The 53,902-nt window shown below is 61.0% G+C and carries 49 protein-coding genes and 1 pseudogene; 21 read left to right on the top strand and 29 right to left on the bottom strand.

The genetic code is table 11. The annotated features are described in order from the left end of the window. Together trpS and GSM73_RS17605 are read right to left on the bottom strand one after the other, a co-directional pair. A pseudogene (gene trpS / locus GSM73_RS27495) lies at positions 1 to 670 on the bottom strand (tryptophan--tRNA ligase); the annotation flags it as partial. A 24-nt stretch (positions 671 to 694) separates the two neighbouring features. Continuing rightward, the gene (locus GSM73_RS17605; RefSeq protein ID WP_047228580.1) at positions 695 to 1,324 is read right to left on the bottom strand and encodes an alpha/beta hydrolase; all 630 of its coding nucleotides are present in this window, start codon (positions 1,322 to 1,324) and stop codon (positions 695 to 697) included. 148 nt (positions 1,325 to 1,472) lie between these two features. On the opposite strand from GSM73_RS17605, the gene GSM73_RS17610 reads away from it, so the two are divergent. After that, entirely contained in the window at positions 1,473 to 1,910 is a 438-nt protein-coding gene (locus tag GSM73_RS17610; RefSeq protein ID WP_047228581.1) for a YhcB family protein, read from the top strand. A 242-nt stretch (positions 1,911 to 2,152) separates the two neighbouring features. Here GSM73_RS17610 and GSM73_RS17615 read toward each other — a convergent pair whose 3' ends face one another. The 8 genes from GSM73_RS17615 to GSM73_RS17650 all read right to left on the bottom strand — a co-directional run bounded on the left by GSM73_RS17615 (position 2,153) and on the right by GSM73_RS17650 (position 11,661). Next, positions 2,153 to 3,538 carry an aspartate aminotransferase family protein gene (locus GSM73_RS17615; protein ID WP_107321904.1) on the bottom strand — a complete coding sequence of 462 codons (1,386 nt, stop codon included), beginning with the start codon at positions 3,536 to 3,538 and terminating at the stop codon, positions 2,153 to 2,155. Further along, the gene (locus GSM73_RS17620; RefSeq protein ID WP_160893362.1) at positions 3,535 to 5,022 is read right to left on the bottom strand and encodes an NAD-dependent succinate-semialdehyde dehydrogenase; all 1,488 of its coding nucleotides are present in this window, start codon (positions 5,020 to 5,022) and stop codon (positions 3,535 to 3,537) included. Before GSM73_RS17620 ends, GSM73_RS17615 begins: the two co-directional genes overlap by 4 nt. 129 nt (positions 5,023 to 5,151) lie before the next feature. Then, positions 5,152 to 5,631: an Lrp/AsnC family transcriptional regulator gene (locus tag GSM73_RS17625; RefSeq protein ID WP_160893364.1), complete on the bottom strand. Its 480-nt coding sequence runs from the start codon at positions 5,629 to 5,631 to the stop codon at positions 5,152 to 5,154. A gap of 196 nt (positions 5,632 to 5,827) precedes the next feature. Further along, complete coding sequence (doeB, locus tag GSM73_RS17630) at positions 5,828 to 6,829, bottom strand: N(2)-acetyl-L-2,4-diaminobutanoate deacetylase DoeB (RefSeq protein WP_047228585.1); 1,002 nt, start codon at positions 6,827 to 6,829, stop codon at positions 5,828 to 5,830. A 3-nt stretch (positions 6,830 to 6,832) separates the two neighbouring features. Beyond that, positions 6,833 to 8,023, bottom strand: a complete 1,191-nt coding sequence (gene doeA, locus GSM73_RS17635; RefSeq protein ID WP_047228586.1) for an ectoine hydrolase DoeA — start codon at positions 8,021 to 8,023, stop codon at positions 6,833 to 6,835. A gap of 41 nt (positions 8,024 to 8,064) precedes the next feature. After that, positions 8,065 to 9,057, bottom strand: coding sequence for a cyclodeaminase (locus GSM73_RS17640; protein ID WP_160893366.1), 993 nt, complete (start codon positions 9,055 to 9,057; stop codon positions 8,065 to 8,067). 24 nt (positions 9,058 to 9,081) lie between these two features. Further along, positions 9,082 to 10,053: a hydroxyectoine utilization dehydratase EutB gene (gene eutB / locus GSM73_RS17645; protein WP_160893368.1), complete on the bottom strand. Its 972-nt coding sequence runs from the start codon at positions 10,051 to 10,053 to the stop codon at positions 9,082 to 9,084. 213 nt (positions 10,054 to 10,266) lie between these two features. Beyond that, positions 10,267 to 11,661 carry a PLP-dependent aminotransferase family protein gene (locus tag GSM73_RS17650; protein ID WP_047228589.1) on the bottom strand — a complete coding sequence of 465 codons (1,395 nt, stop codon included), beginning with the start codon at positions 11,659 to 11,661 and terminating at the stop codon, positions 10,267 to 10,269. A gap of 290 nt (positions 11,662 to 11,951) precedes the next feature. Here GSM73_RS17650 and ehuB point away from each other — a divergent pair, with 290 nt between their 5' ends. The 4 genes from ehuB (at position 11,952) to ehuA (ending at position 15,057) form a co-directional block, all read left to right on the top strand. Further along, a complete protein-coding gene (ehuB, locus tag GSM73_RS17655) occupies positions 11,952 to 12,809 on the top strand; it encodes an ectoine/hydroxyectoine ABC transporter substrate-binding protein EhuB (RefSeq protein WP_047228590.1) in 858 nt (285 codons plus the stop codon). A gap of 66 nt (positions 12,810 to 12,875) precedes the next feature. Then, complete coding sequence (gene ehuC, locus GSM73_RS17660) at positions 12,876 to 13,535, top strand: ectoine/hydroxyectoine ABC transporter permease subunit EhuC (RefSeq protein ID WP_047228591.1); 660 nt, start codon at positions 12,876 to 12,878, stop codon at positions 13,533 to 13,535. Beyond that, positions 13,532 to 14,188: an ectoine/hydroxyectoine ABC transporter permease subunit EhuD gene (ehuD, locus tag GSM73_RS17665; RefSeq protein WP_047228592.1), complete on the top strand. Its 657-nt coding sequence runs from the start codon at positions 13,532 to 13,534 to the stop codon at positions 14,186 to 14,188. The genes ehuC and ehuD overlap by 4 nt, the downstream gene beginning before the upstream one ends. Beyond that, positions 14,188 to 15,057, top strand: coding sequence for an ectoine/hydroxyectoine ABC transporter ATP-binding protein EhuA (gene ehuA, locus GSM73_RS17670; RefSeq protein WP_370695169.1), 870 nt, complete (start codon positions 14,188 to 14,190; stop codon positions 15,055 to 15,057). Before ehuD ends, ehuA begins: the two co-directional genes overlap by 1 nt. A 127-nt stretch (positions 15,058 to 15,184) precedes the next feature. Here ehuA and GSM73_RS17675 read toward each other — a convergent pair whose 3' ends face one another. Then, positions 15,185 to 15,919, bottom strand: coding sequence for an OmpA family protein (locus GSM73_RS17675; protein WP_076383595.1), 735 nt, complete (start codon positions 15,917 to 15,919; stop codon positions 15,185 to 15,187). 104 nt (positions 15,920 to 16,023) lie between these two features. After that, on the bottom strand, positions 16,024 to 17,199 hold the full coding sequence (locus tag GSM73_RS17680; protein WP_076386553.1) for an aspartate aminotransferase family protein: 1,176 nt from the start codon (positions 17,197 to 17,199) through the stop codon (positions 16,024 to 16,026). A gap of 98 nt (positions 17,200 to 17,297) precedes the next feature. Between GSM73_RS17680 and GSM73_RS17685 the strand changes: the two genes are divergently transcribed. From GSM73_RS17685 to GSM73_RS17695, 3 genes are all read left to right on the top strand, one after another. Further along, the gene (locus tag GSM73_RS17685) at positions 17,298 to 18,215 is read left to right on the top strand and encodes a LysR family transcriptional regulator (RefSeq protein ID WP_160893370.1); all 918 of its coding nucleotides are present in this window, start codon (positions 17,298 to 17,300) and stop codon (positions 18,213 to 18,215) included. A gap of 191 nt (positions 18,216 to 18,406) precedes the next feature. Beyond that, positions 18,407 to 19,420 (top strand): diguanylate cyclase, encoded by a 1,014-nt coding sequence (locus tag GSM73_RS17690; protein ID WP_160893372.1) that lies wholly within the window; start codon positions 18,407 to 18,409, stop codon positions 19,418 to 19,420. Between the two features lie 138 nt (positions 19,421 to 19,558). Beyond that, positions 19,559 to 20,263, top strand: a complete 705-nt coding sequence (locus tag GSM73_RS17695) for a hypothetical protein (RefSeq protein ID WP_160893374.1) — start codon at positions 19,559 to 19,561, stop codon at positions 20,261 to 20,263. 345 nt (positions 20,264 to 20,608) lie between these two features. Here GSM73_RS17695 and cyoE read toward each other — a convergent pair whose 3' ends face one another. The 7 genes from cyoE to hmpA form a co-directional block, all read right to left on the bottom strand. Beyond that, positions 20,609 to 21,496: a heme o synthase gene (cyoE, locus tag GSM73_RS17700; RefSeq protein ID WP_047228597.1), complete on the bottom strand. Its 888-nt coding sequence runs from the start codon at positions 21,494 to 21,496 to the stop codon at positions 20,609 to 20,611. Between the two features lie 11 nt (positions 21,497 to 21,507). Beyond that, positions 21,508 to 21,843: a cytochrome o ubiquinol oxidase subunit IV gene (cyoD, locus tag GSM73_RS17705; RefSeq protein ID WP_025211927.1), complete on the bottom strand. Its 336-nt coding sequence runs from the start codon at positions 21,841 to 21,843 to the stop codon at positions 21,508 to 21,510. Further along, positions 21,844 to 22,470: a cytochrome o ubiquinol oxidase subunit III gene (locus tag GSM73_RS17710; RefSeq protein WP_047228598.1), complete on the bottom strand. Its 627-nt coding sequence runs from the start codon at positions 22,468 to 22,470 to the stop codon at positions 21,844 to 21,846. It abuts the gene before it with no gap. Between the two features lie 3 nt (positions 22,471 to 22,473). Continuing rightward, positions 22,474 to 24,504 (bottom strand): cytochrome o ubiquinol oxidase subunit I, encoded by a 2,031-nt coding sequence (cyoB, locus tag GSM73_RS17715; RefSeq protein ID WP_047228599.1) that lies wholly within the window; start codon positions 24,502 to 24,504, stop codon positions 22,474 to 22,476. Positions 24,505 to 24,507: 3 nt separating this feature from the next. Then, on the bottom strand, positions 24,508 to 25,455 hold the full coding sequence (cyoA, locus tag GSM73_RS17720) for a ubiquinol oxidase subunit II (protein WP_047228600.1): 948 nt from the start codon (positions 25,453 to 25,455) through the stop codon (positions 24,508 to 24,510). 792 nt (positions 25,456 to 26,247) lie between these two features. Continuing rightward, positions 26,248 to 26,757 carry a disulfide bond formation protein B gene (locus tag GSM73_RS17725; RefSeq protein WP_047228601.1) on the bottom strand — a complete coding sequence of 170 codons (510 nt, stop codon included), beginning with the start codon at positions 26,755 to 26,757 and terminating at the stop codon, positions 26,248 to 26,250. A 330-nt stretch (positions 26,758 to 27,087) separates the two neighbouring features. Beyond that, positions 27,088 to 28,269, bottom strand: a complete 1,182-nt coding sequence (gene hmpA, locus GSM73_RS17730) for an NO-inducible flavohemoprotein (protein WP_160893376.1) — start codon at positions 28,267 to 28,269, stop codon at positions 27,088 to 27,090. Positions 28,270 to 28,420: 151 nt separating this feature from the next. Here hmpA and norR point away from each other — a divergent pair, with 151 nt between their 5' ends. The 5 genes from norR (at position 28,421) to GSM73_RS17755 (ending at position 33,567) form a co-directional block, all read left to right on the top strand. Then, positions 28,421 to 29,977, top strand: coding sequence for a nitric oxide reductase transcriptional regulator NorR (gene norR, locus GSM73_RS17735; protein ID WP_160893378.1), 1,557 nt, complete (start codon positions 28,421 to 28,423; stop codon positions 29,975 to 29,977). Positions 29,978 to 30,177: 200 nt separating this feature from the next. Further along, the gene (locus GSM73_RS17740; RefSeq protein ID WP_047228604.1) at positions 30,178 to 31,080 is read left to right on the top strand and encodes a chemotaxis protein CheV; all 903 of its coding nucleotides are present in this window, start codon (positions 30,178 to 30,180) and stop codon (positions 31,078 to 31,080) included. 98 nt (positions 31,081 to 31,178) lie between these two features. Continuing rightward, positions 31,179 to 31,505 (top strand): hypothetical protein, encoded by a 327-nt coding sequence (locus GSM73_RS17745; protein WP_076383591.1) that lies wholly within the window; start codon positions 31,179 to 31,181, stop codon positions 31,503 to 31,505. Positions 31,506 to 31,582: 77 nt separating this feature from the next. After that, positions 31,583 to 32,332, top strand: coding sequence for a YkgJ family cysteine cluster protein (locus GSM73_RS17750; protein ID WP_107321895.1), 750 nt, complete (start codon positions 31,583 to 31,585; stop codon positions 32,330 to 32,332). Between the two features lie 263 nt (positions 32,333 to 32,595). Further along, the gene (locus tag GSM73_RS17755; protein WP_160893380.1) at positions 32,596 to 33,567 is read left to right on the top strand and encodes a D-glycerate dehydrogenase; all 972 of its coding nucleotides are present in this window, start codon (positions 32,596 to 32,598) and stop codon (positions 33,565 to 33,567) included. A gap of 42 nt (positions 33,568 to 33,609) precedes the next feature. Here GSM73_RS17755 and GSM73_RS17760 read toward each other — a convergent pair whose 3' ends face one another. After that, positions 33,610 to 34,512: a DMT family transporter gene (locus GSM73_RS17760; RefSeq protein ID WP_107321893.1), complete on the bottom strand. Its 903-nt coding sequence runs from the start codon at positions 34,510 to 34,512 to the stop codon at positions 33,610 to 33,612. Between the two features lie 139 nt (positions 34,513 to 34,651). Here GSM73_RS17760 and GSM73_RS17765 point away from each other — a divergent pair, with 139 nt between their 5' ends. The 4 genes from GSM73_RS17765 (at position 34,652) to fecA (ending at position 39,551) form a co-directional block, all read left to right on the top strand. Further along, positions 34,652 to 35,527, top strand: a complete 876-nt coding sequence (locus tag GSM73_RS17765) for a helix-turn-helix domain-containing protein (protein ID WP_160893382.1) — start codon at positions 34,652 to 34,654, stop codon at positions 35,525 to 35,527. Between the two features lie 129 nt (positions 35,528 to 35,656). Continuing rightward, positions 35,657 to 36,145: a sigma-70 family RNA polymerase sigma factor gene (locus tag GSM73_RS17770; RefSeq protein ID WP_160893384.1), complete on the top strand. Its 489-nt coding sequence runs from the start codon at positions 35,657 to 35,659 to the stop codon at positions 36,143 to 36,145. Between the two features lie 8 nt (positions 36,146 to 36,153). Further along, complete coding sequence (locus GSM73_RS17775; RefSeq protein ID WP_172833786.1) at positions 36,154 to 37,101, top strand: FecR domain-containing protein; 948 nt, start codon at positions 36,154 to 36,156, stop codon at positions 37,099 to 37,101. Between the two features lie 110 nt (positions 37,102 to 37,211). After that, positions 37,212 to 39,551: a TonB-dependent Fe(3+) dicitrate receptor FecA gene (gene fecA, locus GSM73_RS17780; RefSeq protein ID WP_160893386.1), complete on the top strand. Its 2,340-nt coding sequence runs from the start codon at positions 37,212 to 37,214 to the stop codon at positions 39,549 to 39,551. A gap of 85 nt (positions 39,552 to 39,636) precedes the next feature. Here fecA and GSM73_RS17785 read toward each other — a convergent pair whose 3' ends face one another. Next, the gene (locus tag GSM73_RS17785) at positions 39,637 to 40,047 is read right to left on the bottom strand and encodes an HPF/RaiA family ribosome-associated protein (RefSeq protein ID WP_047228613.1); all 411 of its coding nucleotides are present in this window, start codon (positions 40,045 to 40,047) and stop codon (positions 39,637 to 39,639) included. 499 nt (positions 40,048 to 40,546) lie between these two features. Between GSM73_RS17785 and GSM73_RS17790 the strand changes: the two genes are divergently transcribed. Then, positions 40,547 to 40,864 carry a DUF3509 domain-containing protein gene (locus GSM73_RS17790; protein WP_047228614.1) on the top strand — a complete coding sequence of 106 codons (318 nt, stop codon included), beginning with the start codon at positions 40,547 to 40,549 and terminating at the stop codon, positions 40,862 to 40,864. Here the strand turns inward: GSM73_RS17790 and GSM73_RS17795 are convergent. Beyond that, the gene (locus tag GSM73_RS17795) at positions 40,861 to 41,361 is read right to left on the bottom strand and encodes a phosphate-starvation-inducible protein PsiE (RefSeq protein WP_076383585.1); all 501 of its coding nucleotides are present in this window, start codon (positions 41,359 to 41,361) and stop codon (positions 40,861 to 40,863) included. The genes GSM73_RS17790 and GSM73_RS17795 overlap by 4 nt on opposite strands. Positions 41,362 to 41,666: 305 nt before the next feature. On the opposite strand from GSM73_RS17795, the gene GSM73_RS17800 reads away from it, so the two are divergent. After that, entirely contained in the window at positions 41,667 to 41,927 is a 261-nt protein-coding gene (locus tag GSM73_RS17800) for a YebG family protein (RefSeq protein ID WP_047228616.1), read from the top strand. A 72-nt stretch (positions 41,928 to 41,999) separates the two neighbouring features. On the opposite strand, the gene GSM73_RS17805 is transcribed toward GSM73_RS17800, so the two are convergent. Next, positions 42,000 to 43,019, bottom strand: coding sequence for a Glu/Leu/Phe/Val dehydrogenase dimerization domain-containing protein (locus GSM73_RS17805; RefSeq protein ID WP_047228617.1), 1,020 nt, complete (start codon positions 43,017 to 43,019; stop codon positions 42,000 to 42,002). Positions 43,020 to 43,205: 186 nt separating this feature from the next. Between GSM73_RS17805 and GSM73_RS17810 the strand changes: the two genes are divergently transcribed. After that, the gene (locus GSM73_RS17810) at positions 43,206 to 44,009 is read left to right on the top strand and encodes a SirB1 family protein (protein ID WP_076383584.1); all 804 of its coding nucleotides are present in this window, start codon (positions 43,206 to 43,208) and stop codon (positions 44,007 to 44,009) included. 153 nt (positions 44,010 to 44,162) lie between these two features. On the opposite strand, the gene maiA is transcribed toward GSM73_RS17810, so the two are convergent. From maiA to hmgA, 3 genes are read right to left on the bottom strand one after another with little or no spacing between them, the layout of a single operon-like run. Continuing rightward, entirely contained in the window at positions 44,163 to 44,798 is a 636-nt protein-coding gene (gene maiA / locus GSM73_RS17815) for a maleylacetoacetate isomerase (RefSeq protein ID WP_160893388.1), read from the bottom strand. A 10-nt stretch (positions 44,799 to 44,808) separates the two neighbouring features. Then, a complete protein-coding gene (fahA, locus tag GSM73_RS17820; protein WP_076383583.1) occupies positions 44,809 to 46,113 on the bottom strand; it encodes a fumarylacetoacetase in 1,305 nt (434 codons plus the stop codon). Between the two features lie 3 nt (positions 46,114 to 46,116). Further along, a complete protein-coding gene (gene hmgA / locus GSM73_RS17825; RefSeq protein ID WP_076383582.1) occupies positions 46,117 to 47,421 on the bottom strand; it encodes a homogentisate 1,2-dioxygenase in 1,305 nt (434 codons plus the stop codon). Between the two features lie 163 nt (positions 47,422 to 47,584). On the opposite strand from hmgA, the gene GSM73_RS17830 reads away from it, so the two are divergent. Beyond that, positions 47,585 to 48,397: an IclR family transcriptional regulator gene (locus tag GSM73_RS17830; RefSeq protein ID WP_160893390.1), complete on the top strand. Its 813-nt coding sequence runs from the start codon at positions 47,585 to 47,587 to the stop codon at positions 48,395 to 48,397. A 66-nt stretch (positions 48,398 to 48,463) separates the two neighbouring features. On the opposite strand, the gene GSM73_RS17835 is transcribed toward GSM73_RS17830, so the two are convergent. The 3 genes from GSM73_RS17835 to GSM73_RS17845 form a co-directional block, all read right to left on the bottom strand. Further along, entirely contained in the window at positions 48,464 to 51,016 is a 2,553-nt protein-coding gene (locus GSM73_RS17835) for a LuxR C-terminal-related transcriptional regulator (RefSeq protein ID WP_160893392.1), read from the bottom strand. A gap of 167 nt (positions 51,017 to 51,183) precedes the next feature. Beyond that, positions 51,184 to 52,551, bottom strand: coding sequence for a DUF1329 domain-containing protein (locus tag GSM73_RS17840; protein ID WP_076383580.1), 1,368 nt, complete (start codon positions 52,549 to 52,551; stop codon positions 51,184 to 51,186). A gap of 22 nt (positions 52,552 to 52,573) precedes the next feature. Continuing rightward, the coding region (locus GSM73_RS17845; protein ID WP_256676943.1) for a DUF1302 domain-containing protein at positions 52,574 to 53,902 on the bottom strand (1,329 nt) is incomplete at its 5' end.

Consider the following 53,902-nt stretch of genomic DNA (forward strand, 5'->3'; position numbering starts at 1 on the left):
TGTCCTTGGCGCTGCTGAACAACGGGATGGTGTTGTCGTAGCTCTTGGACATCTTGCGGCCATCAAGGCCCGGCAGGGTGGCGACGCTCTCCTCGATCAGCGCCTCGGGCATGGTGAAAAACTCCTTGCCCTGGCCGAACAGATGGTTGAAGCGCTGGCCGATGTCGCGGGCCATTTCCACGTGCTGGATCTGGTCGCGACCGACCGGCACCTTGTGGGCGTTGAACATCAGGATGTCCGCGGCCATCAGCACCGGGTAGCTGTACAGCCCCATGGTGATGCCGGCGTCCGGGTCTTCGCCGGCCTCGACGTTTTTGTCCACCGACGCCTTGTAGGCGTGGGCGCGATTGAGCAGCCCCTTGGCGGCGACGCAGGTCAGCAGCCAGGTCAGTTCCGGAATTTCGGGAATGTCGGACTGGCGATAGAAGGTCACGCGGTCCACATCCAGGCCACCGGCAAGCCAGGTCGCTGCGATTTCCAGGCGCGAGCGCTGGATGCGCAGCGGGTCATCGCATTTGATCAAGGCGTGGTAGTCGGCCAGGAAATAGAACGAATCGGCGTTGCTGTCGCGGCTGGCGAGGATCGCCGGACGGATAGCGCCGGCGTAGTTGCCCAGGTGCGGGGTGCCGGTGGTGGTGATGCCGGTCAGGATGCGGGTACGAGTCGTCATGGGTTATCGCTTGTCAGACTGCTGTCAATTCGAGAGGCGCGGCAGGAGCAGATCCTTGAGATCGGTCAGCTTGCCATGGAAAAAGTGCCCGCATTCTGCCACTTTCAGCAGCTCATGGGGGCGCTGGAGCGCGTCCGACCATTGGTAAACCAGCTGGGGGTCGACCACTTCGTCGGTTTCCGGCTGGATCACGGTCAACTCGCCGCTCATCGGCAAGGGCGATTGCGCGTCCAGGCGCATCACCGCCGGGGCCACCATGAACAGGTGCTTGGGTGGCTGGCCCTGGGCTTCCAGACGTCCGCCAAGGCTTGCGGCAACGAAGCCGCCAAACGAGAAACCGAACAGGGTGAGCGGCAGTTGCGGGTATTTTTCCCGCAACCAATCGGCTGCAGCCTGGGCGTCGTCGACTTCGCCAGTGCCCATGTCATGGCTGCCGGCACTGGCGCCGACCCCGCGATAATTGAAACGCAACGTAACCAGGCCAGCATCACGGGCAGTGCGTTGCAAGGTCGAGACGACTTTGTTGAGCATGGTCCCGCCCTGCACCGGGTTGGGGTGGCAGATCAGCGCCAGGCCACGGGGCGCTTCGCTGTCCAGGTACAAGGCTTCCAGTTGGCCCACGGGGCCATCAATGACTACAGGGGTTTCGCGCATAAGCAAGGGAAAGAACTCCGTGACCTCGAATAGGGTCGACTCGTCTAGCTAAAAGTCTGTGCCTGGCATGATTGCGATGTTCTTCGCGGTATACAGCGCAGGTCCGAGCCGTTAACGTAAAGCAAAGCCGTTTATAGAGGAAGGACTCGTGGAACACTCGCTCTTAGTTTGGCTGTTGCCGACTCTTGCCCTGGTTGCCGGTGTCGCCATTGGATTCCTGCTTGCCCGACTGCTGCCCAATGCGGTGCCTAACAGCACGCAACGTCAGCTGGACGACATTCAGGAACGTTTCGACAGTTATCAGAATGAAGTGGTCACTCACTTCAACAGCACCGCTTCTCTGGTGAAAAAACTCACTCAGAGCTACCAGGACGTCCAGGATCATTTGTCCGAGGGTGCCAATCGCCTGGCCCTCGACGAGCAGACTCGCCAACGCCTGCTGGCCGCCCTGCATGCTGATGCGGCGCAGACACCACGGGAACGCCTGACCCCACCAAAAGAGGTCCAGGAACCACCCCGGGACTACGCCCCCAAGGCCCCAAATTCACCCGGCATGCTCGATGAGCATTACGGTTTGAAGAAGTAAACTCCAAGCGACACCCAAAAGCCCGCCCGATCGCATGATCGGGCGGGCTTTTTTTTGACTCCGACGCCTTGTGGGAGCGAGCCTGCTCGCGATGTCGGCGGCACGTCCAGCATCACCGTTTCAGACACACCGCTTTCGCGAGCAGGCTCGCTCCCACAGTTTTGATTGGGGTGTTCACAAAGTCTGTGCCCGCACCCATCTCCTGTGGGAGCTGGTGTCACAGGTTCTGCGCCACCCTGCCCTCACCCCAACACTTCACCCGCCACCTGATCGATAGCCCCTTTGGTGATGTCGACGATCAGGTCCGCCTCTTCGCGGGTCAGGATCAGCGGCGGGGCGAAGCCCAGGATGTCGCCGTGGGGCATGGCGCGGGCGATCATGCCGCGTTCCAGGCAAGCGGCCGAGACCCTGGGGCCGACTTTCAGCGCCGGATCAAAAGCGCTGCGCTGCTCGCGATCAGCCATGAACTCCACCGCCGCAAGCATGCCATCACCGCGCACTTCACCCACCAGCGGATGGCCTTCGAGGCTTTCACGCAGCCGGCGGTTCAGGTAGCCGCCGACATCCTCGGCGTTGGCGGTGAGGTTTTCCCGCTCGAGAATGTCGAGGTTGGCCAGTGCCGCCGCCGCGCAGATCGGATGCCCTGAATAGGTCCAGCCATGCCCCATGGCGCCTTCGGTCTGGGAGGCTTTTTCAATCACACTCCAGACCTTTTCCCCGATGATCACCGCCGACAACGGTGCATACGCGCTGGTCAGGCCTTTGGCGGTGGTGATCAGGTCCGGCTTCATACCGTAGCGCTGGCTGCCCATCTTCGAGCCCAGGCGACCGAAGGCGCAGACCACTTCATCGGCAATCAGCAACACGTCATACTTTTTCAGCACCGCCTGGATCGCGTCCCAATAACCGGCCGGCGGAACAATGATCCCGCCCGTGCCCATCAAAGGCTCACCAATGAACGCCGCCACGGTGTCCGGCCCTTCAGCCAGGATCATTTTTTCCAGCTCATCGGCGCAGTAGCGTACGAACGTGCCTTCGTCCATGCCCGCCGGGGCCTTGCGATACCAATGGGGGCACACGGTGTGCTTGACCCCTTCCACCGGCAGGTCGAAATGCTGGTGGAAGGTCGCCAGCCCAGTCAGGCTGCCGGTCATGATGCCCGAACCATGGTAGCCACGATCGCGAGAGATGATTTTCTTCTTCTGCGGCCGGCCCAGCACGTTGTTGTAGTAACGCACCAGTTTGACCTGGGTTTCGTTGGCATCGGAACCGGACAGGCCGTAGTAGACCTTTTTCATCCCTTCCGGTGCCCAGTCCATGATGCGACTGGACAGTTCGATGATCGCCTCGCTCGAGTGGCCGACGTAGGTGTGGTAGTAGGCCAGTTCCTTGGCCTGCTTGTAGATGGCATCGGCCACTTCGGTGCGGCCGTAGCCGATGTTCACGCAGTAGAGGCCGGCAAAGGCGTCGATGAAGTCACGGCCTTCATGGTCGCGAATGCGGATGCCCGCTGCGCTCTTGATGATCCGGCCCTTGAGCGCACCGCTGGCGTGGTCGTGGGCGTGGGTCGAGGGGTGCATGAAATGCGCACGGTCTTGTTCGAACAGCGTGTTGAATTCCTGGCTCATGCGAATTCTCCTGGGAACTGGCCTTGATGGTGCAGGCAAAAGTATTTGGTTTCGACGAAGGGCTCGAAGCCCTCGCTGCCACCCTCGCGGCCAAGGCCCGAGGCTTTCATGCCACCGAAGGGAATCGGATGGCCGGTGAACTTGACACCGTTGATCGCGACCATGGCGTGGTCGAGACGGCGAATCAGTGGATAAATGAGGTCCAGGCGGTTGGAGCAAATATAGGCTGCCAGTCCGTACTCGGTGTCGTTGGCCATTTCGATGGCTTCATCCAGAGTGTCAAATGGCATCACCCCGGCAATGGGCGCGAAATTTTCTTCGCGGTAGATGCGCATCTGCGGCGTGACATCAGCCAGCACCGTTGGCTGGTAGAACAACCCTCCCAAGGCATGGGCCTCGCCACCGACCAGGCGCTGGGCGCCAAGGGCCAGAGCATCGGCGACCCGGTCGGCAGTTACGTCGAATGCCGCCTGGTGCATCAACGGGCCAATATCCACATCCTGCTCCTGCTGATCGACCATGGCCGGGCCGACCCGCAACGCCCGAACCGCTGCGGCGAAACGGCTGAGGAACGCCTGATAAACCGGGCGCTGGACCATGATCCGGTTCGCCGCGCAGCAATCCTGGCCCGAGGTCTGGAACTTCGCCTCCACGGCGACTTTTACCGCCAGCGCCAGGTCAGCATCGGCGCAGACAATGAACGGCGCGTTGCCGCCCAACTCCAGGGCGACTTTCTTCACATCATGGGCGGCGGCTTGCAGCACCAGTTTGCCGACCCGAGTCGAGCCGGTGAAACTCACTGAGCGGACACGGCGATCCTTGACCAGGGTTTCCATGGTCATCTGCGGCTCACCCAACACCACGTTGAAGACCCCGGCAGGAAAACCCGCCTCCTCGGCCAATTGCGCCAAGGCCAAAGCCGAGTACGGCGTTTCGTGGGCCGGTTTGATGACCACGGTGCAACCGGCAGCCAGGGCAGCGGCGGCCTTGCGGGTGATCATCGCCGACGGAAAATTCCACGGCGTGAGCAGCGCACAGACACCCACCGGCTCCTTGAGGGTGCCCAGGTGGGCGTTGGGAATGTGGCTGGGGATATTCTGCCCGTACAAACGCCGGGCCTCTTCAGCGAACCAGGGAATGAAGCTTGCGGCATAGGCGATTTCGCCACGGGATTCGGCCAGGGATTTGCCCTGCTCCAGGCTGAGGATGCGCGCCAGGTCTTCACTGTGTTCGACGATCAACGCCGCCCAGCGTCGTAGAATCTCGCCCCGGGCATCCAGGCTCTGTTCACGCCACGCGGGGAATGCTTGCTGGGCCGCGTCCACCGCCGCGACAATCTGCGGCTGATCGAGCATCGGCACATGGCCGATCACCGTGCGGGTGGCGGGGTTGTGCACGGCAATGCTCTGGCCGCTGTCGCTGTGGACCCACTGGCCGTCGATGTAGCAAAGCGCTTTGAACAGCAGCGGATGTTGATAAGTCATGACGTTCACTCCAGACCGTGTGCGTGAAACCATGCTAGGGCAGCGGCACTTGGATAATCGGGTGTTTGCCGTAGGTCATTGCTTGGTTTTTTCTGAAACAAGGGGCTGTAAAAGTGATTTCTGCGGTGCTCAGGTTGACGGTGCCAGCTCCGCCGGCAAGGCGCCGCCGGTCTTGATGGTTTTGGTGACGATGTAGGTGAAATAGCGCTCGATGCCGAGGTCTTCGAGCAGCAGTTGATCGACAAAGCGCTGGTAGTAATCGATATCCGGAGACTGGATCATCGCCAGGTAATCCACCCCGCCGCCGGTGGCGTAACAGAACGCGACTTGCGGGGCGGTGGCCATGCGCTGCTCGAAGCGACGCATGTCCTGGGCGGTGTGTCGGGCCAGGGTGATTTCCACTAGCACCTGTTGACGCTTGAACACCGCGCCCCAGTCGATCTGCGCCCGATAGCCGGTGATCAGCCCTGCCATTTCCAGCTTGCGCACCCGCTCCCAGGCCGGCGTCACCGAAAGGTTGATCGCCTCGGCCAGACTCGACTTGGTGATCCGTCCATCCTCCGCGAGGATCTGCAGGATCTTGAGGTCATAGCGGTCGAGCTTGTGCATGGGCCGGGCTCCCGGTGATTAAAAACTCAAGGCATACATCAATTGTGGCGAGGGGATTTATCCCCGCTGGGTTGCGAAGCAGCCCCCAAGTTACTGACTCAATCTGTCTGCCATACCGAAGTGTCAGGTTGTAGGGTCGCTGCGCAACCCAGCGGGGGATAAATCCCCTCGCCACAAGTTCAGTGCCCAACCCGACTCACGCCAACACATCCGCAATCACTGCCAAGGTATCGCCACATCGCACCAGCCCCGGAAAGTGCCGGGCCGCCAGCAGTCCGCTGCGGGCGGCGCGGTATTCGATGGGGGCGACGCCGCTGCGGGTGGCGTCGTAAATACGCGCCACCACCTCGCCCAGGGTCACGTGTTCTCCCAGGTCGCGGCACATTTCCAGCAGGCCGTCGTGTTCGCTGGCGATGAAGCAACTGGCATCGGGCATGTCGAGCATCATCGATGGCTGTAGCTCGATTTCGCCGCGCAGGATGCCGGCGTGGATCAGCAGATTGCGTACGCCGCGCTCGGCAATCGCCACGCTGCGGGCCGTCGATGAGCCGCCACCGCCCAGTTCGGTGGTGACAAACACCTTGCCCTGGGATTCGGCGGCAGTGTCGTACATCGCCCCGGCGTCCAGTTCCAGCATGCGCATGCAATACGGCGCATTGAACGCCAGCATCCCCGCCTCGCAACGGGCCTGTTGCTGCTTGTCCGGCAACACGTGGCAGGCGGCGAACGGCAGGAAGTCCAGGGTCCGGCCACCGGAGTGGATGTCCAGGACGATGTCGGCCAAAGGCAGCAACGTACGGTTGAAATAGTCAGCGATTTTCTCAGTGACGGTACCGTCCGGCTTGCCGGGAAAACTGCGGTTGAGATTGCCCTTGTCGATGGGCGAAGTCCGGCGTGCGGCATGGAACGCCGGGGTGTTCATGAACGGCACGATAATCACCCTTCCGCTCACCTCTTGCGCGGTCAACCGTTGTGCCAGCTTGCTCAGGGCTACCGGGCCTTCGTACTCATCGCCGTGGTTGCCACCACTGAGCAACGCCGTCGGGCCACTGCCGCGCTGGATCACGGTGATGGGAATCATCACCGCGCCCCAGGCCGAATCGTCTCGCGAGTACGGCAGTTTGAGGAAACCGTGCTGTACGCCCTCGCGGGTGAAATCGACCGTGGCGCTGATGGGATTGGCAGGCAAGTCAGTCATGGCTCAATCCTTCACGAACAATTGACGAGGCACGTTGCACAGCGTCTCGACGCCGGTTTCGGTGATCAGGATGCTTTCAGTGATTTCCAGGCCCCAATCGTCCATCCACAATCCGGGCATGAAGTGGAACGTCATGCCCGGCTGCAACACGCTGGTGTCGCCGGGGCGCAGGCTCATGGTGCGCTCGCCCCAATCCGGTGGGTAACTGATACCGATCGGGTAGCCGCAACGGCTGTCCTTGTGGATGCCGAACTTCTCCAGCACTTTGAAAAACGCCACGGCGATGTCGCCCGTGGTGTTGCCCGGCTTGGCCGCGTCCAGGCCGGCGGCGATGCCCTCGACCACGGCTTTTTCGCCGTCGAGAAAATGCTGCGGCGGCTTGCCCAGGTAGATGGTGCGTGACAGCGGGCAGTGGTAACGCTTGTAGCAACCGGCAATCTCGAAAAAAGTCCCGGCGCCCTTCTCGAACGGCGAGTCGTCCCAGGTCAGGTGCGGCGCGCTGGCGTCGGCACCAGTGGGCAGCAAGGGCACGATGGCCGGGTAATCGCCGCCATGACCATCGGCCCCAAGGATGCCGCTGCTGTAGATCTCGGCCACCAGTTCGTTCTTGCGCATACCCGGCTCGATCCGCTCCAGAATCCGACCGTGCATGTTCTCGACGATGCGCGCGGCGATGCGCATGTAGGCGATTTCCTGGGGGGACTTGACCGCCCGCTGCCAGTTCACCAGGCCCACCGCGTCCACCAGTTTGGCCTGCGGCAAATGTTTTTGCAGCGACAGGTATGCGGCGGCGCTGAAGTAGTAGTTGTCCATCTCCACGCCGATGGTCAGCGCGCCCCAGCCACGAGCGCTGATCACTTCCCGGGACAGGTAGTCCATGGGATGGCGTTCGCGCGACTGCACGTAGATGTCCGGGTAGCCGACGATATTCTCGGCCTGCATGAACACCGTGCGTTTGGCACCGTTGGCATCCTGGCCGCGACCGAACCACACGGGCTCGCCGTCCAGCGCCAGCAGCACGCACTGGTGTACGTAGAACGACCAACCGTCGTAGCCGGTGAGCCAGGCCATGTTCGACGGATCGGTGACCAGCAACAGCTCCAGGCCCTGGACCTGCATGGCCACACGGACCTTCGCCAGGCGCTGGGCGTATTCCTCCCGCTGGAACGGAAGATTGACGACTATCTCTGACATCCACCTGCCCTCTGATCAATGACGCACGAATAAAAGATCGGTCAACAACCGAATGGGAAACCCTTGCCTGCCGCCCGCGCCCGCTCGAAAGCCAGGTTGGCGATGGCGGTGTCCTGGGCGCCGGTGCCGGTGAGGTCGCACAAGGTGACTTGCGCCTCATCGGTCCGCCCGGCCCGCTGCCCCGCCAGTACCTGGCCCAACTCCAGCAACGCCGACTCATCGCCGACGACACCGGCCGCCAGGGCGTGATGCAATTCGCCGAGCACGCGGGTCTGGCTCAGGCGATCAGCGACGTAGCAGTCGACTGCCGCCAGGGCTTGCGGACAAATCTCGTTCTTGTGCTCCGCGTCCGAGCCCATCGCCGTGATATGCAGGCCGGGATGCAGATGCCGGGACTCGATCAGCGGCTCACGACTGGGTGTGCAGGTAATGGCGATGTCCACACCTTCCAGCGCGGCGTCGAGCGTTGCGCACGGTGTCACCGAAAGCCCCGTCTCACGTGCCAGTTCGGCACTGAAGGCCTGGGCCTTTTGGGCATCGCGAGCCCAGACCCGCACCTCCTCGATGGGCCGCACCAGACGCAGCGCCTGAAGCTGCAACGCGGCCTGCTCGCCAGCGCCGATCAACGCGACACTGCGGCTCTGCGGGCGGGACAGGCAGCGCGCCGCCACCGCCCCGGCCGCGGCCGTGCGCACGGCAGTGAGGTAGCCGTTGTCGAGTAACAGCGCCTCGAGCAAACCGGTGCGCGCCGACAACAGCATCATCATGCCGTTGAGGCTGGGCAGGCCGAGTTTCGGATTATCGAAAAAGCCTGGGCTGACTTTGATCGCAAACCGCTCCAGACCCGGCAGGTAAGCGGTCTTCACATCCACCTCACCGTTATGTTCGGGGATGTCCAGCCGCAGGATCGGCGGCATCGCCACGGCTGCCGTTGCCAGCAGCACAAAGGCCTGCTCGATGGCGTCGATGCTGGGCAAGTCGAGGGCCACGCAACTGCGCAGATCCGCTTCGCTCAATAGGGTGACTTCACTCATGGCTGGCTCCGTTGCGGCTGAAGGTTATTGAGGGGCCCCGGCGATCACACGGGCATGTTGTTCGGTGTCGACGTTGCGCCCGCTGATCACCAGCACAATGGGGCCACGCGGTTCGATCAGGCCGTCGAGCAAAGCGGCAATACCCACCACGGCAGCGCCCTCAAGCACCAGGCGTTCCTCGTGATAGGCGTGGCGCAAGGCATTGGCGATGGAAGCTTCTGAAAGCAGGTGCAGGTCATCGCTCAGTTGCCGGGTCATGTCGAAGGTGTAGCGGTTGTCCAGGCCGATGCCGCCGCCGAGGGAGTCCGCCAGAGTGGGCAACTCCTCGACTTCCACCGGATGCCCGGCGGCGAGGCTGGCGCCCATGGCGGCACCTCGGGCCATGCTGATGCCATGCACCTGAATCGCCGGATTCGCACTTTTGAGCGCCAGCGCCACGCCGGCGAACAGGCCACCACCGGACAACGGCACCAGCACCTGGGCCACGTCCGGCTGTTGTTCGAGGATCTCCAGGCCGAGGGTGCCCTGGCCGGCGATGATCGCCGAATGGTCGAAGGGCGGCAGAAAGGTCGCACCCTGCTCTCTGGCGATGCGTTCGGCTTCGCGCTGGGCATCGTCCTGGGACTGACCGACGATGCACACCTGCGCACCGAGGTCGCGGATCGCCTGGACCTTGTTAGCCGGCACCAGGTTCGACAGGCAGACAATCGCCTTGACGCCTTGTTGCGAAGCGGCATGGGCCAGCGCCCGACCATGATTGCCGGTCGAAGCGGTGACCACGCCGAGGGCCTTTTGCTCGGGGCTGAGCTGGGCCACGGCATTGCTCGCACCACGCAATTTGAAGCTGCCGGTGATTTGCAGGGATTCAAGCTTGAGGTACACCGCCACCCCCATCAGCCGTGACAGGCTGGGGGAATGCTCCATGGGCGTACGCCGCACCAGCGATTCGATGCGCTGGCGAGCGAGGTAGACATCCTGTAGCTGCAACACTGCCATGACCGCGTCCCGAGCTGATGTGTTGGGCGCAGTCTAAGAGGGCTGGATTGTGGTGATGAATGTACTAGGGCAATTTAATCAATGATTGTCCGGCCCCAAATCCTCGACCACTACAAATCCCCTGTGGGAGCGAGCCTGCTCGCGATGGGGACAGTACAGCCACAGTTTCTGTTGGCTGTTACGCCGCTATCGCGAGCAGGCTCGCTCCCACAGTTAAAAATCATGCACCTGCGGATACTGGTCAAACATCTCGCGCATGCCGATCAGCGCATGGCGCATTTCCTCATCGCTGCATTCGGCGCCTACGCATACTCGCACCGCACGAGGTTTGGGGGTGCCGCGCACGGTGAACGGGTCGGGAGAGGTTACGGCGATGTGTTTGTGCCGCAGCGCCCGCACCAGGCTGTCCACCTCCCACCGGGGTGGGATGCCTATCCAGGCATTCAAGGCGTGAGGATGCTGGCCCAGCAGATGCTCGCCCATGTACTCGGTCACCATCGCCTGGCGCCCGGCCAACAGCCGTCGTTGCAGCTGCACCAGCGACTCGGCGCGGCCATCGCGAATCCAGCGGGCGGCGATCTCCGAGACCATCGGCGTGGCCATCCAGCTGTTGACCCGCAGGATGCTCTCGGTGCGTAGCGCCAGGCGCTTGGGCACCACCAGATAACCGATGCGCAGCCCCGTGAGCACCGACTTGGTCATGCTGGTGCAATAGAACGACAGCTCCGGCAGGTAGTGGCTGATGGGCGGCGCACGGCGCTCGTCCAGCAGCGGACCGTATACGTCATCTTCGATGATGTGCACACCAAAGCGCCGGGCAATCTCGGCGATTTCCCGCCGGCGGGTGTCGGGCATCAGGCTGGTGGTGGGGTTGTTCAGGTTCGGCGTGCACACCAGCGCGGTGATGCGCTCGTTGCTGCACATGTCCTCGAAGTGTTCAGGGTCGATGCCATAGCGATCCATCTCCAGGCCCTTGAGGGTGAAACCCAGCACCTGGGAATTGCCGATCACCCCGTGGTCGGTCACCCCTTCGCAGAGCACCACATCATCGGGGCCGGCCAGGGAAGCAAGAGCAAGGAAGATCCCATGGGCTGCGCCGTTGGTGATCAATATGTCGTTGCGATCAACCTTCAACCTCTGGCGGCCGATCCATTGGGCGGCCGCTTCGCGATGGGATTCAAAACCTGCGATCGGCCGAAAAGCATGAATCCACGGCTGGTCTTCTTCGGTACTCAATTGAAGGCAGGTGTCGCGCCAGAACTGGTCGTGCTCGCGGGTGTGCATGATTCGCGTGATGGAAAAGTCCACCAGCGCGCGCTCGGGGCTGTCGAGGATGTAGGTCGCGACCCGATCACTCATACGTCGCGAAACGAAGCTGCCGCGCCCCACTTCACAGCGCACCAGCCCCTGGCGCTCCAGCTCCTTGTAGGCATTGGTGACGGTCTGCACACTAATCCCCATGGCGTCCGCCACTTGCCGTTGCGGCGGCAGGCGTTGGTCATTGGCCAGGGCGCCCTGCTCGATATCGTCAGCAATGGCCTGTACCAGAATCTTGTATTTGGACTCACCGCTACGGGCCGCGTCCAAGGCTGATTTCCACTTTTCCATGACGCTGCAACCCGCGTGTGTTCTGGTGCGCACAGCATCCCGCGGCAACGGCGACAAAGCAATTGTCCTAGTGCAATACAATCGGTGCCGGGGCTTTTGTATGCTCGGTCCAAGGTTGTCATCCAGGCGGGTTCACCACCCCGACAAAAAAGCCGGATCGACCTGTACCGGCGCCGCTCCCGATTCCAGGCCAAGGCCGGATCAGCCGCTGTACGCTTTGCTCTTGTAACACTGCCTCCTACCACAGAGCCGTCAAACGACGGATCCACAAGAAACAGGAGATTTTACCGATGAGCAATTTCCTTCCCGCCACATGCGCGCCCCTGCGTCGGCTCTTAATGACTTGTGCCGTACTTGGCCTGGCTGGCAGCGTTCACGCTGCCACCCTCGATACCGTCAAAAGCAACAGCAGCATCCGGATCGGCTACGCCAACGAAACGCCGTTCGCCTTTACCGAAACCGACGGCACCGTTACCGGTGAATCACCGGAAATCGCCAAGATCATCTTCGCCAAGATGGGCATCAAGCAGGTCAACGGCGTGCTCACCGAATGGGGCTCGCTGATCCCCGGCCTGCGCGCCGGCCGATTCGATGTGATTGCCGCCGGGATGTACATCACGCCGGCGCGCTGCAAGCAGGTATTGTTCACCGATCCGCAATACCAGTTGCCCGATGCCCTGCTCGTGGCCAAGGGCAATCCCAAGCAACTGCACAGCTATGAAGACATCGCCAAACAACCGGACGTGAAGCTGGCAATCATGGCCGGTACGGTGAACCTGGCGTACGCCCGGGATTCCGGGGTCAAGGATGAGCAGATCCTTCAGGTCCCCGACACCACCGCGCAGTTGCAAGCGGTGCGCGCCGGTCGCGCGGACGCTGCCGTCGGCACGCAACTGACCATGAAGGGCCTGGCCAGCAAGGGCGGTGACAAGGTTGAGGCGATGACCGAGTTCAAGGACGACCCGTCGCACATCGGCTACGGCGCCCTCGCCTTCCGCCCCGAAGACAAAGACCTGCGCGATGCGGTCAATGCCGAGCTGAAGAAATGGCTAGGCTCTGAAGAACACCTCAAGGCCGTTGCGCCGTTCGGTTTCGACAAGTCCAACGTGACCAGCAAAACCGCGGCCGAGCTCTGCGCTCAGCCATAGCCGAAACGGGCATGACGCGCAGTGCGTGATGCCTGTTCCCTGCTTCATCGGATATCGGGTTGAACCATGGGCGAATTACTTCCGTTATTGATTCAAGGGGCCTGGGTCACGCTTCAGGTGACCTTTCTCGGCTCGCTGCTGGCGATCGTCGCCGCGGTCCTGGCGGCCTTGGGGCGACTGTCACCGTGGCGAGCGCTGCGCTGGTTTTCCATCACCTACATCGAAGTGTTTCGTGGCACGTCGCTGCTGGTGCAGTTGTTCTGGTTGTTCTTCGTGCTACCACTGCCGCCGTTCAACGTTGAGTTGAGCCCCTATGCTGTGGCGATTGTCGGCCTGGGCCTGCACATCGGCGCGTATGGTGCCGAAGTCATGCGCGGCGCCATCAGCTCGGTGGCCAAGGGGCAATACGAAGCGTGCACGGCGCTGAATTTCAGCGGCTTCAAGCGCTTCAAGCGGATCATCCTGCCCCAGGCCCTGCTGGCGGCGATCCCACCGGGCACCAACCTGCTGATCGAATTGCTCAAGAACACGTCACTGGTGTCGCTGATCACGTTGTCCGACCTGAGCTTCCGCGCGCGGCAGCTGGATCAGGCAACCTTCCAGACCCTGGAGATCTTCAGCCTGGCGCTGGTGATGTATTTCATCCTCGCCCAGGCCATCAACCTGGGCATGCGCCATGTCGAGCGACGACTGAGCCGGGGCCGGATGCGTGGAGGTCTGTCATGACCCTGTTCGACTGGTCCTACGCCGCACAGATCCTGCCGGACTTGCTGCGCGCCTCGCTCAATACGGTGGGCATCACCCTGATCGGCTTTCTGATCGCGATTGTCCTGGGGCTGTTCCTGGCAATTGGTCGGCGCAGCCGAAAAGTCTGGCTGTCATGGCCGGCCACCGCCGTGATCGAGTTCATCCGCAGTACGCCGCTGCTGATCCAGGTGTATTTCCTCTACTACGTGCTGCCTAATTACGGCTTGAGCCTGACGGCCATGCAAGTGGGGATCCTGGGTATCGGCCTGCACTACGCCTGCTACATCGCCGAGGTCTATCGCAGCGGCCTCGACGCGGTGCCGCGGGCGCAGTGGGAAGCGGTGACGGCACTGAACATCGCTCCGTACAACGCTTACCGCAACATCATCCTGCCCCAGGCGCTGCGGCCGATCATACCGCCGCTGGGCAATTACCTGGTGGCGATGCTCAAGGACACGCCGGTGCTGTCGGCGATCACCGTGGTGGAAATCATGCAGCAGGCCAAGAACATCGGCTCCGAGCATTTCCGTTACCTGGAGCCGATCACCATGGTCGGCCTGTTCTTCCTCGCCCTGAGCCTCGCCTTGGCCTATCTGGTACGGCGCCTTGAAACGCGCATGGAGCTACGCTAATGACTTTACCCCTGTCCTCGCCCACCGATTTGTCCCGGCGCAGCACGCTGGCGTCGCAGCAGGAGGCCCCGGCCATGCAAGATCAGACACCGTCCCGGCCGATCGTGAGTTTCCAGGACGTGACCAAAAGCTATGGCAGCTTTACGGTGCTCGACCATCTGAACCTGGATGTCGCGCCCGGTGAAAAAGTCGCGATCATCGGCCCCAGCGGCTCGGGCAAGTCCACATTGTTGCGGGTGTTGATGACCCTGGAAGGCATCGACCAGGGCCAGATCCGCATCGAAGATGACTCCCTGACCCACATGCCCAACCGCAACGGCGTGCTGGTGCCGGCCAACGACCGGCACATCCGCCGTGTGCGCGGCAAGATCGGCATGGTGTTCCAGAGCTTCAATCTGTTTCCCCACATGACCGCGCTGCAAAACGTGATCGAGGCGCCGGTGCAGGTGCTGGGCATGAATCCGAAGGAAGCCCGGGAGCGCGCCGCCGATTTACTGGAGCTGGTGGGGCTGGGCAGCAAGCTCGATCATTACCCTTCGCAGTTGTCCGGCGGCCAGCAACAACGGGTGGCGATTGCCCGGGCGCTGGCGATGCGACCCAAGGTGATGCTGTTTGACGAAGTGACCTCGGCACTCGATCCGGAACTGTGTGGCGAAGTGCTGAATGTGATCCGCAAACTGGGGGCCGAGCACAACCTGACCATGCTGATGGTGACCCACCAGATGGGCTTCGCCCGGGAATTCGCCGATCGGGTGTGCTTCTTCTACAAAGGGCAGATCCACGAACAGGGCACTCCGGCGCAGATCTTCGAAAACCCGCAGCAGGAGCGCACGTGCGCGTTCTTGAGTGCGGTGAAAGAGGCTAACTGAACCTATCTACTAAAGTGAACACTGTTGTGGCGAGGGAGCTTGCTCCCTCGCCACAAAGGTCCAAACGCTAGCCGCAAAAAAGGGGGCCCCTGTTTTCAGGGGCCCCCTTTCATTTACCGCCCAGCAGTTATGGGTACTGCTGGTAAGTCTGCCCCTGCTGCGGCGCTGTCTGGTATTGCTGGCCCGGAATGGCCTTGAGGTTGACTTCGACACGGCGGTTTTGCGCGCGGCCATTGACGTCGGCGTTGCTGGCCACCGGATTGTCCGGGCCGGCACCGCGGGCCGTCAGGTTGGCGCCACTGACACCTTGGGACGTCAGGTAGGTCGCCACGCTCTGTGCACGACGTTGCGACAGATCCATGTTGTGCTGGCGGCTGCCGGTGCTGTCGGTATAACCCACGATTTCGATCTGGTTCTGGTTGAACTCCTTGAGGGAGTTGGCCAGGTTGTTCAGCGGCTGGTAGAAACTGGACGCGATGTTCGCCGAGTCGGTGGCGAAGGTGATGTTGCCCGGCATGATCAGTTTGATCTGGTCGCCCTGGCGCTGCACTTCAACGCCGGTATTGGCCATGCTGGCACGCAGTTTCTTTTCCTGCTGGTCGGCGTAGTAACCGTAGCCGGCCGCGGAAGCCCCCACGACCGCAGCGCCGATCAATGCACCCTTGCCACGGTTATCGTGACCGATGGCCGCACCGGCCAACGCACCGGCCAGGGCACCGAGGCCGCCGTACTTGGCAGTCTTGCTCATGCCGGAGGACTCTGTGGAGGCCTGCCCCTGGTTGTCATAAGGATTAGGCGACGCGCAGCCGGACAGCAGGGCCACAGCGGTTGCGACAACAATCAAGCGACGCGAGGTGAACATGAAGGTGCTCCTGGTATTTTAATTCTGAAGTGCCAGTATCGACTCTGGCTGGCGTTGGAACACGGCAATTGGCAAAAATTCCGTCCAGCCGTGTCGCACTTGCCTTAATCCTGCGCCAGGCACCGGCTCACCCCCCTGACGATCATCTCCACTTCCCGCCCATCAATGGTCAACGGGGGCAGCAGGCGGATGGTCTTGCCGCGAGTGACATTGATCAGCAGAGCGTGGTCACGTGCGGCACAAAGGCTCAGGTCGCGGACCGGTTGCTTGAGTTCGACGCCGATCATCAAGCCCTGGCCGCGAATCGCCAGCACGTTCGGGTTGTCCGCCAGTTCGGCCGTCAGCCGGTTGAGCAACTGTTCACCCTGATGCCTGGCGTTGTCCAGCAAACCTTGCTCCTGGATGATGTCCAGCACCGTGCAGCCCACCCGGCAGGCCAGCGGATTACCGCCGAAGGTGCTGCCGTGGCTGCCAGGGGTAAACAGTTCGGCCGCCTTGCCCCGGGCCACGCAGGCGCCGATGGGCACGCCATTGCCCAACCCCTTGGCCAGGGTCATGACGTCCGGCACGATGCCTTCGTGCTGGAAGGCAAACCATTGGCCGGTGCGGCCGATACCGGTCTGGATCTCGTCGAGCATCAGCAACCAGGCGCGCCGGGTGCACAGTTGACGCAAGGCCTTGAGATAGCCGGGCGGCGCCAGTTGCACACCGCTTTCGCCCTGGATCGGTTCCACCAGTACCGCAACGATGCGCTCGCCATGAACCTGCTGAATATTTTCCAGCGCCGCCAGATCACCGAATGGCACCTTGATGAAATCCCCCGGCAACCGATTGAAGCCCAAGCGCACCGCCGGGCCATCACTGGCGGACAAGGTGCCCAATGTGCGTCCGTGAAACGCATTCTCCATGACCACCACCAATGGCTGCTCGATACCTTTGTGCCAGCCATAAAGGCGCGCCAGTTTCAGTGCGGTTTCGTTGGCCTCGGCACCAGAGTTGTTAAAAAACACCCGATCCATGGCTGAGAGCTGAGTGAGTTTTTTCGCCAACCGTTGCTGCCAGTCGATGCCGTACAGGTTGGAGGTGTGCAGCAGCAGGCCAGCCTGCTCGCTGATAGCCTCCACCAGTCGAGGGTGGGAATGGCCGACGTTGGTCACAGCCACGCCCGCCACCGCATCCAGGTACTCGCGACCGTCCTGATCCCACAGGCGCGTACCCAACCCATGGGTGAAATTCAGCGCCAGGGGTTGGTAGGTGGTCATCAGGCAGGCGGCGGTCATGGCTTCAAGCTCCATCAGGTGGTTTTTTCCAGTATGGTTAGCCACCCTTGCTGGATAAACGCTACATTCCTTCAATCATTTTAAAGCCAGGCTTGATAATGGATCTTTTTCAGGCAATGACGGTTTACGTCAAAGTGGTGGAAACCGGGAGCCTGACAGCGGCGGCCCAGGCGTGCGAAATGTCCACCACCATGGTGGGTAATCACCTTCGCGCACTGGAAGAACGTCTTGGCGTGCGCCTGATCAACCGTACGACGCGGCGCCAGCGCCTGACGGAATTCGGCTCTTCCTATTACCAGCGCTGCCTGGAAGTACTCGGGCTGGTGGCCGACTCCGAACGACTGGCCGAGCAGACGCAAGGCGAGCCCACCGGCACCTTGCGCATCACCGCGCCACTGACCTTTGGCACCGAGCGCCTTGCCCCGGCGCTGGCCGAATTCAGCCGGCTCCATCCCCAGCTTAAACTCGACGTGGTGCTGACCAACCAACGCCTGGACCTGCTGGATCATGGTTTCGACGTCGCCATCCGTCTCGGCCCCACCGACCCTAAGCTGATCGCCCGACCGTTGATGGACTACACCCTGACCATCTGCGCATCCAGGGCCTACCTGGCGCGCCGCGGCACACCGCAAAAACCCGCTGACCTGGAGCAGCACGACTGCCTGTCCTTCGCCTATTCCGCCGGCGACGAGTGGCGCTTCGCCCAAGATCACTGGCCCATCAACGGGCCGGAAGGTGAAATCAAAGTACCGGTGACCGGGCCGATGCTGATCAACAGCTCCTCAGGACTGCATCGCGCGGCCCTGGCCGGCATGGGCGTGGTGATGCTGCCCGATGCACTGGTGGCGCAAGACCTGGAGGAAGGCCATCTGGTCGCGCTGCTGCAGGACTATCAACTTCCCCACCGGCCAATGAGCCTGATGTATGCCCAGGATCGCTATCGGCTGCCCAAACTGCGCAGCTTTGTCGAATTTGCTATGCAGCAATGGGGCAAACCCCAAACCCAATCCGAATGACAAAGTAGGAGCTGACGCGTGCAACGAGGCTGCGATCTTCCCCCCAGCGCTTGAGTCCCACACAGACCGTCCACCCCCGGCCCTCGTCAGCGCCCCAACAGAGCGAACCCCGCTAGTGCCCCCCCGCCCCATCGGCTACTCTTCTTCCTTGGACGAGCATTTTGATATCAAGGCTGATTGAGGAAACGACGATGGGCGACGCCTCGAACATCGATATGCTGCGCCTCGACCTGTCCGGTCTGGACGAAGGTGTGCTGCACACCATCCTTGAGCTGGTCAGCGATGGCATCTGGGACTGGAACGCCAACACCGGTTTCGTCTACCGCAACCCTGGCTGGTACACGATGCTGGGGTATCCGCCTCACTCACTCGATAACACCGTGCTGACGTGGGAAAGCGTGATCCATCCCGATGATTACCCGCAGGTGATGGCTTTGTTCGACGACCACCTGCAACAACGCTCCCATCACTACCAGGCCGAATACCGCTGTCGCACGCGCGACGGCTCCTGGATGTGGATCGAGGACCGTGGTTATGTGATCGCCCGTAACCCCGACGGCACGGTGGCGCGGATGATCGGCGCCCATCGCAGCATTGACGACAAGAAGCGTCTGTTCGAACAACTGGAACGGCGCAACAAATCGCTGGAAGCCGTCATCCAGGAGCGAACCCTGGAACTGTCCCGGGTCAACCATCAGTTACAGATCCAGCTCGACGAAAACCGCAGGCTTGCCGAAACCGACGCCCTGACGCGGGTTGCCAACCGCTATCGTCTCGAACAGGCCCTGCCGCTGGCCTGCGAGCGTGCCCAGCGTTTTCGCGAGCCGTTGTCACTGATCGCCATGGACGTCGATGACTTCAAGGACATCAATGATCATTACGGTCATGCTTTCGGCGACGCAGCGCTGGTGCAAGTGGTGCAAGCCGTTAAACGCTGCGAACGCGACGGCGACTTGCTCGCACGTTGGGGGGGTGATGAATTCATCATGATTTTGCCCAATACCTCCCTGGCCGACGCCTGCCTGATGGCTGAAACCATTCGCCGCAGTCTGTCCGATCTGCTGCCGGTGGGCGATTTCCAGGTCACCATGAGTTTTGGCGTGGTGCAGCGGCGTGGGGATGAGCAGCACACGATGCTGCTGGACCGGGCGGACCAGGCGCTGTATCGCTCCAAGGTGGCCGGCAAGAATGTGATCTGCCAATGATGCGTACCTGAACAACAAATGCCGACCTGCCACCGGTTCAACCGTGACAACGCCGCCCGGGTCCAATAGATTAGGCGACCGGAAAAAAGCTCAACGCCTTTCTCGCCTCATCCAGCTAACAGAAGTAGTGAAATTTCAATGTCCGATTCCAATACCGCTGAATCCGTAGTCACCCTGTCGTCCAAAGCGGAATACGAAAACTCCATCAATCTTTCACAGCATCTGCCTCAGGCCAAAAGCATCAGTGAGATGGTTCTCGATGCGTTCCAGTCGAACCGCGAAAGCGATCAGATCCGTGAGCTGCGCAACGCCATCCGCCAGGCCCATGACGCGTTCGACGATGACAAGGCCTACGAACTGATGGGCCAGCTCAAGCAGCTCAAGGACGCCGAAGCCGCCGATTTCGCGGCACTGGAAGACCTGAGCAGCCGCTTCCCCATCAGCCGTATCCTGTCCAGCTACAAGGACGACCCGACCTTCCAGGAACTGGTTTATGGCCTGGCCCTGAAAGTGCTGAACCAGACCCACCAGGCCATCAGCAATCCGAGTGGCAGCAAAGGCAAAGCCTCGCGGCCCAAGAAAGAGGCCGAAGTGTTTGTCATCAGCAAGGACGGCATCAGCGTCACCCTGCCCTTGCGCACCCCACGCTCCAAGCCAAACGTCGACCGCGAGGCCTTCGAATTCCTGGGCTTCAATTTCGTCGGCGAGGGCGACCAGGCCGAACTGGAAAATGACATCTTCCTGGACAACGACGGCACCGAACAACCGGTCACCCGCAAAAGCATCGTCACCGCCCTGCAACAGCAGAAAGCGTTCGACGGCTACAGCATCGCCCAGCAATAAGCCTTCTTGTTCGGTGGTTGTCAGCCCGCCGCCAGAACCTGTGGGAGCGGGCTTGCTCGCGATAGCGGTGATTCAGCTTGCATCGATGTTGAATGGGCCGGCGTCATCGCGAGCAGGCTCGCTCCCACAATGGATCAGCGGCGTTCGCAGATTATGTGCTCGCCGTAGCACCTGTGGGAGCGAGCCTGCTCGCGAATGCGCCCTGTCAGTCAACATCACCTCAGCTGACCCACCGCTTTCGCGAGCAAGCTCGCTCCCACAGGAATGTCGACAGTTCGAAGCAACACCCACAAAAAAGCCCCGCACTTCTCTCGAAGGCGGGGCTTTTTGTGTGGCGTCTGAAGCTTAAGGCGCGTAAGTCAGCAACAACTCACTCGGCACTTTGAAGTCCAGGGACATCATGACGCTCAGGGCGGTGATGGTGAAGATCGAGAACACGAACAGCTTGCGTGCCCAGACCGTGTCATCCACCGCCTTGTAGCCGGTCCAGGCCATGTACAACCAGTACATGCCCATGGCGGCGGCGACGGCGAGGTAGCTCATGCCGGCGTAGCCGCTGAAGGTCAGCATCAAGGTCGCCACGAGGAAGGCCAGGATGTAGAGCAGGATGTGCTTCTTGGCCACCTGGATGCCGCGCTTGACCGGCAGCACCGGAATCGAGGCGGCCAGGTAATCGTTGAAGCGGAAGATCGCAATGGCATAGGAATGCGGCATCTGCCACAGGCTGAACATCACCAGTAGCGTCAGCGCCGCCATGTCGAAGCTGTTGCTCACCGCCACGTAACCGATCACTGGCGGCATCGCCCCCGACAGACTGCCCACCAGCGTGCCGTGGACCGACTTGCGCTTGAGGTACAGGCTGTAGAAACCGACATAGATGACAAACCCGATCACCGCGAACAGCGCCGCCAACGGGTTGGCCACCCAGTACAGCAGCGCCACACCGGCGACACCCAGCACCGTGGCGAACGCCAGGGCCAGTTGCACCGGGATCAGGCCCTGGACCAGGGCGCGGTTCTTGGTGCGCTCCATCTTGATGTCGATGTCGCGGTCGATGCAGTTGTTGAATACACAACCGGACGCCACCACCAGGGAAGTGCCGATCATCGCCGCCAGAAAGATGGCCAGATCGACATGCCCTTTCGAGGCCAGGAAAAACCCGCCTGCCACAGAAAGCACGTTACCGAAAATGATCCCCGGCTTGGTGATTTGGATAAAGTGCTTTAAGGACATCCGGACTTTCCTCAGTGCGCCATCATGTTGGTGTGGATGCTGAACATGATCCACAACGACAGGCCGACCAGCAGGACAATGACGATCGCGGCAAAGACAAACGCGACCACGTTGTTACGCTGGGCAGCGGAGCGGTCCAGGTGCAGGAAGTACACCAGGTGCACCAGTACCTGGACCACGGCGAAGATCAGGATGATCCACAGGGTCAGACTTTTCGGCAGCGTCGGGTACATCACCAGGCCAAACGGAATAACCGTCAGGATCACCGACAGAATGAAACCGATGGCGTAGGACTTGACGCTGCCGTGGCCGGCGTCGTGGCCATCGTGGGAATGTGCGTTAGCCATTTACAGGGTCCCCATCAGATAAACAACGGTGAATACGCAGATCCACACCACGTCCAGGAAGTGCCAGAACAGGCTCAGGCAGCTCAGGCGCGTCTTGTTGGTGGCGGTCAGGCCGTTTTTGTGGACCTGGTACATCATGATCGCCATCCAGATCAGGCCGCTGGTCACGTGCAGACCGTGGGTGCCGACCAGGGTGAAGAACCCGGACAGGAAGCCGCTGCGGCTAGGGCCGTAGCCTTCGGCGATCAGGATGTGGAACTCGTTGATCTCCATGGCGATAAAGCCGGCGCCCAGCAGGAAGGTCATCGCCAGCCAGCCCAGTACCTGGGTTTTCTTGCCCTTGAACAACGCCAGCATGGCGAAGCCGTAGGTGATCGAGCTGAACAACAACAGTGCGGTTTCGCCCAGCACATACGGCAGCTCGAAGATGTCGTGGCCCGACGGGCCACCGGCGACGTTGTTAACCAGCACCGCGTACACCGCGAAGATCGACGCAAACAAAATGCAGTCGGTCATCAGGTAGAGCCAGAAACCGAATACGGTCATCTCGCCCGAGTCGTGGTGATGGTCATCGTGCCCATGGTCATGACCATGGGCGTGTCCAACATTGGTCACTAAGTTCGACATGGTTTAAGCCTGTTCCAACGAGGTTTCAACACGGGTGGCGGTGGCTGGGACTTTCCCTGCCGCGACCAGACGTTTGTGCTGCTCGGCTTCGATGCGCTCGATGACATCCACCGGCACCATGTAGCCCTGATCGTCACGGGCGGCATGAATGGTGAAATACACCACGGTGCCGACCAGACTGGCGATGGCCAGCCACCAGATGTGCCAGATCATCGCGAAACCGAACACGGTCAACAGCGCACCCATGACCACACCGGTCGCGGTGTTGTTGGGCATGTGGATCGGCGCGTACTTGGCCGGAGTCTGGTACGCGGTACCGTTTTCCTTGGCTTCGGTGAACGGGTCGATGACGTCGGCTTTTGGCAGCACGGCAAAGTTGTAAAACGGTGGAGGCGACGAGGTCGACCATTCGAGGGTATGGGCATTCCACGGGTCACCGTGCTCGCACATGTTCTCTGGCTTCTTGCGGTCACGCACGCTGACGTACAACTGGATCAGCTGGCAGGCGATACCCACGGCGATCATCACCGCGCCGAACATGGCGACGTACAGGTACGGCACCCACTCAGGGTTGGTGGTGGCGTTCAGACGACGGGTCATGCCCATGAAGCCCAGTGCATAGAGCGGCATGAACGCGACGAAGAAGCCCGAGATCCAGAACCAGAATGCAGCCTTGCCCCAGCCCTCGTGCAGCTTGAAGCCGAACGCTTTTGGGAAGTAGAAGGCGAAGCCGGCGATGTAGCCGAATACAGCGCCGCCGATGATCACGTTATGGAAATGCGCGATCACGAACAGGCTGTTGTGCAGCACGAAGTCCGCACCCGGGATGGCCAGCAGTACGCCGGTCATGCCGCCGATGGCGAAGGTCACCATGAAGCCCAGGGTCCACAGCACGTGGCTGGTGAAACGCAGACGGCCCTGGTAGATGGTGAACAGCCAGTTGAACAGCTTCACACCCGTCGGGATCGAAATCAGCATCGTCGCCAGACCGAAGAAGGCGTTGACGCTGGCACCCGAACCCATGGTGAAGAAGTGGTGCAGCCAGACCATGAAACCCAGCACCGAGATCGCGCCGCTGGCGTAGATCATCGAGTGGTGGCCGAACAGCTTCTTGCCGGAGAACGTCGAGATGACTTCGGAGAAAATCCCGAACGCCGGCAGAATCAGGATGTACACCTCGGGGTGACCCCAGGCCCAGAACAGGTTGACGTACATCATCGGATTTCCACCCAGTTCATTGGTGAAAATGTGGAAATCCATGTAGCGGTCAAGCGTCAGCAAAGCGAGGGTAGCGGTCAGGATCGGGAACGAAGCGACGATCAGGACGTTGGCCCAGGTGCAGGTCCAGGTGAAGATCGGCATGTCCATCAGCTTCATGCCCGGGGTACGCATCTTCAGCACGGTGGCCAGGAAGTTGACCCCCGTTAGCGTTGTCCCAAGTCCCGATAGCTGTAGCGCCCAGATGTAGTAATCCATCCCCACGCCCGGACTGTATTGCAGTCCCGACAACGGTGGATAGGCAACCCAACCGGTCTTGGCAAACTCGCCAACGCCCAGGGACAGGTTGATCAGTACCACACCGGAAACCAGCAGCCAGAAGCTCAAGGAGTTCAGGAACGGATAGGCCACGTCACGCGCGCCGATCTGCAGCGGCACTGCAAGGTTCATCAGGCCGGTGAAGAATGGCATCGCCATGAAGATGATCATGATCACGCCGTGGGCGGTGAAGATCTGGTCATAGTGTTCAGGCGGAAGGTAGCCAGGCGAACCCTCGGTGGCCATGGCCAACTGGGTACGCATCATGATGGCGTCGGCAAAACCGCGCAGCAGCATGATCATGGCGACGATGATGTACATCACGCCGATTTTCTTGTGGTCGACCGACGTCAGCCACTCGGTCCACAGGTAGGTCCACTTCTTGAAGTAGGTAATCCCCGCGAACAACGCCAGACCACCGAGCGCGATGATGGCGAGGGTCACCATGACAATCGGCTCGTGGAACGGGATCGCTTCCCAACTTAATTTACCAAACATCGTTTACTCCTCTGCCCCGGCAGCTGAATGCGAACTCATGTCCATCCCTTCCATGTTGTGGGCCACTTCCTTTTCGTTCTTCTCGTGGTGCATCGGCTTGCCCGGGTTCATCCCTTCATACTTGTCGATGATGGTCTGGAACAGGTTCGGCGTGACCGAAGAGTAGAGCTCGACTGGGTTGTTCTGGCTCGGTTTGGAAAGGGCTTCGTATTCAGCTTTTTCAAGCTGTTTAGGTGCCTTCTTCACATCGTTGACCCAGGCGTCGAATTCTTCCTGGGTCGTGGCGATTGCTTTGAACTTCATGCCGGTGAAACCCGCGCCGCTGTAGTTGGCGGAGATACCGTCGAGTTCGGCGTTCTGGTTGGCGATCAGGTGCAACTTGGTCTGCATGCCCGCCATCGCGTAGATCTGGCCGCCCAGGCCCGGGATGAAGAACGAGTTCATCACGGTGTCGGAGGTGACTTTGAAATTGATCGGCGTGTGGGCCGGGAACACGATCTTGTTGACCGTGGCGATGCCTTGTTCCGGATAGATGAACAGCCACTTCCAGTCCATCGAGACCACTTCAATGGTGATCGGCTTGACGTCGGAGTCCAGCGGACGATACGGGTCAAGGGCATGGGTGGACTTGTAGGTGATGTAACCCAGGGCAATGATGATCAGTACCGGAATAGTCCACACCGCCACTTCGATTTTGGTCGAGTGCGACCACTTGGGCGTGTACGTGGCACTGGTGTTGGACGCGCGGTATTTCCAGGCGAACAGGAAGGTCATGACGATAACCGGCACGACGACCAGCAACATCAACAGCGTAGCGGTGATGATCAGATTACGTTCATCCAGGCCGACCTGACCCTTGGGATCGAGCAAGGTCATGTTGCAGCCTCCCAGCAACAACGTGCCGAGCAAAGGCAACAAGCCTAGTAATCGGGGGTACCTGTTTTTACTCATCTCACGACCTCTAAAGCAGCTTGCGCAATGCAGTTGGGTTTTGATCGCCAACACTTCACCCTGCCAAGGGTTGGCATTTTTCTTGGATTGAATAAGGGCTGACCGTCGCAGCGTCAGACGCTGTTCGACACATCCCGGGCCAGCAGTGAGTTCTTATTCGAATTCGTAGGTCAAAGGCCTTGTTACAGCCCAATTCCATTTGGTGCGGGTAGTTGGAAGGCACCGACACCTGGGGTCGCATGGGGCCTTGAGCCCTTCGACCACCTCACGGGCTCAAGCTTGAGCCGGGTCGGAAATTCGGTGCGGGCGATTGTAGTGAGCTGAGGCGCCGGAGACCATGTCTTATCCTGAAATAATTTTCATCAAATCGAGCAACAATCTTTCGCAGAATTCGAAACAAGCCGGCATCTTATCGAAATTCATTCTCAACAAGAACCCCAGAAAACGTAGGTCTACTACGCCCGATTTAGACAGCTTGCGCTGATTAAAGAGAGTTTTTACGCCCGTAGAGCCCCCGTCATTCGGGGGCTGAGCGGCAAGACGCCCGATTGTTAGAAATGCCTGCTACGGGGGGAGGCAGTTAGCCGGATGGAGCCTGCAACGGCTGATTTTTCATTGCAAAACGAGGTGCTTATTCGCGCAGTAAGTGGCCGGATGACAGCAAATGTGTGACAACGTGTCGCACGCTGTCGCGGCTCATTATTGTCTCGGATCAAGGCTGGCACGCAGTAAGACTGAAACGCAAAACGCCCCGGCTTCCTACAGAAAACCGGGGCGTCTGATTGAGGCGCTTTAGGGCAGTTGTTTGCGATTGCGCGACACCAGCAACGGCACCAGGATCGCCGTGAGGACGAACGCCACCAGTGCCCATTGTGCCAGGGACAAGCCCAGGATCGGCGGATACGGGGTGGAGCAAAAGCCGTCGACCTGGAAGCCCAACGGGAAGATCTTCGCCAGCGGGAGGTCATCGACAATCGGTTGCAGCACGTCGACGCCACAGCTGACCGCAGGGAAGAACTGGGTGTACACGTGATGCCCCGCTACCGCCGCACCGGCCAGGGCACTGAGCACCACCAGGCCTTCGAAAACCGTCAGGCTGCGACGGGTACGCATGGCCGCGCCAATGAAGGCGAAAATAGCGATCAGCAACAATGCATACCGCTGCAGGATGCATAGCGGGCACGGCGCCTCGCCGAGCGCCACCTGCATGTACAGCGCACCGCCGATCAGCGCCAGACAGATCAGCCCCAACAGCACCAGATAGCGCCGTTCACGGCCTAAGCGCAGCATTTGCTCATTCATTGCGTTTCCCTTTGTATGCATTGGATCGACGCGCAGCCTGGAGAAACCCGGCGCACTGTCGGATGGCCAAAGTCTACACGCTGACCATGACAGAGAACGAGCGGCTGCCGCCCACATTGAGGGGAATAAACAGGAGGGAGGTTAAGTACGGATTAATTTTGCTTGGAGAAGTCAGGCGGGATGGGGTGAACATGGCGCCGCTATCGCGAGCAGGCTCGCTCCCACAGTTGTCTTTGCGTTGATCACCCAATCGTGCCCGCCGCAAATCCATTGTGGGAGCGAGCCTGCTCGCGATGCAGACGACCCGGATCACCCCGGCTCGCCCCGCCGTTACTCCAGCGCCGCCGCCGGGCCGAAGAATTCGTAGCGGCTTTGCCCGTCCGGCACGCCCAGTGCCTTGAGGTGGCGCTTGACGGCGGCCATGAAGCCTTTGGGCCCCAGGAAGTAGGCATCCAGGTCACGCTGCTGCGGCAACCATTGCGCCAGTTGTTCCTGGCTCAACAAGCCGACCTTGTCAGCTGCCGGGCTCAAGCCGTCATCTTCGTCGTAGCAATAGAAGCGCTTGAGTTGTGGATGCCGCTGGGCCAGGTCATCGATCCAGTCACGAAACGCGTGCGCGCCGCCGTTACGTGCACAGTGAATAAAATGTACCGGCCGCTCGGTTTGCAGTGCGGCCTGCAACATCGCCAGGGTCGGGGTGATGCCGACGCCGCCGCTGATCAGCACCAGCGGTTTGTCGCTCTGGGTCAGGAAGAAGTCCCCTGACGGTGGAAACAACTGGATGCTGCTGCCGATCGGGAAATGATGGTGCAGGTGGTTGGACACGCGCCCGCCCGGCTCGCGCTTGACGCTGATGCGATACTGACCGTTGTCCGCCAGGGCCGACAGAGAATAATTGCGGCGCATCTCCTCGCCATCCAACACCAGCTTCATGCCGATGTACTGGCCTGGTTCCGCCACCAGGATCGCGCCCTTGTCCGCCGGTTCGAAGTAGAACGAAGTGATTTCCGAGCTCTCCTGCACCCTGGCTGCCAGGATGAACTCACGCTCGCCCCGCCAGCCGCCCGGCGCTGCGGCTTTCTGCTCGTACATGCCGGTTTCGGCACCGATCAGGATATCGGCCAACTGGTTATAGGCAGCGCCCCACGCGGCAATCACTTGCGGCGTGGCGATCTCTTCACCCAGCACCTCGGCGATCGCCCGCAACAGGCAGGCCCCCACAATGGGGTAATGTTCCGGCAGGATTTGCAGGGCGACGTGCTTGTTGACGATTTTGGCCACCAGGTCGCCCAACTGATCGAGCTGGTCAATGTGCCGGGCGTACATCAATACGCCGTTGGCCAGGGCACGGGGCTGATCACCGCTGGCCTGGTGAGCCTGGTTGAACAACGGGCGCACTTGCGGGTATTCGGACAGCATCATGCGATAAAAGTGAGTAATGAGCGCTTCACCACCGCTTTCAAGCAAGGGCACGGTGGAGCGGATGATGGCGCGTTCTTCTCGGCTGAGCATAAGGTGACTCCTGGCGTATTACGAAAAACTGATACCTATGCCTATCAGGTTTCATGCCATAAAAATTATTGAACATTTTCAATTGCTTACGAATCAAGTAGTCATAAAGACATATGGCATCTTATAGTCATTAGGACCACATGGAGTCATTATGACCGCAACCTCCCTGCTGACCTCGCTGCTTCCGCTGGTGGCCGACCTCTCCCGCGAGTTGCCGGAAGGCGAGCGCTATCGTCGCCTGCTTGGCGCGCTGCGAGCCCTGTTGCCCTGCGACGCCGCCGCGCTGTTGCGCCTGGACGGAGACTGTCTGGTGCCGCTGGCGGTGGATGGCTTGAGTACCGATACCCTGGGCAGACGCTTCCGGATTAGCGAACACCCCCGCTTCCAGGCACTGCTGGCCAGCCCGCAGCCCACTCGCTTTGCCGCCGACAGTGACCTGCCCGACCCGTACGACGGATTGGTCGAAGGTCTGGAGGAGCACTTGGAGGTCCACGACTGCATGGGCTGCCCACTGTTCGTCGACGAGCAACCGTGGGGCCTGCTGACCCTCGACGCGCTGAACCCCGAACGCTTCGAGCCGATCGACCTGAGCGCCTTGCAGGCCTTTGCCAGCCTGGCCGCCGCCACCGTCAGCGCAGCCGAACGCATTGATCGGCTGGCCTTGAAAGCCGAAGACGAACATCGCCGCGCCGAGGTCTACCGCCAGGCCAGCGGCCAGCTACCTCGCGACATGGTCGGCCAGAGCAAGGCCCACAAGCGATTAGTGGAAGAAATCAACCTGGTGGGGGGCAGCGACCTGACGGTGCTGATCACTGGTGAAACCGGGGTTGGCAAGGAGCTGGTCGCCCAAGCCATACACGCGGCCTCCAAGCGCGCCGAGCAGCCGCTTATCAGCCTAAATTGCGCCGCACTGCCGGATACCCTGGTGGAAAGCGAACTCTTCGGCCACGTACGCGGCGCCTTCACAGGGGCCACGAACGACCGGCGCGGCAAATTCGAACTGGCCGATGGCGGCACGTTGTTCCTCGATGAAGTGGGCGAGTTGTCCTTGACCGTGCAGGCCAAGCTACTGCGAGTGTTGCAGAGCGGCCAGTTGCAACGGCTGGGCTCGGACAAGGAACATCGGGTCGATGTACGCCTGATTGCGGCCACCAATCGCGATCTGGCCGAAGAAGTGCGCAACGGGCGATATCGGGCCGACTTCTATCATCGCCTGAGCGTGTACCCGTTGCTGGTGCCGGCACTACGGGATCGTGGGCGCGATGTGCTGCTGCTCAGCGGGTTTTTCCTGGAGCAGAACCGTTCGCGCATGGGCCTGGGCAGCCTGCGCCTGACCAGTGACGCCCAGGCCGCATTGCTGGCGTATGACTGGCCGGGGAACGTACGTGAACTGGAGCACCTGATCGGCCGAAGCGCCTTGAAAGCCTTGGGCCGGTGTCCGGTGCGGCCAAAGATCCTCAGCCTCAGCGCCCAGGACCTGGACTTGCCCCGCAGCCCGGAAGAACACCCGCCACCTTCATCCGCCAGCCCCGCACCTGCCCTGGAGGGGGTCACGGGGGACTTGCGTGAAGCCATGGACGATTTTCAACGCAAGCTGATCATCGCCTGCCTGGAACGGCATCAGCACAACTGGGCCAGCGCCGCTCGGGAACTGGGTCTGGATCGGGCAAACCTGGGGCGGATGGCCAAGCGGTTGGGACTCAAATAAACCTTCTGTACCACCGACGCCCCATGCGGCGAGGGCATTTATCGCCTGACCATAGCGTATGCATTCCCAGGCCACTGAGCTGAAATCGATTGTCTGTGGGTTTCGCCCTAAAGCCAGCCCCCATCGGGTCGATAACCCAATATCAAAAGCTGTTTTGGCGTTCTTCACGCTCGCCCCACCTTTTTCCACAGAAGGTTTTTATGTCTTCCAACAAAGCCCGCGCAGACTCACTTTCGCTTCTGCTGTTTACCTTGCGCAGCGGCAAGCTGATGGCAATCAACCTGCTCAAAGTCAGCGAAATCATTCCCTGCCCGCCGTTGACCAAACTGCCGGAGTCGCACCCGCACGTCAAAGGCATCGCCACCCTGCGCGGGGCCTCGTTGTCGGTGATCGACCTGAGCCGCGCCATCGGCGAACGCCCTCTGGAAGATCCGGATGGCGGCTGCCTGATCGTCACCGATGTGAGTCGATCCAAACAGGGTCTGCATGTGCAGGCGGTGAGCAAGATCGTGCATTGCCTGACCACCGACATCAAACCCCCGCCTTTCGGCTCAGGCGGCGTACGCGCCTTCATCACTGGCGTGACGTCGGTGGATGGCACGCTGGTGCAGGTGCTGGACATCGAAAAAGTCATCCACGGTATCGCCCCGGCGCAGATTGAAACGGCGCCCACCGAGCTGAGCATGGAAGACGCCGAAGTCCTGGGCAACGCGCGGATCCTGGTGGTCGATGACAGTCAGGTGGCGTTGCAACAATCGGTACACACCTTGCGCAACCTCGGGCTGCAATGCCACACCGCTCGCAGCGCCAAGGAAGCCATCGAATGCCTGCTGGACCTGCAAGGCACTGCACAGCAGATCAACCTGATCGTTTCCGACATCGAAATGTCGGAGATGGACGGCTACGCCCTTACCCGGACCCTGCGGGAAACGCCGGACTTCGCCCACCTCTATGTGTTGCTGCACACCTCGCTGGACAGCGCCATGAACAGCGAGAAGGCTCGGCTATCCGGGGCCAATGGCGTGCTGACCAAGTTCTCCTCACCGGAGCTGACCAAGTGCCTGATCACGGCCGCCAAGGCGGTTGCCGAGCAAGGCCACTGAGTCATGCCTGATGATCATTCCCATGCGTATAGGGGAATGATCATCCCGGCACCTCAGGCATACTCCTGTCCTGGCTTCCCAGAACAAGGATCTTGCTGATGAAAATCCACGCACTCATGTTTTTGGGCTTCACGGCCCTCGCCGCCCAGGCCCACGCCTCCAGCCCAGAAGCCTGGGCCACCCATGACAAAACCGTGCTTGCCAGTTGCATCAAGGCCAGCGGCTTGAAGAACGCCGAGCCTGTGGGCACTGCCGCGCAGTTCGATGACCGGGTGGGTTATACCGCGCTGTTGCTGCAAGGCCAGTATCCGCAGAAACACATGAAAGGCGCGACGGGCACCGAGCTGTGCCTTTACCGCAAGAAATCCAAGACCGCCTACGTGACCGAGTGGGACTCCATCCGCCCCGCCGACAACAGCCGGTGATGGCGCACAACTTGCTTCGCATCGGTTAATCGCGGCGTTTTTCTGTCGCCGCCTTCCAGCTTTTGACCGGGCGCTCAATGAACACAACGTTTTCCTGCGTAGGCTGTGGCAAATGCTGCACCGATCACCATGTCCCCCTGACCCTCGACGAGGCCCGGATGTGGGCTGACGACGGCGGCCAGGTGATTGTCCTGGTGGAAGCCTTCCTGCCCAACGGCCTCGGCCTGCCGGCGGCGCAACGCGAACACGCTGAGCGCCGTTCGGCGCGGGTCCACAGCGGCACCACCGAGGCCTTGGTGGCAATCACCTTCGCCGCCTATAACGCCGGGCGCTGCCGCAATCTTGACGAAGAAAACCTGTGCCGCATCTACGAGCGCCGCCCCTTGGTGTGCCGTATCTATCCGATGGAAATCAACCCGCACATCCCGCTCAACATTGCCGTAAAGGAATGCCCGCCAGAGTCGTGGGAGACCGGACCGCAACTGATACTCGGCGGTGAACTGGTCGACAGGGAACTGGCGCAGTTGATCGAACGCTCACGTCAGGCCGATCGCGAGGAAATCCGGATCAAGGAGCGCATCTGCGCTTCGCTGGGCATCCTCACCACCGCGCTGAAGGGCGACGGGTTTACCGCGTACCTGCCGGACATGAGCGCATTCGCCGCAGTCATTGATCAGGTCCGTTTGCAGCCACTGGAGCAAGCGGCCAGTGAATGGCAGTTCCATTTGTCCGGTGATGACGTGGCCTGCCAGGTCCTGGCCAGTGGAGCACGGGTTGCCACTGAGGCACCGGTCAACTACGCGTTTATTTCGCTGCGGGCGGCGTAAACACCCCAGGGATGAAATAGAAATCCCTTGTGGGAGCGAGCCTGCTCGCGATAGCGGTGGATCAGTTTGCAGTGATGGTGGATGTGCCGCCGTCATCGAGAGCAGGCTCGCTCCCACATCCAACATAGATGCTCCCCCATAGGTACTGCCCATAAGTACTCCATTCCTGCCACTGACTCGCCTCAATCGACGCTCCCCTCTCGCCTAACCCACATCCAGAATGTTAGCGTGCTTGGTATTCCTTGCCTGATGAGCCTTCTGCGATGAAAAAAACCGTACTTGCCTTCAGCCGTGTCACACCCAAGATGGTCGAACGACTGCAACAGGATTTCGACGTGATCGTGCCCAATCCGTCGAACGGCGACATCAATGCACAGTTCAACGAAGCCTTGCCCCACGTGCATGGCCTGATCGGTGTCGGACGCAAGCTCGGCCGCGAACAACTGCAGAGCGCCGCGAATCTGCAAGTGGTGTCCAGCGTGTCGGTGGGTTACGACAACTATGACCTGGCCTACTTCAATGAGCGTGGAATCATGCTCACCAACACCCCTGACGTGCTCACCGAAAGCACCGCTGACCTGGCCTTCGCCCTGCTGATGAGCAGCGCCCGGCGCGTCGCTGAACTGGACGCCTGGACCAAGGCCGGCCAATGGCAGGCGACGGTCGGCCCTCAGCTGTTCGGCACTGACGTGCACGGCAAGACCCTGGGGATTGTCGGCATGGGCAACATCGGCGCCGCCATTGCCCGGCGTGGCCGGCTGGGGTTCAACATGCCGATTCTCTACAGCGGCAACAGCCGCAAGACCGAACTGGAAGATCAGTTGGGCGCACAATTTCGCGAGCTGGATCAGTTGCTCGCCGAAGCGGACTTTGTTTGCCTCGTGGTGCCATTGAGTGAGAAGACCCGCCACCTGATTGGCCAGCGTGAACTGGCCCTGATGAAACCGAGTGCCATTCTGGTCAATATTTCCCGCGGCCCGGTGGTGGATGAGCCGGCGCTGATCGAAGCCTTGCAGAACAACCGCATCCGCGGCGCCGGGCTGGACGTTTACGAGAAAGAACCATTGGCCGAATCGCCGCTGTTCCAGCTGAAAAACGCCGTAACCCTGCCCCATATCGGCTCGGCCACCCACGAAACCCGGGAAGCCATGGCCAATCTTGCCGTGGAAAACTTGCGCAGCGCTTTGCTGGGCGAGCGACCGAAGAACCTGGTCAACCCGCAAGTCTGGAAGTAAACCATCGGGCAGGCGCCGGGTCCGGGCCTGCCATCCCCTGGCTCAGCGTGCGCCCAGGGCGGCTTGCGTCGCCACGGGCCGGGGTTTGCGAAACACCAGCACATTCCCCAACATCACCAGCACCAGCCCGAGCAGGGCCGGCGCCGTCCATTGGTAGCCCTCGACCAACGCCGAGACGTTCAACGCCACCACCGGAAACAGCACCGTGCAATACGCCGCCCGCTCCGGCCCCATGCGCCCCACCAGCGTCAGGTAGGCGGTGAAGCCGATCACTGAACCTGGGATCACCAGGTACAACAGCGAGCCGACATAGCGCGCGTTCCATTCCATATCGAACGGAATGCCTTTGAAGAGGCACCACACCGCCAGCATCGCCGCACCATAAGCCATACCCCAGGCGTTGGTGGTCAACGGTTTGAGACCGGCCTTCTGTTGCAAGCTCGAGAGCATGTTACCCGCCGAAAAGCACAAGGTTCCCAGCAGCGCCAAGGCCAACCCGAGCAGCGTTTGCGGGCTTGCGCTATGACCCGCCAGCTCCGGCCAGAACAGCAGCGCCAGCCCCAGCAAGCCCAAGGCGCCGCCCAGCAAGACGTTGCGGGCGATCCTTTGGCCGAAGAACACGCGGGCATTGAGGGCATTCCAGAGCGTGGCGGTAGAGAACACCACCGCGACCAACCCGCTGGGAATCCATTGGCTGGCAGTGAGGAAACACATGAAGTTGATGCAAAACAGGCACAGGCCCTGGGCCACGCAAATCAAATGACCGCGCCGGTTCATGGCTTGCAGACGTCGGCTGAGCAAGAGCATCACAAACAGAATCAGCGCCGCCAGGCCGAAGCGATAGACAATCGACACGGGGATGGCGACCACGCCCAACTGCAATTTCAGCGCAATCCAGGTGGTGCCCCAGATGAGCACGGTAAGTAGATACAACGAGAGGTTCATAACGGCAACTCCTGACAATGACCGCCAGTGTTGCGCCGCCCGCCACCGGGCGCTTGCGTAAACTTGCGGTTTTGTCGCTTTGCAGGCTGGCATGAGCCGACCGACGGAGTAGGATGCAAGGCGTTGGAGAGACCCGATCATGCCCACACTGCAAACCCTGCAAGTCTTTCAAGCCCTCAACAGTTCGCCCAATGCTCGCCTTGAGCACAGTGCCGAGCTTGGAGACGGCATGGCGGCCGCTTTGTGGAGCAACCATCACGACGCCCAAGACTACGAGGCGCCGACTCACCACACGCTGTCGTGCTACATCGCCGGTGGTACCGGCACGTTTCGCCGCGAACGCCCCGACACCACCGGGGCACCCGGCAAACTCTGCGTCCTTCCGGCCGGGCATGAATCGGCCTGGGTCATCAATGGCGACATTCGCCTCGCGCACCTGTACTTCAGCCCTGAGCAATTCGCCATCGGTTGCGTCACGCTACTGGATCGCGAGCCGCGGCAAGTGCAACTGCGCGAAGCCACCTTTCTCGACGACCCGCAACAGGCACAGCGCTTTCGCCAGTTGATCGCCCTGAACTGGGATGAGCCCGGTGAACGCCTTCTGACCACCAGCCTGGCCCATGACTTGCTCAACCATCTGCTATTGAGCCAGGTCGGCCAGCGCCAGGGGCTTCGCCTCAAGGGCGGGCTGGCCGCTCACCAGCGGCGAATGCTGGTGGACTACATCGACAGCCATCTGGCCGACGCCATCAGCCTCGGCCAACTGGCGGCGCTGTGTGCGCTGTCCGAATACCACTTTGCCCGGATGTTCCGCGAAAGCTTCGGCCTGCCGCCCCATCAATACGTACTGGCACGACGTCTGGCCCACGCGCGGCACTGGCTGCGCAGCACGTCAAAACCGCTGGGTGAGGTCGCGTTGGCCTGCGGGTTCGCCAGCGCCAGCCATTTTACGAATCGTTTCCGGCAGGCCCTCGGCGCGACACCCGGCGAGTATCGACAGGCGTTTTTGCGCTAGGCATCAGCGTGCCCCGGTCAAATGAAACAAGCAGGTACTGATCCCGATTGCCGTAGCCACCGCCGCGCCCCTACAATGCGAACAATTCTTGTTCTCTAGCACAGCTCATCGCTGTCGGGATGCTCCTCGTTGCCGCCTGCACACACCGTCGAAGTGCTCTACAACGCCCATCACATTTGGCTTAACGGCTGGTTGCGAAGAAAACTCGGCTGCCCCGACAGTGCCGCCGACCTGGCCCAGGACACGTTCATGCGCGTACTGACTGCGCGCGACCCGCAGCCTGTCCTGGAACCCCGGGCGTTTCTTACGACCATTGCCAAGCGCGTACTGTTCAACCACTACCGACGCCAGGACCTTGAGCGCGCCTACCTCGATACCCTCGCCCAACTGCCGGAGCAGGTGGTGCCGTCGGAGGAAGAACGGGCAATCATCCTGCAAAGCCTGATGGAACTGGACCAACTGCTCGATGGTTTGCCGCGAGCGGTCAAGCAGGCGTTTCTGCTGGCCCAGGTCGATGGCCTGACCTACAACGAAATAGCCCGTGAACTGGGAATTTCATTGGCGACGGTCAAGCGTCATTTGAACAAGGCAGCGATGCGCTGCTACTTCGCCTTATGACCCCAGCGATGAACAGCGCACCAGATGTCAGTGCGAAAGTGGCCGAACAGGCCGTGCACTGGCTTTTGGAAATGCAGCAAGGCCCACTCGATACTCGCCGGCAGAAAGCCTGGGAGCAATGGCTCAATGCTCACAACGAACATCGCCGCGCCTGGGAGCATATCCAGCGGGTCAATCAGCGGCTGCGCAGCGTGCCCTCTCCGTTGGCCCATGCGGCCCTCAATGCACCGAAGTCCGCTGCGCGGCGTCGAGCGCTCAAAATGTTGTTGGTGCTTGGGGCCGGTTCAGCGTTGACCTGGAGCCTGCGTGAACGCCAACTGCTACCCCCATTGATGGCCGATTTTCGCAGCCCGGTAGGCGAACGGCGTCGTCTGACGCTGGATGACGGCAGCCAGTTGCAGCTCAACAGCGGCAGTGCGGTAGACGTTCGCTTCGACGCTCAACGCCGCTTGATCCACCTGCTGGAGGGGGAACTGTTATTGACCGCTGCCCGCGACCCAAGGCCCCTGCAAGTGCTGACCGCCCATGGCCTGCTGGAAAGCCGCAACGCCCGGTTCAACGTACGCGAGTATCCGGACCACACCCAGGTGGCGGTGTTTGAAGGCCAGGTGGACATTCGTAGCCGACACGGCCCGGCGTTGTTGCTGGCGACGTCACGGCAACTGAGCCTTGGCATCAACGGCGCCGGGCCCGCCACGGCCCTGGATGCCAACAGCGGCGCCTGGACAGAGGGCATGCTGGTAGCGGCGCACATGCGCCTGGCAGACTTTCTCGACGAGCTAGGCCGCTACCGACGTGGCCAATTGCACTGCGACGAGGCGGTCGCCAACCTTCTGATCTCTGGAACCTATCCGCTGGACGACAGCGAGCGAATCCTCGATCTGCTGGAAGTCAGCCTGCCGGTAAAAGTGCGTCGTTTCACCCGCTATTGGATCTCGGTCGAAGCTCGAGCCTGAACCACGGCCACCCCAGCTGAAAAAAAGTGATGCACCAGTGAGCCGTTTTCCACACCTGGGGTGACAGAGAAGGAAAGCACTTCGATACAACCTTCTCGGGATTCTCATCCATGCCGCAACAACCCACCCGTCTCACCCCGCTCGCCCGTACCGTGCGTCAATTGCTCCTGGGGGCCAGCTTGAGTTTCGTCGTACTGCCTTGCGTACAGGCTGCAGATGCCAAGCCCTATCACATCGCGCCGTCGTCACTGGAAAATGCCCTCAATCAATTCGGACGCGAGGCTGGGGTGTTGATTTCCTTCAGCTCACAGACGACCGCAGGCCTGCAAAGTCGGGGCCTGGAAGGCAGCTACAGCCCAGAGCAAGGGCTGAGCGCGCTGCTCGAAGGCACAGGCCTGCAAGCCCGCCCTGAGGCAGACAACGCCTTCAGCCTGCAACCGGCCGCCAGCACCGCGCTGGACATCGGCACCACCACCGTGGTCGGTGACTGGCTCGGCGATGCCGCGCCGACCAATGTCTTCGAACACGCCGGTGCCCGAGACGTCATCCGTCGTGAGGCGTTCGAACGCCAGGGCGCGACCCAGGCCCGGGATGTGCTCAATCGCATTCCTGGCGTCAACGCACCGGAAAACAACGGCACCGGCAGCCATGACATGGCGCTGAACTTTGGTATCCGCGGGCTCAATCCTCGCCTGGCCTCACGTTCCACGGTGCTGATGGACGGCATCCCGGTGCCTTTCGCACCCTACGGCCAACCGCAGCTATCGTTCGCGCCGGTCAGCATGGGCAACATGGACGCGGTGGATGTCGTGCGCGGAGGCGGCGCGGTGCGCTACGGTCCGCAAAACGTCGGTGGCGTGGTCAACTTCGTGACGCGGGCGATTCCCGAGGCGCCGACGGTAAAGGGCGGCTTCCAGACCGAGACCAGCCCGTCTTCCAGCCACGACGGCTTCAAGACATCCGCCAACCTGCTGGCCGGCGGCACCGCCGACAACGGCCTTGGCGGTGCCCTGTTGTACTCCGGCACTCGCGGCGGCGACTGGCGCGAACACAGCGACACACAAATCGACGACTTGATCCTCAAGGGCAACTACCAACTGGACGAGGCCAACAGTTTTAATGCCATGGCCCAATACTACGAAGGCGAGGCCGACATGCCCGGCGGCCTGAATGTGGCCGACTACGACGCCAACCCGTATCAGTCCACCCGTCAGAATGACCGCTTCTGGGGCCGTCGCACCCTGGTCAACTTCGGCTACCGCTACCAGCAGGATCGACGCGAATTTACCGCCAGCACGTTTTTCACCAAGACTTTGCGCAGCGGCTACCTGGACCAGGGCACCTTCCTGTCCCTGTCGCCTCGCGAATATTGGGTACGCGGCCTGGAAACCCGTTTTGCCCAAGGTTTCGACCTCGGGCCGACCAGCCACGAAGTCGGCGTCGGCTATCGCTACATCAACGAGGCCGGCCATGAACTGCGCTATCGCACGCCGATCGCCAGCAACGATTTGCCGACAACCTCCAGCCGAAACGACCGCGATACACGGGGTGGAACCGAAGCCAATGCAATTTTCATCGATGATCGGATCGATATTGGCAAATGGACGATCACGCCCGGTATTCGTTACGAAATGATCGAATCGCAGCAGACAAACAATCTGACCAACGTGAAATACAAGGGCGACTACAACACCGCCCTGCCAGCGCTGAATGTGCTGTACCACCTGACCGATGAATGGAATCTGTATGCCAATACCGAAGGTTCATTCGGCAGTGTGCAGTACAGCCAGATGCCCAACCGTGTGAGCAGCGGTGAAGTGAAACCGGAGAAAGCCCGCACCTGGGAACTTGGAACCCGCTATGACAATGGCAACCTGCGGGCGGAGATCGGTGCGTTCCTGATCAACTTCGACAACCAATACGAAAGCAACCAAACCAACGATTCGGTGATTGCCCGTGGCGAAACCCGCCACCAGGGCATCGAAACCAGCATCAACTACGCCCTCGACGGCCTGAGTCCGGCGCTGGCCGGTTTTGACGTATATGCCACGTATGCCTTCGTCGATGCCACCATTCGGGAAGACGGACCGAACAAAGGCAACCGCGTGCCATTTTCTTCCAAGCACAAAGGCACACTGGGCGTGGGTTACACGGACGGGCCGTGGAAATTGAACCTGGACAGCACCTATCAGAGCGCGCAGTTTGCCGACAACGCCAATACCCGCGCCGAAAGCGCCGACGGCAGTACCGGCAATATCCCTGGCTATATGCTGTTCAGCAGCCGCGCCGCCTATGATTTCGGCCCGCAACTGTCGGACCTGAACGTGGCGGTGGGTGTGAAGAACATCTTCAATACCCAGTATTTCACCCGCTCGTTCGACGATAACAACCGGGGCAAATACGTAGGGGAACCGCGCACGCTGTATGTGCAGACGTCCGGGGCGTTCTGATCAGGGGCTGCGATGGATCGCTGAAACAAGACGGGCCTGCGATTGCAGGCCCGTCTGTTCGGTGGGTAATTTTAAATGATCGGGCTCAGCCGTTGAGTGCAGCCCGTTCGTTCTCCAGGAATTCTTCTTCCAGCATCGCATCGGCCAAGGCCACCGACTCGGTCGGCTTCTCAGCGGTGGCGCGTTTGACGCGCAGTTTGCCGAACAGATGCTCCAGGGCATGTTCAAGCTTGGTGGCCGCCCCTTCGATGGCCAATTCCAGCGTATCGGCCTTGTGTGTCACCGAGACCGGTTGCAGACCCTTTGGCCGTGCTTCCAGCTGACAACGCAAGTCATGGGGACCGGGCTTGTCGCCGTTCTCGTCCCGCAAATGGACCTCGACCCGTGTCAGGTCTTCTTCATAACGTTCGAGCGTGCTTTCGATGGTAGTACGTACCCACTCCTCCAGTCGGATGCTGCTTTGAATATGGTTATCGCTGTTGACTTGGATTTGCATAGTTCATCCCTTATTTCGGCTAGCTCGCCAGGGGCCAATCGACGGTAGCGCGACGACCCCTTGAATACAGAGTCGGGCTGGCGGCAGAACAATTCAACCCCTTCGAAAAGATAAATATTCATACGCAAATAAAGCCGGACAACGGACAAAAGCGCTGTTAATGTCGGGAGTTGCCTCGCCTTGCTTACCCCACGAAAATTCTGCGCTCACCCTGCACCGTCAACGACCATTCGCCCATTCCTGCACAGAAACGGGCAGCCTCCCGGGCCGCATGCCAAGGCCTTCAGCGCCTATGCGCCGTGATCATTGTCCGACAGTTTTTCCGGCATGCCCCTTGCTACCTCTCTGCTGGAGCGGTCGCAGGTTGGGATCTTCCGATCCAGCCTCTGCCTGGCTCTGGATGAAGCACGATCATGGAATGGCCGGTGGTCCGGTATCGCGAACTAATCCCGATCACGGCCGGTCAACAACTGCACGTTCAATCAGGCGGTGACGCATCATGGACAACCCTTTTCAGCTCATTACCGACGCTTTTGCGCCGCAGTATCAAATCAATCTGAGCATCCAGGGCCTGGACGGCAGCATCATGCTGACCCTCTCCAAGGCCGGGCGCATCGTCGCCAAGCGCATGATCAGCGCCCAGCAACGCAATGACCCGGAACGCCTGCGGCGCCTGGTCCAGAGCATCCAGTTCGGCATCGCCATCGAGCAGGGCCACAGCGCTGTGGCGATCCTCGAAGCCATGACCGGCGGTGACAACGTCAAGCTGCCACCACCGCAGACGCAGGGCGCGACATCCGCCCCCGCCGGTTTCTAGATCTCGCCCTTCTCCACTTCGGCGTGCTCGCTGGAACCCGCGCCAACCTTGCGGTGCGGGTGCTCGATTTTCACCGAAGGGAACTGTGAGGAAGCGTAACGCACCACCAGGATCGCGAACGCCAGCAGCAAGATGCCGCCGCACAAGTAGATGATGCCCAGGTCAGGCGGACTGTGGTGGGAGACGTTGGAAATCAACAAGCGCGTCAGCGCCGTGATCGCCACGTAGATCAGGAACCGCACCGGCATGTGGTTGGTCTTGAAGTAGATCCCGACCATCGCTCCCAATTCCAGATAGATGAACAGCAGCAGGATGTCATCGATCTTGATGTGCCCCTGCTCGAGCATCTGCAAAAACTCCATCACCGCCGCCCAGGCGGTCACCGCTCCGATGGCAAACAGTGCCAGGTAATGGAACGTCTCGACGAACAGATTGCCTAGGGATTCGGCCAACTGATGTACGTTCTGGCGCAGGTTCTCGGCCCAGTTGATTTTCACGATGTAGTTTCCTTAGGTCGACTCGACCGGATGATGCGGGTTGGACGTGACGGTTGTTCTGCATGCAGAAAAAAGGCCAGCGGCTGAGGGTGAGATGGCGATGGGCCGCAACCCGACACTTTTGCGATGTTGATGCCGCCCTGTCGTGAGCAGGCTGGCTCACACACCAGCGCTCGCGACAAATGTGCAAATACGTCTACATTAAAAAGCCACTATCCAAAGGGAAGGGATTCGCTTATCCTTTTGGCTGTATATAAATACAGTAGTCACAAAGATAACCAATGTGAAGGCATGTGAGGTGGTGAATGGCCGTCGAAGTGGTATACCGCAGCAGCCGAGATCTGGAGCGCTTGTTCATGGATAAAGCCGAAGCTGACCGTCATGACAAAATGCTGGAACTCGCCGAATTGCTGGCAGAAGTGTTGCAAAAAGCCGTTCCCTCGCTGAGCGAGAAACAGGTTGAGGAAGCCGGCATCTACATGGCGAAAAATCGCGATGTGTTCGCCAAGGCGTTCAAGAGTCAACCGGACGCCTTGTCCGAACTGCTCAATGCCCCTGCTGAATAAGCCTTGAAAAGATCGCAGCCTTCGGCAGCTCCATGGAATCCACCAAGGAGCTGCCGAAAGCTGCGATCTTTTTTATCGGTACAACAAACGCTCTGCCAATTCATCGGCCACCCTGGCCGGTGAGCGTTTTTCTGCCTGGGCGTGGGCAAAGACTTCCGTAAGCCGGGCGCCGATCTTCGACAAATGCGCGGTGATCGTCGACAGCTCTTCGCCGCGATGCTTCAAGGCGACATAGATCAGGCCTCCGGAGTTGATCACATAATCCGGCGCATAGAGGATCCCACGCCGTTCCAATTGATCGGCCACCTGCAGGTTGCTCAACTGGTTATGGGCCGACCCGGCAACCGCCGAGCAGCGTAGTTGCGCCACGCTCTGGCTATTGAGCACCCCGCCCAGGCCACAGGGGGCGAGGATGTCGCACGGGGTACTGAGCAGTGCATCGTTGGCGATCGGATGCGCGCCCAGTTGCTCCATCGCCAGTTGAACCTTGCCAGGGTCAATGTCGCTGACCAACAGTTCGGCGCCTGCGGCGTGCAACTGTTCGGCCAGGGCGAAACCGACATTGCCCAGGCCCTGGATCGCTACCCGCAGGCTTTCCAGGTTATCGCTGCCCAGGCGGGCCATGGCCGTGGCACGGATGCCGGCGAATACCCCCATCGCCGCGTGAGGCGCTGGGTCTCCCGAAGCCGTGGTGCTGGTCACATGACGGGTCTGTTGGGCGATGCAGTCCATGTCCGCCACCGAGGTGCCGCTGTCGATGGCGGTGATATAGCGGCCATCCAATTGCTCGATGCAGCGCCCAAATGCCTCAAACAACGCAGCCCGACTTTCGACATGGGCCGGACGCATGATCACGGCCACGCCGCCGCCCACCGGCAAGCCGGCCAGTGCGGCCTTGTAGCTCATGCCTTGGGCCAGGCGCACGGCGTCGACCACGGCACTTTCATCGTCGGGGTAGGACAGATAACGACATCCACCCAGAGCAGGCCCAGGACGGCTGCAATGAATGGCAATCACCGCCTTCAACCCGGTGGCCGGGTCTACGCTCAGGTGCAGCGATTCAAGGCGGGAGCTTTGCATGAGAGCAAACATCGACAGGCTCCCGAATCACTTTTGTTTGTTCCGCCAGTATAGGCGTGCGCTCAAAATTTGCTGGAGCGCGCCGGAATAAGTCGACCGGACGGCCAGTCTTTTGGGCATAACTTGATTCCTTCCCCGGACGAGACTGGACGAAAGCCCGCAGCAGAGCTAAAAACGAGGCATAGCCCGGAGACTGTGATGACACCGCGCCAAGCCTTTTTTGATTGCCTGCACCGCTCCCCACCGGCGCTGTTCGAAGCAGCGTTGTGGATTGCTGCCGAACATGATCGCGAAGTGGACGTACCGGCGTTGCTGAACGATTTCAAGGATCTGCAACAGCGTGTCAGCCATGACCTGCCGATGCTGCCCGTCAGCGAACTGGGCCAACCCTTGCTGCGCCGCCTCAATGACCTTGGATTCGCCCAGGACGATTTCACGCCCCTGCGCCCACGGGCCGCGTTGCTCGACAAGGTGCTGACGCGCAAACGTGGACAGCCCCTGGCCCTCGGCCTGATCGCCCTGGAGCTGGCTCGTGGCCTGGAGATTCCGATGGTCGGTGTCAATTTCCCCGGTCACTTCCTGTTGCGGGTCCCCGGTGCCGATCATCTGCTCGACCCGTGTGGCGGACGCCGGTTGTACCCCAACGACTGTCGGGAACTGCTGCAACGCCAATACGGCGCCAACATGCCCCTCAAAGCCGAGCACCTGGTCAGTGCCGAGCCCATGCAGATGCTCCAGCGGCTGTCGCGCAATCTTCGCCAATTGCATCTGACCAACGACGACTACATTGCTGCACTGATCGACGCCGAGCGGGTGCTTGAACTGGGCAACGCCAGCGCCGCCGATTACCTGGCCCGCGCCAGCCTGTACCAACGGCTCGACTGTCCCAACGCCGAACGATTCGACTTGGAGCACGCGCTGATGCTCAGCGAAGACCCGATCCAGCGAATCCGGCTGACGGAACGGCTGGGGCATCTGCCGCCCAATTCAATTGTGCATTGAGCAGGTGTAGATCGCGGATGACGAGGTGGTAACCCAACGGCTCGCCCCCTCTCCTTCGGTGGGAGCGAGCCTGCTCGCGATAGCGGTGTGTCAGACAACATGTTTGTAAGCTCAACCACCGCCATCGCGAACAGGTTCGCTCCCACAGGGGGCTCAAGGTGTATCAGGCTGATTTGCCGGACGCGCCTGTTGAAACGCTGGATGCGCAGCCGCCAACGCCGCAACGCGACGGATCCGTGGATACGCCTCCAGGGAGACATTGAACCGTTCTGCCGCGTATACCTGCGGGATCAGATACACGTCCGCGACCCCGGGTGCTGCACCGAAGCAGTAGCCGTCATCCCCAATCAACTGTTCCACCGCCGCCAGTCCCTGGCTGATCCAATGCCCGATCCACTGCGCCACCTGCGTTTCATCGTGGCCCCACTGCCGCAGCTGGTTGAGTACGCTGACGTTGTGCAGCGGATGAATATCGCAACCGATCAATGCCGCGACGCCTCGCTCATGAGCCCGAACCGTCAGGTCGGCGCTGAGCAACGGCACCTGTGGATAACGCTCCTCCAGGTACTCGATGATGGCGGGTGACTGCACCAGCAACGCGCCTTCGTCGGTACGCAGCGCCGGAACCCGGCCCTGAGGGTTGATCGCCAGATAGGCCGGCTGACGATGTTCGCCCCCAGGCGCAGCGATCAGGTTGACCGGCAGGGCCTGGTAATCCAGGCCCTTGAGCGCCAGGGCAATGCGCACCCGGTAGGACGAAGTGGAGCGGTAGTAGGTGTAGAGTTCCATGCCCTGTCCCTCACCGCGCCGGCAGGATCTTGCCCCGGCATTCGCCAAAGCCGATGGACGCAACACCTTCGCGGTGGCAACGGGCCCGCAGGATGATCTCGTCACCGTCCTCAAGGAATTTGCGCACTTCGCCAGAGGCCAGCTCGATTGGCTTTTTACCGCCCTCGGTAATCTCCAGCAGGCTGCCGAACTGACCGCTCTCAGGCCCCGACAAGGTGCCCGAACCGAACAGGTCACCGGCCTGCAACTGGCAACCATTGACGCTGTGGTGGGCGACCATCTGCGCTACGGTCCAGTACATGTACTGGGTGTTGCTCAACGTCAGGCGATGGGCCGGCAGGTTCTGCTCGCGCATGGCTTCGGTCAGCAGCAGGACTTCCAGTTCAATGTCGAAGGCCCCACCGGCCTGGTCACGCTTGTCCAGCAGATATGGCAACGGCTGCGGATCGCCTGCCGGACGCGCCGGTTGTGGGCGACGGAACGGTTCAAGGGCTTCGGCCGTCACCACCCATGGCGAGATACTGGTCAGGAAGCTTTTGGACAGAAAGGGCCCCAGCGGCTGGTATTCCCAGGCCTGGATATCCCGGGCCGACCAGTCGTTGAGCAGGCAGAAACCGCCAATGTGCTCGGCAGCATCACCGATGGCGATGGGTTCGCCCAAGGCGTTGCCCTTGCCGATCCAGATGCCCAGTTCCAGCTCATAGTCCAGTCGCGCGCACGGGCCGAAGGTCGGCTCGGTCTGGCCGGCGGGCAGCGTCTGACCCTTGGGGCGACGCACGTCGGTACCGGACGGGCGAATGGTCGAGGCGCGACCGTGATAACCGATGGGGACGTACTTGTAGTTGGGCAACAGCGGATTGTCGGGGCGGAACAACTTGCCGACGTTTTGCGCGTGTTCGATACCGACGTAGAAGTCGGTGTAGTCATTGATCCTGGCCGGCAAATGCATCTGGCAGTCGGCTGCGCGGACCAGCAGTTTCGCGCCCTGGGCTTCGATCTTGCCCCGCAGCGAGCTGTCTTCGCGCAGCAGCTCCAGCAAGCGTTCACGCAGGGCCACCCGAGCGCTGCGGCCGAGGTCGAAGAATGCATTCAACTGGCCGTCCTTCATGGCTTCGACGGCTTCGCGCGCCGCGCCGTCAAACAAGCCCGCCTGCAACGCGGCCTGCAAATCGAAAATCTGCTCACCAATCGCCACGCCGCTACGGGGAGCACCGTCATCGATACTGAAGATGCCCAGCGGCAGGTTCTGCAGCGGGAAGTCGGCATGGCCGTTGGCGGAGGCGACCCAGCTACGGGCAGGGGAAAGTTGAGTCATGGGTTATCTCCGGGTCGGGTCGAACGTGACCGGCAGCGAGGCCCAGCAGGCGTCGTAGTCAGTTTGCAATTGTGGGCAGTCCAGGGCGAAACGGCTCGGGCGCAGGACCTGGCTGGTTTCGAACATGAAGGCCATGGTGTTGTCGATTTTCGCAGGCGTCAGCTCGGCGTTGATCGCCTTGGTGCAGGTCTCGCCGTCCGGGCCATGGGCACTCATGCAACTGTGCAAGGAGGCGCCGCCGGGCAGGAAACCTTCGGCCTTGGCATCGTAGGCGCCCTGGATCAGGCCCATGAATTCATTCATCAGGTTGCGATGGAACCACGGCGGACGGAAGGTGTTTTCCGCGACCATCCAGCGCGGCGGGAAGATCACGAAATCGAGATTGGCCAGGCCGTGGACGCTGGTGGGTGAGGTCAATACGGTGAAGATCGACGGGTCCGGGTGGTCGAAGCTGACCGTACCGATGGTGTTGAAACGGCGCAGGTCATATTTGTAAGGCACGTTGTTGCCATGCCAGGCCACCACATCGAAGGGCGAATGATCCAGCTCGCAACCCCACAACTCACCGAGGAATTTCTGCACCAGCGCAGTCGGTCGGGCGAGGTTTTCGTAATGAGCGACCGGCGCCAGGAAATCCCGCGGGTTGGCCAGGCCGTTGCTGCCGATCGGCCCAAGGTCCGGCAGGCGCAACGGCGCGCCATGGTTTTCGGCGATATAGCCGCGGGCTTGTGGATCAAGCAGCTCGACGCGAAATTTCAGGCCCCGGGGGATCACGGCAATTTCCAGCGGCGCCAGTTCCAGCACGCCCAGCTCGGTGGCGATCCGCAGCCGTCCCAGCTGCGGCACGATCAGCCATTCCCCGTCAGCGTTGAAGAACACCCGTTCCATGGAACGGTTGGCGCGGTAATGGTAGACGCTGATACCGGCCGGTTTGTCCGAGCCGGCATTGGCCGCCATGCGCACCAGTCCATCGATGAAATCGGTTGGCTCGGCAGGAATATCCAACGGGTTCCAGCGCAGGCGATTGGGCGTGACCTCACCCAGAGGACCGCCCGCTATCTGATGTTCAAGCTTGACGAAGGCCGGATGATTGGCCGACGGCCGGATGCGATACATCCAGGTCCGCCGCGCTTCGCTGCGAACCATGGTGAAGGCAGTGCCGGAGAATAATTCGGCATAGAGACCGTAAGGGGCTTTTTGCGGGGAGTTCTGGCCAACGGGCAAGGCGCCGGGCAGCGCCTCGCTGGCAAATTCATTGCCAAAGCCTGACTGATAGGCCAGGTCCGACACTGTGGAATCGAGGGTCATGGAGCCTCCTGAACACAGGACTGGGTACGACCTCGTCGTTCCACGAAGAAACGTCAGGCGCACAGGTTATTTTTATCGTAATTCAATTACGCATAACGTAATTTGCTCGACAGCGACCGTCAAGCTATAAAGACGCCCATTCGCCTCTGGACTCAGCGCCTCCATGGAAACCCCGCTCAGCAACGGTAAACAGAAAGTCCGCTCGGCCGAAGTCGGCACCGACATCCTCAAGGCCCTGGCCGAACTGTCGCCCTCCACGTCGCTGTCGCGCCTGGCCGAACACGTGCAAATGCCGGCGAGCAAGGTTCATCGATACCTGCAGGCCTTGATCGCCAGCGGTTTCGCTGAACAGAACACGTCCACCAACCACTACGGCCTCGGGCGCGAAGCCTTGCGCGTGGGCCTGGCGGCGTTGAACGGCATGGACGTGTTGCAAGTGGCCGCCCTGCCCTTGGCCGAACTGCGCGATGACTTGAACGAAACCTGTTTCCTGGCGGTGTGGGGCAATCACGGCGCCACCGTCGTTCGGATCGAACCCGCCATACGGGCAGTGACCGTGGTGACGCAACTGGGGTCGGTATTGCCGCTGCTCAGCTCGTCCACGGGGCTGGTGTTCAGCGCCTACCTACCGGCGCGCGAAACGATCGGCTTGCGCGAACAGGAAGTGAGCGCTTCCACCGCCCACGCCCTGGCCGACGACCAGGCCTATGCCACCCTGTGCCAGCAAATACGCAGTCGCGGCCTGCACCATGTGCATGGCTTGCTGATGCCCGGCGTGGATGCCCTGTCAGCCCCGGTATTCAATGCTGTCGGCCAAGTGACGGCGGTGATGACCATTGTCGGCCCGACTTCCCTGTTCCATGCCGACGAAAACGGCCCGGCGGCGCAACGACTGCTGGCCGCGACCCGGGCCGTGAGCTGGCGGATGGGGTATGAGGCAGGCGCAGGATCGGATCAGCCAACGGGCCAATCCTGATCACACCATTGATGTGAGCGGTGATACGTAGCGGCGGCAGCTAATCGTCTTGCCCTTGGGAATTCTTTATCTCATCACGCCCATGACTTTGGCCTTGGCGACCGCCTGCGTGCGCCGCTGAACGCCTAACTTGCTGTGTATCCGCCGCGAATGGGTTTTTACCGTGTGCAAGGATATGAACAAACGTTCGGCAATCTGCTGATTTGAATAGCCCTGCGCAATGAGCTCCAGCACTTCCAATTCCCGATGACTCAACAACGTGTCTTCGACTGCCACCGCCGGCTGCTCGATGTGCTCAGCCGATTGCGCCCAGCCCAACAGATCGGGCTGACGTGCGCGTAACTCGCACAAGGCTTGCTGGGCGCGCCAACAGGCAACTCGCTTGAGGCCCTCTTGCACAAGCGATCGTGCCTGGGAACGATCAGCAGACAGCCAGACGACTTCAGCCAGCGCCAGATACAGTTCGGTCTCCAGGCCATGCATTTCACAGTGCTGTGCCCGGGCGATCATTGCCTTGAGTTGCGCTTGCGGGTCTTGCGCCCGATGCAGATAAACCTCGGTCAGCACCAGCAGGTACTCAAGCCGAGGAATCAACTCCAGGGTCGCAGGTGGGGCATGCTTGGCCTGCGGCCCGTGAAAGTGACGCAAGACCCGGGTCAGGGCCTCGTGAGCCAGTTCCGGGCGTCCCTGTTGCAGCCAGAACTGGCAACTGGTTTGCAACAGCACGCCACGGTACACCGTGTCGGGGATGTGCCGCTGTTGCATGATCCGCTCGGCATCGCGCAGTTGCAGGAAAGCCTCGCCATAGTCGCCGCCATTGGCCGCCAGGGTGGCCTTGCCGAGAAAACCATAAAGCACTTGTTTGTCCTGGCAATGCAGGCCCGTTTCCAGGCCCGCCTGGAACTGCTCGGCAGCCTGCTCGGCCAACCCCATGCGCAAAGCCAGACGGCCACGGCGCAGGGCAATACGTCCCAGCAAGGCAGAAAAGTCCTGGCCAGGCTTATCGAGCAACCCCTGAACTGCGCTCAACAGATGGTCGGCCCGGTGAGGAGCACCGCGTTGCTCCAGGACCTGGGCGTGATCCAGTTCCAGCAAGCCCTCGAAGACCAGTGAGCCTTGGGCGCGCGCCAGGCACAGGGCTTGGCGATTGATCCATTGCGCAGTGGCCAGTTCCCCCTTGAGCAGTGCCTGCTGTGTCAGCCCCAACTGGCACAACAGGTGCAAGGCCCAGGCCTCTGGGTCGAGGCTCGCCTGGGCCTGGAGCAAGTGCTCGCGGGACTGCTCGCCATCCCCCGAAAGGTGCAGCAGCCAGCCCAGCAGAACCTGCCACCGGGCCAGCAGTTGCCGCTGCAGGCAGGCCGAAGGTTGCGGCATGAACCTGGCCAGTTGGTCGATGCACACCGATGCCTGATCGAAGCGTCCGGCGAATAGCAACGCAGCCGTGACCAACCCCACCGATTGCGGTGTACCGAGTGTCAGCGCTTCACCTTGTTGATCATGCAGCTTCAGCAACAGCGTCACGTTGCTGCGCTGCAGTACGTGTTCAAAATTCAGATGCTGCAGGAAACTGACGGCAGCCTCGAACTCTTGCGCTTGCATGGCCTGCTCGAATGCCATTTGCCAATCCTGCTCGGCGGCAAACCACTGGCAAGCCCGGCGATGCCAGGAGCGTCCCTGCGGCCAGGGCTCGTCCCGCACCAGTCGGGCCAGCGCCGGGAAAATCTGCAACCAGTCCGAAGACTGCTCCCACGGTTCGATAAAACAGCCCAGGTCCAACAACAAGGGCAGGCATTCGGCGCCCACCGTGTCACCAAACAGATGCTCGCAGAGCCGGGCATTGAAGCGCGGCAGATGCGCCAGCACTCGCCAGGCCTGCGCCAGGTCCGGGGTCAGCGTACTGAACAGCTCATATTCAAGGTAGTCATGCAGGGTCCCGGGCCGCCCCGGCGACGCGTGGCTGCGCGCCCATTCACAACGTTCAAGCAGGGCGATGCGCACCCCGGCGCACCAACCGCCACTGCGCTGTATCACCTCGCGCGCGGTGCGAGCGCCCTGGGGACCGGGCAAATGTTTGAGCAACTGCTGGACATCGTCATGGGTGAAGACCAGCGCCTGGGCATCGAATTCATGCAGTTCGTCATCAAGTAGCAGGCGCGGCCAGTTACAGTGAGGACGACGGCGACCATTCAACCAAAGGTGAAGCGCCGGACTGCTGATGCTCAACAGACGATCGAGAAACTGATCCAGCTCGGGGTTGGGTACCCGACAGTAATCATCCAGGAACAGCCAGGTCGGTGCTTGCAAGCCCGCCAGGTGAGCCAGCAGCCCCCCTTCATCCAGCAACGGCAGCCCGAGGGTCTGCGCCAGACGCTCGCACATTTGCGCCGCGTCCAGCATTGCGCCCCCAAGCGGCAACCAATGCAACCGGCAAGCGGCGGGGGCTTGCAGGAAACACTCAGCGAACAACGCACTCTTGCCACTGCCCGCTGGTGCGCAAAGCAGTTTTACCCGCGCCTCGGAGGCCAGCAAGGGCTCGCTCAAGGACCTGCGCGGCACATGGGTCGAAGACAGGCGGGGCAGCAATCCAGGACGGTCCGGACACGGGGTCATGGCGGTCATGTGCGAAGTCCAGTTTATTATTGTTTCATCACCCTAGTCCTGTGGCGCTCACCTTTGGAGAAGTATTCAGCGCGCTGATTGGCGCCCATAAAAAAAGACCGGCAAATCGATTGCCGGTCCTCACGATTAGCTAACGTCAGCCACAGTCAGCTTCAAACCGCCGGGTCTTAACGAACCCCCGTCGAGCGCAGCGCCGCGGGCGTGAAGTCCGCAGCCCTGGCTTCGAAACCGTACTCGTAGCTGCGCTTCTCTTCGTTCTTCATCCCCAGCGCAATGTAGCGGCCGGCGATGATGTCGTAGAGCGCCTCAAGGGTGTAGCCCGGGTTCTGGTTGGCGTAGTAGAACTGGGCATGACCTTCGGCCACCCGCCACAGTTGACCGCGACCGTCGTAGTGATCCACCAGTGCCGCCTGCCAGCTGTCCTCATCGAAATACATGTGGCGCTTGGCGTAGATGTGACGTTCGTTTGGCTTGACCGTACCGACCACTTCCCAGACCCGATGCAGTTCATAGCGGGTCAGATCCTGATTGATGTGGCCGGCCTTGATCACGTCGTCATACTTGAGGCTGGGGGAATCCAGTTTGTAGCTGTTGTAGGGGATGTACATTTCCTTCTTCCCCACCAACTTCCAGTCGTAGCGGTCCGGCGCGCCGGAGAACAGGTCGAAGTTATCGGAGGTACGCAACCCGTCAGCGGCGGTGCCCGGGCCGTCGTAGGCCACTTGCGGGGCGCGACGCACACGGCGCTGGCCGGCGTTGTAGATCCAGGCCAGGCGCGGCTCCTTCACCTGGTCAAGCGTTTCATGCACCAGCAGCACGTTACCGGCCAGACGTGCCGGCGCGGTGACCGACTGTTTGAAGTAGGTCAGCACGTTGCTGGCCTTTTCCGGATCGGCGTCTTTGATCAGAAACGGCACGGCGATCTCTTCTTCGAAGCGGATCGGGGTGAAGCTGCCGTTGGTTTGTGGGGTGGCCTGGGTGATGATGCGCCGCACGTTGCCGCCGTGATAGCGGGTGACGTGGTTCCACAGCACTTCCACGCCGTTCTTGGGGATCGGGAATGCGTAGTAACGGTTACCGGTGAAATTGGCCAGGCCGTTGCCATCATTGATGGTGGTGACGTTGAGGGCGCTGCGCTTGGCCGACTCGTAGATCTCGGGCGGTAGCGAGACACTACGATGGGTCGGATAGACCGGAATCTTGTAGGTTTGCGGATAGCGCTTGAACATCGCTATCTGGCCTTCGGAAAGCTTGTCCTTGTACTTGTCCACGGTCTCGGCGGTGATGGTGAACAGCGGCTTTTCCCCGGCAAAGGGATCGGCCAGAAAGCCTTTGCTGTCCACCGCCCCGGCGTTTTTGGCGATGCCACCGGTCCAGGCCGGAATCGAGCCATCGGCATTGCCTGCCTTTTCCGCGCCCAGCGGCGTAAGGCTGGTGCCCAATTTGTTTGCTTCATCCGGCGAAACTGCCGCCATCACGTTCGCGGCCAGCAGGCTCAGGGCCAGGGCGCCGCATTGCAGAATCATCTTGCGCATTGGTTTTTCCTTGTCAGCCAGATCAGAAGTTCACGCCAAAGCTCAACGCGAGGAAGTCGCGGTCTTCGAGGACGTTGTAGTCGCCGCCGAAAAAGTCGGTGTAACTCAGGCTGGCGGTATAGGTGTTGCGGTAGTCGGCATCGACACCCAGGCTGATGGCCTTGGCACCTTCGTTGAACAAGCCGTTGGGGCCGTAGCCGGCCACGTCATGGGACCAGGAGACATTGGGCTTGAAGTTGATACCGGCAACGACGTTGGAGTAGTCAAGAATTGCCCGGGCGCGATAGCCCCACGAGGTCGAGGTGACGAAGCCGTCGGTGTCACCGCCAAACCCGTACTGGCCGTAGACCGAGTCACGGCCATAACGCAGCTTGTCCTTGGATTCCAGGCCACCGACGTGCACCACCGCCGCCTCGCCCACCACGGTCAGGCGATCAGCGCCCAGCACCTGGTCGAAGAAGTGCGTCAGGGTGCTCTGGATCTGGGTCAATTCCTTACGACGATAACCGGTGTTATCGGCCCCGGGCGAGGTCGCGATGGGCGAAGCTGCACCGCCTGCGATCGGGTTGAGCAAGGCCAGGGTCAGATCGTTGGTGTTGAGCTGCACAGGTGCGTTGGGGCGGTAGCTGATTTCCCCGGTCCACGCGGTGCCGGTAGGCAGCGTGGTGGCGAAGCTGGCACCGTACAGACGGATGTCCTCGGGGTATTCAAGGTAATACTGACCGCGCCCCAGCATCACGCTTTGCGCCAGCCCCGAACCGCTGCCAGGGGCAAGCCCTTCTGCAATCGCGACCATTCCCGGCAATGCCGACAATGTAGACAGGCCGGCGGTGGTGGTGCCCACGGTTGGCGTGCGGCTGTGGTAGTTCATGAAGTACAGGCCGTACTCGGTGTCGTCACCGAGCCAGCGCAACGCCGTGCCCCACTGGCCGGAATCACGGGCGTCACGGTCACCGCTGCGAGCAATGACAACGCCTTCGTCATTCACCTGGATGCCTTGGCCAAAGGCCTGAGTCAATGGTACGAATGGCGCAATCGCCGGGCTGCCCACGGTGTAGCCGCTGGTGCAGCCATCGGCTACCACGTCGTTGCCAAAGAAAGTGCCGCAGTTATCGACGACCGTCTGATCCCATTCCAGTTGGTAGAAACCTTCGATGGTGAGCTTGTCGGTCAAGCCCTGGGAGGCGAACAGCATGTTCACCGGGATCAGGCCTTCCTTGATCTCGGCACCCGGACGGCGGAACGCGGAGACGTCCACCGGGTTGATGCTGTTGATGGAGTTGCCGATGAAGGTACTTTCACCCCAACTGACCACCTGCTTGCCCGCACGCACCGTACCCGGCAAGTCGGC

It is taken from the genome of Pseudomonas sp. PICF6 (assembly GCF_009831705.1).
GTDB classification, from domain to species: domain Bacteria; phylum Pseudomonadota; class Gammaproteobacteria; order Pseudomonadales; family Pseudomonadaceae; genus Aquipseudomonas; species Aquipseudomonas rhizophila.

Bases quoted from the DNA above. Each gene is read 5' to 3' on its own strand.
- GSM73_RS17605 (WP_047228580.1), bottom strand. From the start codon at position 1,324: ATGCGCGAAACCCCTGTAGTCATTGATGGCCCCGTGGGCCAACTGGAA.
- GSM73_RS17615 (WP_107321904.1), bottom strand. From the start codon at position 3,538: ATGAGCCAGGAATTCAACACGCTGTTCGAACAAGACCGTGCGCATTTC.
- GSM73_RS17620 (WP_160893362.1), bottom strand. From the start codon at position 5,022: ATGACTTATCAACATCCGCTGCTGTTCAAAGCGCTTTGCTACATCGAC.
- GSM73_RS17625 (WP_160893364.1), bottom strand. From the start codon at position 5,631: ATGCACAAGCTCGACCGCTATGACCTCAAGATCCTGCAGATCCTCGCG.
- doeB (WP_047228585.1), bottom strand. From the start codon at position 6,829: ATGACTGACTTGCCTGCCAATCCCATCAGCGCCACGGTCGATTTCACC.
- doeA (WP_047228586.1), bottom strand. From the start codon at position 8,023: ATGTCAGAGATAGTCGTCAATCTTCCGTTCCAGCGGGAGGAATACGCC.
- GSM73_RS17640 (WP_160893366.1), bottom strand. From the start codon at position 9,057: ATGAGTGAAGTCACCCTATTGAGCGAAGCGGATCTGCGCAGTTGCGTG.
- eutB (WP_160893368.1), bottom strand. From the start codon at position 10,053: ATGGCAGTGTTGCAGCTACAGGATGTCTACCTCGCTCGCCAGCGCATC.
- GSM73_RS17650 (WP_047228589.1), bottom strand. From the start codon at position 11,661: ATGGAAAAGTGGAAATCAGCCTTGGACGCGGCCCGTAGCGGTGAGTCC.
- ehuB (WP_047228590.1), top strand. From the start codon at position 11,952: ATGAGCAATTTCCTTCCCGCCACATGCGCGCCCCTGCGTCGGCTCTTA.
- ehuC (WP_047228591.1), top strand. From the start codon at position 12,876: ATGGGCGAATTACTTCCGTTATTGATTCAAGGGGCCTGGGTCACGCTT.
- ehuD (WP_047228592.1), top strand. From the start codon at position 13,532: ATGACCCTGTTCGACTGGTCCTACGCCGCACAGATCCTGCCGGACTTG.
- ehuA (WP_370695169.1), top strand. From the start codon at position 14,188: ATGACTTTACCCCTGTCCTCGCCCACCGATTTGTCCCGGCGCAGCACG.
- GSM73_RS17675 (WP_076383595.1), bottom strand. From the start codon at position 15,919: ATGTTCACCTCGCGTCGCTTGATTGTTGTCGCAACCGCTGTGGCCCTG.
- GSM73_RS17680 (WP_076386553.1), bottom strand. From the start codon at position 17,199: ATGACCGCCGCCTGCCTGATGACCACCTACCAACCCCTGGCGCTGAAT.
- GSM73_RS17685 (WP_160893370.1), top strand. From the start codon at position 17,298: ATGGATCTTTTTCAGGCAATGACGGTTTACGTCAAAGTGGTGGAAACC.
- GSM73_RS17690 (WP_160893372.1), top strand. From the start codon at position 18,407: ATGGGCGACGCCTCGAACATCGATATGCTGCGCCTCGACCTGTCCGGT.
- GSM73_RS17695 (WP_160893374.1), top strand. From the start codon at position 19,559: ATGTCCGATTCCAATACCGCTGAATCCGTAGTCACCCTGTCGTCCAAA.
- cyoE (WP_047228597.1), bottom strand. From the start codon at position 21,496: ATGTCCTTAAAGCACTTTATCCAAATCACCAAGCCGGGGATCATTTTC.
- cyoD (WP_025211927.1), bottom strand. From the start codon at position 21,843: ATGGCTAACGCACATTCCCACGATGGCCACGACGCCGGCCACGGCAGC.
- GSM73_RS17710 (WP_047228598.1), bottom strand. From the start codon at position 22,470: ATGTCGAACTTAGTGACCAATGTTGGACACGCCCATGGTCATGACCAT.
- cyoB (WP_047228599.1), bottom strand. From the start codon at position 24,504: ATGTTTGGTAAATTAAGTTGGGAAGCGATCCCGTTCCACGAGCCGATT.
- cyoA (WP_047228600.1), bottom strand. From the start codon at position 25,455: ATGAGTAAAAACAGGTACCCCCGATTACTAGGCTTGTTGCCTTTGCTC.
- GSM73_RS17725 (WP_047228601.1), bottom strand. From the start codon at position 26,757: ATGAATGAGCAAATGCTGCGCTTAGGCCGTGAACGGCGCTATCTGGTG.
- hmpA (WP_160893376.1), bottom strand. From the start codon at position 28,269: ATGCTCAGCCGAGAAGAACGCGCCATCATCCGCTCCACCGTGCCCTTG.
- norR (WP_160893378.1), top strand. From the start codon at position 28,421: ATGACCGCAACCTCCCTGCTGACCTCGCTGCTTCCGCTGGTGGCCGAC.
- GSM73_RS17740 (WP_047228604.1), top strand. From the start codon at position 30,178: ATGTCTTCCAACAAAGCCCGCGCAGACTCACTTTCGCTTCTGCTGTTT.
- GSM73_RS17745 (WP_076383591.1), top strand. From the start codon at position 31,179: ATGAAAATCCACGCACTCATGTTTTTGGGCTTCACGGCCCTCGCCGCC.
- GSM73_RS17750 (WP_107321895.1), top strand. From the start codon at position 31,583: ATGAACACAACGTTTTCCTGCGTAGGCTGTGGCAAATGCTGCACCGAT.
- GSM73_RS17755 (WP_160893380.1), top strand. From the start codon at position 32,596: ATGAAAAAAACCGTACTTGCCTTCAGCCGTGTCACACCCAAGATGGTC.
- GSM73_RS17760 (WP_107321893.1), bottom strand. From the start codon at position 34,512: ATGAACCTCTCGTTGTATCTACTTACCGTGCTCATCTGGGGCACCACC.
- GSM73_RS17765 (WP_160893382.1), top strand. From the start codon at position 34,652: ATGCCCACACTGCAAACCCTGCAAGTCTTTCAAGCCCTCAACAGTTCG.
- GSM73_RS17775 (WP_172833786.1), top strand. From the start codon at position 36,154: ATGAACAGCGCACCAGATGTCAGTGCGAAAGTGGCCGAACAGGCCGTG.
- fecA (WP_160893386.1), top strand. From the start codon at position 37,212: ATGCCGCAACAACCCACCCGTCTCACCCCGCTCGCCCGTACCGTGCGT.
- GSM73_RS17785 (WP_047228613.1), bottom strand. From the start codon at position 40,047: ATGCAAATCCAAGTCAACAGCGATAACCATATTCAAAGCAGCATCCGA.
- GSM73_RS17790 (WP_047228614.1), top strand. From the start codon at position 40,547: ATGGACAACCCTTTTCAGCTCATTACCGACGCTTTTGCGCCGCAGTAT.
- GSM73_RS17800 (WP_047228616.1), top strand. From the start codon at position 41,667: ATGGCCGTCGAAGTGGTATACCGCAGCAGCCGAGATCTGGAGCGCTTG.
- GSM73_RS17805 (WP_047228617.1), bottom strand. From the start codon at position 43,019: ATGTTTGCTCTCATGCAAAGCTCCCGCCTTGAATCGCTGCACCTGAGC.
- GSM73_RS17810 (WP_076383584.1), top strand. From the start codon at position 43,206: ATGACACCGCGCCAAGCCTTTTTTGATTGCCTGCACCGCTCCCCACCG.
- maiA (WP_160893388.1), bottom strand. From the start codon at position 44,798: ATGGAACTCTACACCTACTACCGCTCCACTTCGTCCTACCGGGTGCGC.
- fahA (WP_076383583.1), bottom strand. From the start codon at position 46,113: ATGACTCAACTTTCCCCTGCCCGTAGCTGGGTCGCCTCCGCCAACGGC.
- hmgA (WP_076383582.1), bottom strand. From the start codon at position 47,421: ATGACCCTCGATTCCACAGTGTCGGACCTGGCCTATCAGTCAGGCTTT.
- GSM73_RS17830 (WP_160893390.1), top strand. From the start codon at position 47,585: ATGGAAACCCCGCTCAGCAACGGTAAACAGAAAGTCCGCTCGGCCGAA.
- GSM73_RS17835 (WP_160893392.1), bottom strand. From the start codon at position 51,016: ATGACCGCCATGACCCCGTGTCCGGACCGTCCTGGATTGCTGCCCCGC.
- GSM73_RS17840 (WP_076383580.1), bottom strand. From the start codon at position 52,551: ATGCGCAAGATGATTCTGCAATGCGGCGCCCTGGCCCTGAGCCTGCTG.